Below are 55,723 nucleotides of genomic sequence, written 5' to 3'. Positions count from 1 at the left end.
CGCCTATTATCCGTTACATTTTTTTATTATTTTTGTGGTATTTTTTTGACTTAAAAATTAATCGATACTATTGTGACTAAATCGATATTCAGCGGTCGAATTTTCTCAAGACATTTTGAATTCACCTTGAAACTTTGTGTTCCCTTAGAATGGTAAAAAAATCTTTATTATTTCAATGTTTTTATGTACATTCAAAAATGAATCACTTAGAATTGTTTACTATTCAGATAAAAGCTGTTCGGGTTGATTTTTGAAAGATCGATATCGAAAAGTCTTACTTACGCTCACTTCCATCATAAAACTAATTAAAAAAATATATTGCTCTATAATTTACAAGATTTGGAAAAGGATAATTTTAATGCAAAACTATAGGTCGGTAGACAAAGAATGGAATATTAGAACTAGAAAATGTTATTATAGAAGAATTTTTTTATCCTGACCCAACAATTGAAATTGCACTATGGTGTAGTAACTGATTCAAACAATACTATTCGGAATAATAAATTAAATATATTGATTATCAATACAGCTGGCATTTTAGAGATGTATTGGTTGGCAACCCAAAATCCTAAGTATTTTTGGTATGAAATATTAAATTCTACCTCGGGTTAAATTTAATCCCTCGATTTGCAAATTTAACCATTTATTTGTGAAAAAAAATAGCAGCTAACAAAGTTTTTTTACCAACTAGCTAAAAACCTATCCCCAAATCCAAATATTACGAAGTAGTTCTACTAATTTAGTAAATGACATGGCTTCTTAATAAAATTTAAGAATTCCCAACTTTTTTCCAATCTGCCCCTTACTTGGGCACGATTGGAGTATATTTCAAAATAGAAATTAGCCCAGGTAGGATGTCGCTGTGGGTAGCAGATTCTCAGGAATCTCTGGTTTCTAATTTAAATTGATCAAGGAGTTTAATAGTCCCCCCATGCCTACACAGTTTTCCACACTTTCTTTACCTATCATCCATAAGGTCTCCAAAGCCTTCCCTACCAACATTCCTAGCCAACCTATAGTATTACCTCAAAATACCGCTAGATTAGGCTTAAATGCTCTTATAAATGAGTTTGATAAAGTTAGAATACAATATCAGGACATATACTTTCCTCTGCAAATAACTATATCCTCAAAGAGAATTTCAGCAAAATATACTCTCAAATTCACAGAACTTTTTCCAATAGTAGATAAAGCCATTAAACAATTTGAGAAATATCTATTCAAGAAACATTACAGGCGTGGTTTATCTATACCAAAACTTGTGTGGAGAGGAACAGGTTCTGAGGATCAAAGACGAGATCACTACCATATATTGATTTTACTTCCCCTTCAGTTTGACCTTAAAGCTTTGCTTCTTTCCTTTATATCTGAAAACTATGATATTTACACCAGATCGATTGATCATGATTCCAGGGCAGATTTATTCATTAAGGATTACACGGGATCATCTCGGGAATTCTTATACTATGTAGCCAGATCGGAAAATGAGGAAGCAGGTATAGATAAATTAGAATTAGGACTAAGTAACATCTATGGACAGTTCTCACAAAATATCATAACCAATCATTGTGGATTTATCCATAATACAATATCACGATGTCAATTGGCACAGCAAGTAACTTTGCATAGGGAGGCATTGAGTGAATTTGGGAATTTTGTGAATGCCTCAGGTATCGACAGAATTGGCTCCAACAAACAGTATATCCACCTGCCCTCAACCTACAATCATCCGATCAAACGACTTTCTAATGAACATTACACATATGTTACATTAAATGAAGCAAGGAGAGAATTCGTAAAAACTTTGACTAATACCTTAAACTCAAATGACAAAAATATTCATCTAATTATTGCAGTTACTGGAATTGGTAAGAGCTATCAGATCAATAGATTAGACGAGTTATTAATAAATGAGTGCAGAGTGTTAATCGTTTCACCTCGGCACGATACAATCAACGAATATTCAATTGGAGAGAAGCTCCCCGAAATTCCCAACAGCCTAAAGGAGGTATTCGATATTTCCTACCGATTCGGAATCTCACCGAAGAAAGCCCTCAAGCAATCCAATTGTAGTAATGAACAACGCTTACTTCTGAAGATAGAACTAGCAGATTACGAAGCAAGAACCAACACAATATTGAATGATTCTCCTATTGTCCATATTACCCATGCACGATATCTCTTAATGAGTCAAAGCCAACTAGCTAAATGGGATATCATCGTAATCGATGAAGATATCATGAACACCCTGCTCTCACCCAGGAAATTACCGATAGGGAATTTAGAAATAGTCTTAAGTAAATTAACTTCTAAAGTTTCAGAAGAAGAAGAGAACTTAAAAAAAGAAAGAAAGAAATTGAACGATATTAAGTCAGTTTTCTCCAGGAATTCTGATGATTACATTTTATCATCAATTGATAGAGAAGAATTAATAGAGAATCTTGCTCCAATAATCAACAAAATACCAAACCTTGACACTTACATAAGAGTTAACGAACCTAAGATAAAGGAAAAAGAAGAAGAATTAAAAAGAAATAAGAAATTAATATCAAAACTCAACAGGATACTTCTATCTGCTGAAAATGAACCTCTAAAAACTCCCTACTTTTCCAGCGAAATGATAAAAGACATTAATCTGGAAATTGATGAGTCTGTTAGGAAGGCATTCGAGCAAATTCTTGAAGAAGAAGATGTAACCGAGGATTATCTACAATCTACCTTAAGTTTATTCTTAAAATCCAAAAATTACCAGAAGTCTGAAGGCTTTATTGAGTTTATCCCCATGTTTAAATTCACAAACCAGAAAATTATAATCTTAACTGCCACTCCATTAATCATTGCATATGAGAGGTTAGCAGGAGATAGACTAGTTACCCACCGAATTAGCACACCTGAACTCAAGGCGACGATAATTCAGGATGCTAGTAGAAGCCTTTCTAGACATTCACTCAAAAATAAATTTGGTGAATACTTCTTCAATGATTTAATCGATTCGTACATTGAACTCGGATATTCAGCCATATCCTATAAGGATTCCCATCGTCTACTATCCGCTCACTTTGGAGCTACAACTAGTTTAAGAAGTCTTGAAGGCAAAAATCTATTAATAGCTGGAACTCCTAATGTTAGACCCGAGACCTTTCGACTTCAGAGTGCCTATCTCGGATTGAATTATAAATCAGTGGTAAATTATAACGAAGCCATAGAGCGGAAACCTAATGAAGGCAATCTTGTAACTTTCAATGGCTATTCATTTCCATTCATAACATTAAGTGATGACGAAGAGATAACCAGATTCCAATTAACTCTCATCGACGCAGAACTCCTCCAGGCTATGGGCAGAATTAGACCATATCAATATTTGGGCACGATCTTCATACTATCTAAGTTACCCATTGTGGGAGCAAAATTCCTGTAAAAGACATAACATTAATTCTAATAAGTATATTATAATTAAATATGAAATAACATTGTTTAGCTGCCATCATGAATATTTGTAATTTTATTAATTCGACTTCAATATTTTCCTCGAAGATTTTTGGGGAGCATTTATAGTGCCAAATGGCGAGCTTAAGGATTTTGATTTTTTTTGTCAAAACGAGGAAATAAAACCTTTAAGTAGAGTATAACTTATGAATCGGAGGGATAGAATGCAACAAATTAATAACCAATATGAACCAGAGACATTCGAACTATCCCTCAGAGAACTATTGCATAACATAAGGCAAGAAGTGAATTCGAATGGATATCTCGTCACGAACCCATTTGAACTACTCAACCTAGATATAATATATCAGTTGTTAAGAATGCTAAAACGGAAATCGGACAGCCAAAAACGTGAAATATCTGATTGGCTTTCGAATCCAAATCAAGCTAATGAACTTCTAGAGAAATGCAAGGAGAGTAAATATGAATTTGGAACTGCGAAGCAGACTACAATAAAAACCAACGGAAAGGAACGCTTAATATACTCTTATAGAACAAATGACAAAATAGTCTTAAAATTTTTATCACTTGTTTTGAATGAAATTTATAATCCAGATTTTTACCCAACGTCTTTTGCATATCGTCCTAACTTGAGTATTCAGGCTGGGATGAAGTTAATCGAACAACAATCTAAAGAAGACAATTATTGCATTAAATTAGATATCCATAAGTGCTTCAATAACATTGATACCGAGAAATTGATTAAAATTATAGAAGATAAAGTGAAGCATCCACAGTTTTTGAAAATCATTAAGAAATCTTTGTGCACCTACACGAAGGTTTACGGGAAAAAAGTGAAACATTCTGGTATTCCGCAGGGAAGCGTTCATGCTCCAATATTATCTAATATCTATTTGCACTTCTGCCTGGATAAACCTTTGAGGGAAACCTATCCCAACAAGGCTAAACTCTACCGCTACGCCGATGACATCTATATAACAATGAAGGAGAATACAAGCAACCAAATCAACGAATGGTTGGAACACAATCTAAGAGACCACAACTTGAGCATCTCAGAAAAGACCCCTAACGTCACATCGGAGCTTAAGAATGGTCAACAATTCCTTGGATATAAGATAGAGAAGGAGCGGGATCAGTTAACCATAGACATAGATGAGACAAATATTAATCAAAAGATTATTGAGATATGCCTAACCAAACCTGAACATCTCCCCAACTATCTTAGAAGCCAAATAAAATCCATGAATATCTCTAAGGAGACCCAAGATTCTTGGCACAACCTACTTGTTGCACTCCCCCACTCTCTGAGGAAGAAATTGAACATCAAGGTAAACCAAGACTCTCTAGAAAACCTCCTCGCCGAGATAGACCTGTGCGTAACCCCTTTGCTTAGAGAGTTGGGAACTAACTACTCGAACAAAAGCTTCCGAAATCAATGCATGACTGAATCATAGGGATAAGGAGGAAAATAAATATCACCCCTGACTAATTAACAGTTATGAACGCTACCAGATAGCTCCAAGAATTGAAGGATTAATTCCCACTTCTCGGAGCCGTTGATTTAAAATTTAACTATTTTATTACGTAATCTTACTAATCTTCTATCATCTTTAAGTCATAATTATATTCTATAAGCCTTTCAATATCTCTTTGGAAGATAAGCAATCTGTCAGATAATGACTGCAAATCAGATAATAAGAAAAATCGAATGTTTGGATTTCCTTTTGCAATCGCCTTCGCAATGAAATCTGATATATTAACGATACCGAGAGTGATCTCGCTAAAACTTATCATATCATCCGATAGTTGGTGAGACAGATTTAGCTTCAGGAATCTATTATTGGGCGAAGTAACGGAAATTAGGAATTCCAAGTATTGTTTGTAATCGCTTTCAAAGTTATATATTGCGATCGATATTTCCGCAATTGTTATCAAAATTTGAAAGTGCAAAATCTTAAATGCATCCTGTTCGATTGCGTCAGGTCTTGCGTCGCATAGGACTGAAAAGTCCGAAGTAAACTTCGAAAACAAATACTGCAATTTTAAAATAGGCTGTTTCGGTAAAATTTCACTATTCATATTTGACTCCTGCCAGGAAACAATGTACCTGCTATCTAATTAGTAGCCTACTATACGTAAATTTTTGATTTATGGGGATTTTATCCAAGTTCACGCAAATCCACTTACTAATTTGGCGAGAAGCCCAAGCAAAAGGGCAGAACGGGGTAGAATATATGAATTATATCGAAGTCCAAGACCAATCGAAAAACTATGTAAAATTCTCTATGAGGAGTATAGATCGAACGCATATACCTGTATTGATAAATCAGTTGGCACAATATTATTTGATTCACTGCTTTATTAATTTCGTAAATCAAATGAATAAAGCTAATTCTGACTATTTTCTTCATGAAATTGAGGAAAAAAGAATTGGAGAATTTGTCGATCAGCTAACAAGCAATTTTGAAGACATAAAGCTTTTATCTGAGATAAGTTTTGAAGAGTTAATTATACAATTTCCAGAATTAGGGAAAGAACTTATTCGACAATATTCAGATTTAGAACGAGCAAATATATCTATGTGTTTTGGAAAAGTGGTAAAAGCATTAGCAGTTCAAGACAATTCCCGCTAATACTTCATTAGTTGCTTCTCCAGTTTAGCTTGGATTTTCAGCGAAACATTATGATCTCGCTGCCTGTCATCATCATTATATAGCTCGTGAAGGTTTGAATAAAAGCACACTTCGCCAAACTTCATTTTGATTTGCTTCAATTTAAATCCAGGATGACAGTGAATTAAAATGCGTAACAATCGATCAAGATACTTACTTATAGGATCAAAGTTTGATTCAACACCATCAAAGCCTTCCTCAATAAATTGACGATGTCTCTGGTTCAGTTCAATAGCTAACATCAATATAATTACATCCTTCTCCGCATATGACTATCTGGCTTGGAGTTCTATCATACAATTTATACAGGCAAATCGCAAGCCCGCCTTACCCCAGACATTGACCTTACAGGTCGGGCAAGAATATTTGACCTTTTTTCCTGAAAGTCCTTGTGGATGAATTATCACTATTTCGCCCCACGGAAGAGTAAATCCATTCTTTAATAGTATTTGGGTCTTCATCTGAAACAATCCATTTTCAATGATGTAGTCGCCCATCTTTTGCCCTGTTTTTTTTCCTCCAGGCTTTCCTGTGTCCGAGGGCATCAGTCCAATGGTCTCCATCTTAGTCCCCCACTCTGCGTTATGGTATGATCGTCTAGATGTTTGCTTACCGAAATGCTCTTGCCATAGATGAGTCATTTCATGGACTAAAGTGGAAAGCACGTCTTCGATATTCTCCTTTTTTATATGTGCTGGATTAATTGCGATTTCGTCTGTCGTATTGTCTCCTGTTGTCTTTTTGAATCTTTCTGGTGAATAAAACCCTGCTGTATTCAAATTTTTCCTCTGAAATGTTATCAAGCATTTAGGCAACATATTTTCAAATAGATTCTCATTATAATAATCATATGCTGTGGTCAAGGCAGCGTAGGCAGATTCCGTTGGATCATTTTCTTTTTTCATTTATATCTCCTATCATTGTATCGTTCATTACAAATTATCATACCAAAGGTAAAAAATCTTAACTCCACAAGCGAAGAAGGATTGCATGTGGAGTTTTCTCTAACTTTAGGTCACGAAACTGCAACATGCTCTTGATTTGAGTTAATCGCATTTCCAATTGCAAGACTTCCTGTCGGGTTCTCCATTCGTAACGAAGAACCTAACTTTAGCTTAGTAATAGCATCACCAAAGAAAAGCTTTTCGAGCTGTACTTTTATTTGCTTAAGTTCTGATTTTGGAGGAATAGGCTTAAATTCGAACTTGGGAAAATTATCATAAGTTTTTCCATCGAGAATCCTTCCCGCCCTCTTCTTTCTAACACCCCCCCATTGTTTGAAGTGCATTGGAACATTTTGTTCTTCACACTGCTTTAAAATGGATTGAACCCATGATTTCTCCATTGGACGGCACTTCGCACCACTTTCACCACCGACGATAACCCAATCTAACCTGGATAGATCAATAGCTCCTAAGTCTTCCAACAATGGCTCAATTGAAAGAAATCGAGTCTTAACATTTGTATTCCGAAGGATACTTACTCTTTCTCTATATGCCTTACAATTCTCAACAGTAACCCCCATCCAGATGTTATCTTGGCTAGAAAATTCCTTCAATTTAGAATCGAATAGTTGTTTCATTCGAATAGGTCTTTTGGTGAGTATTTGGTAGATATGCCAATTTACCTCTCGCATTACGGTGAAAACTTTATAAATGTATTCATCCGAAAAGCTCTCGTGAAACAAGTCTGACATTGAATTCACGAATACTAAAGATGGTTTCTTAAATTTTAAAGGTTTGAGAAGCATTTCGGGCACTTCCCTCGGGATAAAACCCATTTCGTAAGCATTGCCTTTAACTCCACGGAAACGATTTGCAAACGTTTCGGCGTAGCAATTTTTACACCCAGCTGATACCTTTTGGCACCCTCGCATAGGGTTCCACGTCTCATTTGTCCACTCGATACTTGTCATATTTTAGCTCCTTTTTCCCCTCTACTCTAAATATACTCCTTTTGAAGGAACGAAGGCTATGATTGGAAATTTTTCGAAGAAAACTTAAATTTTTTTGCCAAAGGAGTTATCTATTAAATTCCGAAGGGAGGATACAAAACGGAGAAAAATAGTCTAAATTAAGAAAAGAAAAGCCTTCGTTAAACCTATAGCTAAAAATGGTTAACTAAAAAATCAATAGTGAAAGCTCCAGATAATAAATGAATAGAGAGGATATATATTTAAAGAAGCTTGAATGATGTTGGGAAGTTAAAGTAAAAAAAAATGAGGATAATAAGGATTTAAATTCTAATAATTTAAAATATAATATCAGATAGCATTTTCAAGCGAATTTATAAGAATCAATAATGTGCATACTGCGAAATTTATAAAAAACATTTGCAATAAAGGAGCAAGGGCTAGTCCAAATAATTTTTAAATCCTTTGCTAATTCCTTTGAATTATTTATCAATAATCCTAACACCATTGACATATTACTTTACAATTACATGAAATATTTAATTACTAGTGCTTCCAATATGAGATACCCGTCTCTTCCTCCCGATTAAAAATTCTATAATTCAAAACTTTCAATTTAATTTGTTTGAACTTAATAACTTGTTCTTTTATGTAAGGAAGTCCTTCACTGTAATTAATTTTATATTTTTCAAAATTATCTTTATTTAATATTCCATTGTATTTTGCGGATAAATATGCAGTCTCCGACTTTGTAAATACCTCATATTCCGCTATACAAACTACCTTATTATACTTCAATTCTTCATATTTTTCAATATCCATGCTTACAAAAATGGGAGGAGAATAAAAACGTTTAAACCCATCTGAATATTCATCTTCAATATTCAATAAAAATCCTCTATTTTTCATATCATAAGGATTCTTTTTGAAATCAGTCTCAAATATTAAGTATTTTTTTGATTTAAGATTTGCATTCTCTTTTATTTCTTTCTCATACTCTGATAGTTTTAACTCTAAATATTTAGATGTTAAAGTAAAAAAGAATTCGGGATTTTCTATTTCATTTTGGTGAACCAATAGAAAATTTAATTTGTTTTGATAATTCCGTAAATCGATGATTTTTTCCGACGGATAACCTTTTACTAACCTCTGCTCATTCTCTAAAAAAAGTGAATCATAAACTTCGATAGCTTTTTTATAATTATTCAAATTCTCATCACCCATAACAAAAAATATATTATCATTATTGGTGGTTAGTTTCTCTTTCTCAAGTAAACGAATTATTTCAGGATTTCTAGACACTCCATACGAGAAGTATTCAGAACCTCTAAGATTCAGATGATACAATTCAAAATCACCTGTATAAACAAATCGTTCTATTATATGCGGAAGATGAGTATTCTTTAATTTTTTATCATATTTAACAGATAGATCAAAATCCCATCCATATTCTCCATCAGAGCAAACTATTTCTAATCTGTAATCCCACCTTCCTTCTCTAACATCCCATTGCGAACAATGCGATAAAGAGGGAATATCTGTTTTTAAATTTCCGTCAGGATTTAGTAAAATTTGATAATATTTCTTACTAACTGAAGTTGAGATTATATATATTGGTTTTCCAATAAATGTTGAAATCTTATGATTTGATGTTTTTATTTTCTCAATATTAGTTGCGCAGTTTGAAAAGATAAAAGCAAAAGAGAAAAGGAAAGCAAAAACCTTTCTATTATTCATATAAAAATTCTCCTATTTTAAATAATTTAATACGAAAGAAATCAAGTGAAAACAAGACACTACATATCCAAAGCCTAACAATGATCCAGTTACAATTCTACGAAGATTATTCGATTTGATTTTAATAAATTCCTGAAATAACCAATCGACTGAAGCAGGAAGCATAAACGATATGTAAGTAATTAACCCGAACCTTATTGGCAGACTAACTATACTTATAATAGCAAGTAGCTGCCCTATAATTACTCCAGTGCATCTTGCACATATAGGGAATTGCGAACCTTTATAGTAGAAACTTCTCTCAGGCAACTGATGGCACATAAATGGCATCTCTGCCAAGGATATCCTAGTAATATCGATTAAATTCCTTAGCATTATTTCCTAATAACCGTTGTTTTGGTTTTTCCACTTCCGCAAAATCCACATAACAATCCGAAAGGTCCAGCAAGGAAGAAGCCGATACAAGCCTTTACAAAACCAAATCCTTTCGTTTCACTTTTTACTATTATTGTTTCAGGAGTTCTTGATTCTGGCTTTGAGAAACTAATTGAGTCCGAACTATTCTGAACTTTAGCTGGTATTGACTTTAGCTGTTCAAGTGTAGTCAATTTTTCCAAAGTTGCTCTTTGAAAACAATTAACGCACACTTTAAAACCATCAAATTTAATTAATGATGTATTTAAGAATTTTAATTCTGTCCCACAACTTGGGCATGAAGGATTACTCATTAGTTACCTTTTTACTGTTCAAAATTGACAGATTTCCAAAAAATTTGCCTAACCCACATTATACTGCGTTCACTTAATGTCAATCAAGACGCAATATAATGTGGTGAAGTTTGAAGATTTTTTGATAAAAATTGGAAGTAATATTCGAAAACTTAGGCTACAAAAAGGTTTTAATCAGGAAGATTTAGATTCTGGAGATTATCCAGTTCCTGTTAGGACTTTACAGGAAATTGAGGCTGGAAGGGCTAATTTAACCATGAAATCAGTATATAAAATTGCAAAACATCTTAAAGTCCAACCAAAAGATATTATAGATGTTTGATGTCCATTTTAGAAAATAATCACTTTATTGTCCTAGTAGTAGATCAGAAGAAACTACCAACCCTTTGCTTAAAAAGGATTGATGGACAGAGTTTCTGGAGCATACTACCTTAATCCAAACAGATTGTCCAAAAAACTCGATAAAGTTATTCTGGATTTTTGCCTCATCAATCCAACTCATGGTTCCTTAATTTTAGCCCAACAATTGAATTTGAAAGGTCGCAGAGTAAATCCAGTTGGATTACTTGAATTCTTTACAAGAACTAAGCTTCTTACAAAACACCAATGACTTTTAAGAATTAATCAACATCTCCAAGAGCATCGAATAGAATTGAATGAAAATAAAATAAAGCTATTTGGCAAATTTATTCCCGAATACCGAGATAGGCACATTCTAGCTGATTTTACAAGGGATTTTTTCGCTATGGATACATTTATGGTGGGAACCTTGGAAAGAATAGGGACAGTCTATTTTCAACCAGTTATTGTTTGTCATTCAAAATATGCGTGGAGAGGTCTTAATACATCGAAAATTCCAATCAATGCTATCCAAACTTTAAACAATGAAGTTATTCCTTTCATCGAAGAACATAACATTCCAATCAAAACAATTCTAACATAAAACGAACGAGAATACTGTGGGAGAGCCGACCAACATCCGTTTGAAATATTCCTTCAACTAGAAGACATCGAACATAGAATAACAAAAGTGAGATGACCACAAAGCAATGGATATGTGGAAACACTTCATCGAACATTGCTCGACGAACACTTAAGGTTCGCTGGGAGAACAAACTTTTATGAAACAGTAGAAAAAATGGGAAAAAGTTTCCATTTTTATCTTAAGTTTAAAAACAATGAAAGATCACACCTAGGAAGAAATATGAATAGAGAATCTCCTTATCAAGTTTTCCTTAAAGGAATCCAAGAATTGAAAATGGAAGAAATCAATAATTTAATTAAATTAGAGGATTGTGTACGGCGAACACTGTATCTGTACAGAACAAACAACCCTTTAGAGAGAAATATCAAATATATTCCTTGCCGAACCCGTGTAATCGGAATACTTCCCTGATGGAGAATCTTCTCATTTTCTCGTCATCAAAATATTAAGACATATTGCGAATTCTCAATTGGTTATCAAAAAATATCTTGAATTAAGTAAAATGAAATCTGAATGCCAATAGCTTTTCGTATTCAAGAGCATTATACATTGCGAAAGATTCTGCAGACAAACTCTTCTTTAAGTCCTATATTACTTAATCTTAAGTAGAAATTAAACTTTTTTAGAAAATAATCTAATCTCTTCTATAGTATTGAAGTGATTAAAGTCTATTGCACCGAAACAAATGAATTTAAACTAATTTTATGGAAATCGGATAAATCTAATTATTTGTTTACTCTTATGAAAAATGGAGTTCCTAAACAAAAATATACTCACGCATAGGCATAAAATTCATTTTCAAATGTAACGGGTGATTTGTATCCGATTTTGGAATGCAAACGCTTTCTGTTGAAAAAAACTTCGATATACTCAAATAGAGAAGACCGAACATGTTACAAAGAATGAAATCTTTTATGATCTGTAAACTTTCTTTTTAATGTAGCAAAGAATGATTCAGCTGGAGCATTGTCCTAAAAATTTCCTTTTCTACTCATGCTCTGTATAAAGCCTTTAGAACTTAATTCTTCACGAAATTCTTTACTTGCATACTGGCTTCCTCTGTCAGCGTGGATGATGAGTCCTTTATTTGGTTTTTGATTATTAACTGCATTCTCAAATGCTCTCATAACTAATGTTGTTTTTATATGTGTGTCAACCGCCCTGCCTACAATTTTCTTGGTGTATAAGTCTTTGAAATCGCATAAATATAAAAATAGAAACACATAAGGGATATAAGTTATGCCAGTCACAAAAACTGTGTTTTGTGTTTTGATGTTAAAATTCTGATCAAGTAGGTTTGGGCTGATTGTTTCGTTATGATTAGAACCTGTCGTCGCTGGAGGCTTAAATTTTTGCACCGTAATGGCTTTTATACCATTTTCTCGCATAATTTTTGCCACAGTAGGCAAACTTACCTTGATTCCCCTTGATTTTAATTCTTTCCGAACTCTTGGGCTTCCATAGGAAAGCATTTCTCATTTGTGGAATCCTTTAATTTAGGTTAATATCTCGAATCTTTTTTGTTTTCGAATACTCTTCCTTTTTTTCAACTAAGGATAAAAACCCTTATGTGTAATTTCTAAAACCTCGGACATCACTTTGATAGAAAATCCTGATGATTTCCTATGCTCTTCCATAAAAAGATATTTTTCTTCTAATGACTTAAAGTGATGCCCATTGCCTTTTTTAGATTATCCCTCTGCTGTTTGAGATTTTGAACTTCTCGTTCAAGTTCTTGAATTCTTTTGTCTCGAACGTCTTGTAGAGATTCGTTCTCGTTTCCCTCTTGATCCAGCTCCTTCTTCCATCGCCCTAATATTCCATTTGGAAGTCCTAATTCTTGGCATACCAAATTCTGTGATTTTCCACTCGATATTAGGTATTGAACAGTTTCTCTTTTAAACTCAAGCGTTTATTGTTTTCTCCGCTTCATGGCAACTCCTTATTCTCTTTTGTTGCCTATTGTCGAGTATATAATCTGTTAGGAACTCCAAAATTACATCTATTACTTAAATCCTAGTAAACAAGGATCGTTCCTTTTGCTTCGCTATTGCATATATTTTCCGCATTGGTAAACCCCAAAGAAGCAGGTAGTATATACTCATTTATATATATATTTTTTGAAGAAAAGCATTTAAAATCAACTGACTGATTTATATTGCATTTACTTGGATATTTAGTTAATGATTGCCATTCAGTAACAATTTTACTGGGGTCTAATCCAACTATTGTATAAACATTTATGCAGTACTCACTTAAACTGAGCACTACATTTTGTTTATCAATTGTAGAAAACCTAAACTGCATATTATTAATAGGCATACCCGCATTATAGTCTAGTAATATCTGATTAGCTAGCAAAAGTAATGTGGTTGAGTTATTGAGCTTATTATTTTCTTCTTTTAATTCCTTTGCCGATTTTAAATCAGCACAATTAGAATACAAAAGAATTAAGAATGAGAAAAAATATATGTTTTTCATTTATTTACCGCACGTATTAGTATTCTGATTATACAAACTTTGAGTACAATTATTACCATTTCCATCAGTACAAATTCCAACTGAGTTACAAGTACCACTTTCAGGTGTCTGTGGTTGCCATCCTGAAAAATTACAGTTCGCTACACGACAAGTATTCAAAATAGCTCGTATTACTAGCCAATTAAAAACACTTTCTTGTGCATTTTTCTTCTCTCTGTCATTCATATCTGAGCGAGTAAGTCTTTTTCTTTTAGGAATCGTTCTTAATTTTGTGTAATTATCTGTAAGCCAATTACCAATGTCTCCGTGAACTGTGTCTTTATACATTTGATTTAATGATTTCCCTAAATCACTCCGTTTTAACTGTTCAAATCTAAATCCTGAATTTCCAAGAAGACCTCTAAGGTTCCTATCTAAGTCATTATTATGTCTTGCTAGATCTTTCTTTTTTCCAAAGTAAAATCCAATCAATAAGCCTTCCAATTTTTTATCTGCAGAAGCCAACATATAACCAAGTAATCCAAAAATTGTTGATTGACTAATCCTATTTCCACTATTATCAGCCCATATTATCGGATTTCCTTCCACATACATCATTCGGTTCATACCTTGTTCTTTATCAGGAAATACTAAACCATCGTTACTCGCAAACCTACCCAAAGCTGGATCATAATACCTTGCCTTGTAATAGTACAAACCACTTTCCTGATCTTCTTCTTGTCCCGTATATTTGAATTTAGTAATGTCTGGACCATATGAATCGGTTCTAAGAATTTCACCATATGGTTTGTAAGTAATATGGCTCTTACCGCCCCTTTCCCCACCTACTAAAACGTTTCCGTTCCCGTCGGTTATCATCGTAATACTTCCCAAATGGTCTGGGTGGAAAAAATACATCCCAGAAACTCTTGCATTACCCGTTGAAGAACCCCCACCTCCGCCACCTTGCCCAGGAGGCTCATCACCCACTGACTGCGTATCACTAGGTATATTTCCAAGTCCTAACAACCAAATCGGTGTTCCTGATTCACCTTCTGCACTACCCAGTAACAATGGAAAACATCCCGCCGTTGTAGTAAAAGAGAATAAAACAACAAATAACGCTGTTCCGTAACGAGGAATCTGTTTTTGAATTCCATTGGTTAACTCAGGTAAGATTGAGATTCCAAATAAGTCAATGGTTTGGTTCTCAGTATTTATTTCTTCTGTCTGGTCTTTTGTTTTGTATACAACCCAGAACAAAAGTATAAGAATTACTACCCAAGGAAGTGCTCTATGCCCCTCTTTGATCTTTCCATCAATATAGATATTCGTGTCCTCTAAGAAACTCACTAATGCAAAACCAACTCGGTTCTTCCAATACGTATTACAATCTATGTTTACATCTTTACAAAATGGATTCACTAACCACTCGTTTGAAGCCATCTGGTTAAGTAGAATCACATCCCCTCGGCTATACTGGGCGACCATATCTCCTTCCGCACCAATCACATACAACGTATGTTTCTCTTGTGCTCCTGGGGAGCGGTGGATTTCATAATAATTTCCGAAGCTATAAGTCATCGTATTCGAATTCTGTAAGGATTTTTTAATCCTCATTCCCGAATGGTCATATGTGTATTCGAACTTGTCTCCACCAATCGTCTCGATTCGTTGCAATTTGTTTTGTGCATTATATACAAGTGTGTCTCCGTTACGACCTATCATATTCCCCATAGCATCATATGTATAACCAACAATCCCTGTATTTGGACTATTTACTCTAGTCACCGCATGGATATGATTTCCATTATCATATGAATAAGTAAATGCTCCCTTGTTTAGTAAGTTACCATTTCTATGATAATTGTAGTTCTCCTCTCCATACTTACCAATTGCTTTCTTCACTCGATTCAAATGATCGTATTCAAAACTTTGGTTACGAGATTCATTCATTAAATCAGTAATCGCAGATATGTTTCCTCGTTTGTCATAATCATACTTGATACTTTGTTCGACAGAACTGTCTTTCAGGTAAGTCACAAGGCTTTGCGGTCTCATGCGTAAAGGGTCATAGCCAATTTTAGTAACTATACCATTACCTGTTTTCCGTTCTATGTAATATTTATCATCTGCAATTTTTGGACCTTCATAGCTCACAACTGTATGATTCAAGCTATTACCATCATGGGAGTCCATAGTCAAAAAAGCTAGTTGACCAGTCCCTGTATAGTGATTGCGGACGAGTGTTCCATCAGGATACGTGACAGTTTTTACACGACCAAAATCATCATAGCTTCTCTGAAAAAGCACTTGTAGATCATCAATGGTGCGTTTTTCGCCAATTGCATTTCCCTTTCTATCATAAGCTAATTCAGTGACCCCAGAACTATCTGTCACTTTCGTTAATTTTCCGATTAAATGGGCACTTGCTATGGAATTTCCAGAATCATATTCATAGATGGTAGGTGTCTCGTTTCCAGGGATCACTTTTGTGATCCTTCCCATTCCATCCACTTCATTGCGTACAACTATCCCTCGAGCATCAGTCTGAGTGAGCAAATCACCAGCTACATTGTATGTGTAAGAAATTGTTCCTGAATTTGAATCGGTATACCTAGTTTTCCTTCCACCAATGTCATAATTAATTTCCGTAATTCCATTTCCAGGATCAGAGATTTGAACCTTACGATCTGCATTATCATATTGATATTCTAACGTTTCCCCTTGAACAGTTTTTGTTATAAGTCTTCCCCAATTATCTAGGACTTGCGTTTCTGTTCGGATCACTTCCGATTGGTTAGTGGTTGTCACTGTGGTTGTTCGAAGTCCATATACTATCCTGGAAACTTCACTAGTAGCAGTGATTGTTTCCTTAGGTCGTTCGAGTGAATCTTCCGCTTGCGTATAATAATAGGTATAAGACCAACGAGGAGACTCGCCAGTAAAATAGGAGTTGGATTTCTGTATCTCTCTCCCCATATCATCGTACTTCGTATCTACAGTAGAAACAATTCCATCCACAACAAGAGATTCTTTTTTAACAATCTTACCCAGTAAATCCGATGTTTCCCTTGTCCAAACTTCGCCCTCTTCAGTATGAGTAGTTTGTTTAGTTATGAATTGAGAACCATCAAATGAATACTCATTAGATTCCTGTTTTTCACCGTTGAAGAAACTCGCAATTTTTCTACCATATTCATCGTATTCAAAAGTAACTACATTGCCATTTGCATCTTCATTAATAGTCTCAACGTTTAACTTCGAATCATAAGTTTTCTTGCTTGTTTGACCTAACGCATTCCTTGTGACTGTTGGTTTACTACGTGTGATATCGCCATATTCATATGTCAATGTCCTGCCGAGAGAATCAGTTGAACTTGAAACATTACCAATCGCATCATAGGAATAATATATTGAATACCATTGACTTGAACTAACTAATTTACCCTCAGAAGATAAATCAGCTCCATTAAATGTCCATTTTTTATGTTCAACCAAACTTCCATTTACAGTCTTTTTTGATTCAATTGGTAAAGCCAAGATATTCATGGCTGAATTATTTGAATAACTCATCTCCAATCGTGTAATTCGACCGTTGAAATCTTCCACGGCAACCGATTGTGAATAAGCAAAGGCTTGATCATAAGAAATACTGTTTGTTATTTGATCTTTTAATTGTCCGTTCTCGTATACTTCTTTGGTTGTTAAATTTGGAATCCTTAACCTGGTGCCTGTATGTGGGTTATATATAGAATATGCGTAAGCATTTCTTTCCATTAAAGAATTATTTGCAGTATAACTTTCTGAATTGGATAGAAGACCCGCACTTGTCCCGCTTTGTATGTAAGTAGAGATATTTCTACTTTTTAAATCACCGTTAATTAAATTTCGCTCGGTAATAGTTTCAAATCCCAAGTTTTGACTCGTTTCCAGATCGCCTGGCTTAAAACGTGAATTGGAGTAAGAGTATTCTGATTTATATTCCGCATAACCTAAACCTGCCTTTGTTGATATTGAAGATACCAATAACTGCGGAGAACCATTTGGTAAAGATGTCAAATAACTCCCTGTTCCTTTTTGAACAGCTCCTGGAATATTCTTTTTCCATGCATATTCTACCTTAGTTTCAGCTCCATTGACATTATTTATGATCTTACTGAGCATACCTCCAGTAGCACTTGGTGAAGATGAGGAAATTTGGCGTGTAATTAAATTTTTTCCATATTGGTAATAAAAATCAGGAATACCATCTTCATTTCTATCTTCAAACCTTGCTGAAGCAATTTCACTAGATTCAACAGAAAAATCGCTTGTGCGACTGAATCCTCCGTTTCCATTACCTGAATAAACGTGGTAAGCTAACGTATTGAATTCTTTAACAATAAAATCCAAATTCCCGTCTTCATCTAAATCAGTAAAATCAAAGCTTGAGACGACAGAAATGTTTGGATCGTTTTTTTCTGCAAATCTATCTGGTTTAATGACAGTCGGCAAACTAGAAGTGATAATGTTTCCAAAATCAAAACCATCTCCAGTGTTAAATATCACATGAACTTGAGATGAAAAATTATATGGATTTTCAGTCCATCTGTCATATGGATTAAAATGACTATTTGCATTGGTTACTGATACATAATCTGGTAATCCATCTTTGTTAATATCAACTAGCCAATTTTTACCATTATATCCTACAGAATAACGTGGCATATTCTGTGCAGTCTGAATCATAGTATTTTGATTTAAATTTATTTTAGTTATAATAATTTGATACTGCGAATAATCTAAATTTACATTTCTTATTCTATTTACTTCAATATCTAGTTCATTGGCTTGCCTTTCTAAAAGTTCTCGATACCTAACTTCAAAAAATTGTTGGTCTATAGCTTTAGTTAAGTTTTCGATTTCCGAGGCTGTAGCAGTACCTGGTCTCCCTAACAATTCCCAATACAACCATCGCCAATCAGCGTAAATCGAGCCTTCAATGTATCTAACATGAAAAAAATCACCATAGGCACCGTTGACTAAACTTAACATTTCATTTTTAAAATACGATACTTCTGCTTGAGCATTTGCTTGCTCTTGTTTGTGCCTTTCTTTTACTGCAAGCAACATCGCCTGCTCTGGAGGTGGATTCACATTTAATACTTGAATATGTTCAGGAATTCCATCTCCATCAATATCAGAAAATTGATTCATTCGATGTGCAATAAATGGATTCGTATCTAGTGTTTCTTGGACTAAACTTCTATTTCCTCCATACCATATTACTTTCTCTGCTTGAAATCCTCTACCTGTTGAAATATAAATTGCCATTTTATCAGGGTATAAATGGATAAAATCTGTCCTCCCATCTCTGTTGATATCAACTGCATAATCTAGAGGATTATAGTTTTGAGTTAATCGATAATTTTGTGATGTTGGCTGAAGTTTTACATGGGGAAAAGCAACGGCTGATTCTAGCCCGTTTCCATTCGAATATGAAACATAAAGCATTGCATTATGTTCATAAATTACATCTGTTTTTCCATCACCATCCATATCAGCAACATCAATGTAAGTATTATATTTGATTGGATATGTAGGTGATGTTACTGTTCTCCCGTTTTTCTGATCATCCGTTTTTACATATATTTGATTTCCATCCATCCTGCCCAAAAATCGAGAGAATTCAGATATGCCATCCCCATCAATATCAGTTGGCAAAACCATACGGTTCGGAGAAATTACACCATTATTGCATCCATCGGCTGAGAAGTATAAATATTCTCCACACATACTGAAAGCAAAATCGGGACATCCAGGAAAGGCAGTACATAAACAAGCAAGAACACCTATATCACAGGTTTGTCGATTTTGGTTACCGATAGGATATCTACCTACCATTTCTACATCTGGATTATATAAATTCTGATCTACTTTTAAAGCATTAAAATCAAATCCATCACCTGTACCTCCCCCAGTCTTTGCTATTCCAGGTGGCGTAATTTTATTTTGAAGTTTATTAAGAGCAGTCTTAGATTTTGGAGGTTGACTTGCTTTCATTGTGAAAACAGCGTAAATAATATTTTTTAATAATAATAATCCCCTATCTTCTAAATCTATCTCCGAACCGTAACCATTGGAAACCTGGGATGGAGATGTATTTAATTTTGATCCAATTCCTTCATGACTTGGCGTATAAATAAATTCTAAAGGTAAATGGGTAGAGAGAGAAAAGAAGTTATCTTTTTCAAATTGTATTTTTGTAAGCAAACTATCTTTCGATTTTGCATCATTTGAATAACTAAATTCATAAGAATGCACATGAGAATTATCAGAATAAAACCTTATTCGACTTATCAGCCAATCTCTAGTTGTTAAAGTTTTTTCAGAATAATCAGTTTCAATATCTTCTCTCGTTGTGTATTCAAAGCGAACTTCTCTTACTCCACCTGCATATGAAATCCTAGATAAGTATAACTCTCCCTTACGAACTTCCCATTCATAATTTATAGTTTCGCCGTGAGGTTCACGTTTTTCACGTAATGCCCAAGTCCTAACTGCTCCATTTGGATGGATTAACTGTGCACCACTGCCACCATAACTATACCTGTTACCATCCTTATCATAAGCTATAAACTCAGTAGGTCCTCTTCCTGAATCTCCTTGCGGAAAAAAACTAACGAAACTCTCTTCTTTTGTATAATATACTGATTTATTAGCATTTGAGTCTACTAATTGACCATATTCTGAACTGTAATAGCTATCGTTGGAATTGTAATTAATTCCATAGGAAATATCTCTTTTTATATAAGGAATTCCAGATAATTCATATCCTTTCCCCAATAATCCATTCCCACCACTAGAAGAATATGAAATGCTTAACTCTGGGGTTAAATCACCAGTCCCATCTGGCACTTCTAAGGGAAAATTGAAAGAGGCATTCCCAAATTGATCTGCATTTACTTCAGGCATTTGCAGGGGAAGTCTTTGCCCACCCAAAAAAGACAAGAACGAAAATATAGAAACTAGAACTAAAACAATTTTAATAATATTTTGTCGCATAACCTGAATACATTTTATAGGAATAATTCTTGTCATCTAACATAGTTATAAAATTAATGTCAACTATTCCGCATAACATTAATGAATTCTTTAAAATATTTTCAACTAACAACAATTGTTTGTTTTTTCTTTTCAACAATCAGTATCTCATTAAACGCAGCTGAGCTTAGATTTCCAAATGGAGATGGCTTCTATGCTGAATTCGTATATGAAGATGAACGAATGCTCGTTGTCCGTTTCAAAGATAAAGAATACAAAATTCCCAAGAAAGAACTCGAGTATTATGATTTATCTAACAAGGGACAACTGAATAATTCTTACAAAATTACAATTTTATCACTAAAAAATGGAAGTGTGATAAAAGGAACGATCGCAGAACGAAAAAAAGATGAAATCATAATCAAATCAGAGTTAGGGTTTTTGACAATCAGTAAGGATGAAATCAAGAACAACAATTCAGAAACTGACGAACATCCAGAATTTCCAATCGTTTATTTAGCAAATGATAAGCTAGATAACCTAACACGAATAGGAGGAAGTGTTTCCTTTTTACCTTTGTTTGCTCCTCTTGGCACTCAAACGCCTCCGTTATACGGCATTTCATTGTTTACTGAACCAGCTTTTTTGCGATTCAAAAATACGTATCAATTAGGATTTAAATACGAATATTTACAATCAACTGGTCCGATTAGGGAAATCAGCATTCATTCTGGTTTCACTTACCTTTATCAATCAAAGGTATTTAATTCAAACCCTCTTCTAGATTTCTATGGAATCGTTGGATTAGGGATATCGTCGGTAAATTATAAATACGATCAAAGTAATTCAAAGGTTGGAGCAAATCCTTCTGCCTATTTTGAACTTGGTTGGCAAGGTCTCAAATACGGACCTTCTTTTTATCGATTTGGATGGAAGAATCAATGTTTCTTCGAAATTGAGAAAACCCATTGCGGATCAGGTCTTGAAATCACAGGTGGAATGAATTTCTAATGAAGCAAATAACGTTTTTATTTTTAGCATCTCTCTTTCATTTAGTCAACTGTGCAAATCCACTTACTGACGGTGGTAACGCAAATACAGCTAAAATTGAATGGCAAGTCGTTACAAGTATTACTACAAATTCAGCAGTCGTAAGTTGGAAATGCTCAGGAAAACTTCCAGGATTTTTAATCACCACTGGTCCAAACTATAGCAATGTTGATACCTCCTTTTTGGAAAATGAAATACATGCTGTTTCATTATCAAATTTGATTACAGATTCAGAATACCGTTACGTTCCTTCTTGTGGATCAAAGGAAGGAGGACTTGGAATTCCAGCAACGTTTAGAACTTTATCTGACAATGCGACAAGATATCGAAGGGGTATTTGGATTGTAGGGGGAATTGGATCTGACAAAAACCCAGTTAGCGAAATAGATTTTTTCGATCCAGTTGATAACACTTGGTTTCCAGCTATTACAAATGTACCTACTCCGAGACTAAACGCTCAAATAGTCTCATTCAAAAACAAAATTTATGTAATCGGTGGAATTGTTAAAAATGGTGCCTCATATACTATGAGCCGTCTAGTTGAGGCATATGATCCAATAACAAACACCTGGAATCGAAACCTTTCAGATATGCCATCCACTCTGCAAGGCGGTGTAGTTGGTTCATTTGATGAAGAAATCATCATCTTAGGTGGAACAACAACAACCGACATGACAACAGGAACAATCTTTAATACAATTTATAAATTCTTCCCAAATTTAGGGAATAATGGGACTTGGATCAGCCTACTTTCTAGCACAAATATCTTCCCTCGGATTGATATGGCTGGTTGCACGTATAATGGAAGCTTAATCTTTACAGGCGGAAGATTCTATTCAGATGGTTTGGCATATGCAACTACAGATGCATATTCACCATCTTTAAACTCTACATCAGGTAAAATTGAAGCATCAATTTCTTTAGCCAGACATGGTTCAGGATATGCATGCTACAGACCAATATCGACCGATCCATTCCCATCTGATACACCAGCAATTTTTGTTGCAGGTGGCTCAACAGGAACCAATATATCTCAACCTGTTACGGCAGTGACAAATTCTAATCGATTTGAATATTCGTTTCTAGGAACAGCATCAAATTCATTTGTCACTGGCTCAAACATACCAATTGCCTTATATTACCCTGCTATGGAAATCTCTTACGAAAAGAGGAAATTATATCTCTTCGGTGGAGCATCTGAATTTAATTTGCCTATTGATCAGGTGTATACTTTAGATTTAACAAATCCTGGTGGTAATCCATGGGTTCAAGAATCTTTGAATATGCCTAGAAGTAGATTTGGTCATAAAGCTGTGATTTTAAGTAGATAAGAGCTAAAATATGAAGAATATACTTATCACAACTTTACTATTATTAGCGATTTCTTTGTTTGCAGAATCTATTTCTGAAGAAGAGATATTTTCTTTTCGTTATTCATTAAAAAATAAGAATTTTGAAGAAGCCAGCGATCTTCTAAATAAATTCCAAAATGCAAAAATTGACCAAGCAAAATATGAACTACTTGAAACTGAATTTTGGATCGCCAAAGGTGAAGATTTATACCAACAAAAGAAGTATAAATCTTCTTTTGAATATTTTAATAATGCCTATTCCAGGTGGAGAACAAATCCGTTAATTAAGGAAAGATACACAGAATTGGCTGGAAAAGTATTACATGATGAAGAACAAGTGCAACCTTTACCACCGATTAAGCCAATCAAGAAACAGACAGAAAAAGAAAAGGAAATCGTCTTTATCGACACTAATTCTGATTCATATTTTATCATTAATAGTTTTCGAATTGAATCATTAGAAAATGAATTAAAATTTTTGTATGGAATTGCTGGATCAGTATTTACCCTGCTATTAATACAAGTAATTATAAACTTAATCCTACTTATACGTAAATAATAATATCATGATACTTTTAAATCTATGATTTAAATACTAATATTTTTTGAACATAAAACGTGATAAATAGAAATAAGTTAATTCAAATACCCAGACATTCTTGAAAAGATTAATGCTAAAATATAGGTATAAATTATCTGCCTAATGTAACAGAAGACTCACTCAATTCCAGAAAGCAAACGACCAAAAAAGATTGTAATACTATTTGAAATTAAATCCATTACAAGACCCGATTCAGAAAAAGCAGAAAGTTTAGATACTATTTATGGCTAGATATTAAGAAAAGATGATGAAAAAAACAGAGGGTAGCGAGATTCCCATAGCCTACAGAGAATTAATTGCTGATACTTCAACTGAAGGAAATATAGAATCGGTCTCCCAAGTCTTAATTCACATTATGCATTAGATGAGAAGGAGAGGGTTGAAGAATCAAACTTTAGAAGTCTGGAAATTCTAGATAAAAACATACCTACTGAGAATCCATTCGGTTTGATGGAAAGATGAAAACCTTCCCTAGAGTCTTATACCAAGGGAAGGAAAAAACTTAATTAAATAAATTGATTATAAGCCTTATAAGCTCAATCCATTTATCCAATCGAATTATAATCTGGAAGAATTTATGTAAATCCTCCAGATTATAATACTTTCTTTTCACTTTGGTTGTAGGTTTTAAATCTACAACTTTGATTCGTTGCGTTTTTCTTTTCGCAATCTTCATTCTTAGTTCCCATCTCAAACAACATATAAAATTTCTATTTTTTACCCATCCTCCAGGAAAGGAAGGGTTTATGTCACAATAGAGCGTCAATAAATTTCGATCAAATTTTATTTATTTTTATTTAAATATAGATTGTTGCCTTTTTGACGTACACAAAGAAGGGTTTCTAGTAATTAACTATTATTCGAGTTTCTAAAATTTTTTTTATTATTCTTAATTGTTAGATTATACCTACAAATATCACAATAATCGTTTTTTATGATGCTAATGTAGTGAATGACATCATCGATATCATAGAATATGTTGCTTAGGTTCTTTCTTGAGTAATCAGGTATGGCATCTAGTCCGCAGTAAGACTGGAGCCGTCCCTCCCCAACTAAATTGAAGAGGTGGGACTCATTACCTACTTTAAGTAAGTGTAATTCAACCATTTAACATTAAATTTTCGTGAATTGATTCAAGATACTTCTTAAATGCAATATAATTAACCTTAGTTGCAGTCAATATAGTTTTATTTCCATCGATCAAAGCTATTACTAATTTATTATTTAAATCAAACGGAAAAACAAAATCTGTTCCTTTTGAATATCTGTTCTCTAATTTATTTCTTATGGAAACTGGTAGGTAAACCATATTAATAACCTTTAAGCTAATCTTACCTAGAGAAATATCATCATAGTAATCAATGATATCTCCATGATGATAAAGTTCTGTTGGATCAATTTCTTCGAACTCTAATTTTATAAGATTTTCATCTAACATTACAAACCTCTTAAAACCTATGATTATACTTCACCTAACAATATTGTCAAGCCTTTCAAAAGAGACTTAACGAGACATTATGTGGATTATAGGAAGTTATAAGGCTCCAAGTGATATTTTTTCTGCTATTAATTCCTGGAGTCTTTTTCGCATTATTTCTTTTAATTCATCACTGCTAAAACTACTAATGACATGTTTACTGTTAGCAGATTCAAGAGCCGTCCATTCAACCGAACCTCTTTGAATCTCTATTCCATTTTCTTTTGCAACTATAATATAATCTAAACCCTCAAAGAATTCCTCAATTTCAAAATTTCGATTTCCTATACTAAACTTCATTTTGTACCTCTAATTCTATAAAAGATAAATATCTAAATTTCTAATAAAGTAATTTTTTTTTCAAAATATGGGCTATGTCATAAGCGTTCCTCCATTTTAAATTCATATCCTGGACTAGATCGGCTAACCGATAGTCCATGGCTAAAGGGATAGTCTCCTCTACTCCCATATTATTAAACCTGATTCGGAAATTCCTGAATGACTTCTCCCATGTCCTTTCATTCTTGGAAGTTACCTTATAGTGATTCACTCGCTCCTGAATTTTCTTAAAGCGAGAAAACGAGATATCTTCATTAACCCGTCTAGGATCGATATAGAACTGGTTAAGATTCAATTTATCCACGATAAGTAGCTCGGTCTTTACCCAAGGATCAGAACAGTAATAAGTATTGAACTTCTTAATCTGACTATTGAGGAAATCATTCGAAATATCTCTATGACTCCGAATAACCATATTATTCAAGCGTTCAGTTACCATCTGTGATTTCAGCTTCATCGAAGTAACTGACTTGTTATTACCCCTAAGCAATCTGACATTAATCCTCTTGGAAAAATTATCACAGATTCTCTTAACCGTTACAGAATTAAATTCCTTATCCATGAAGTTTAATTATATCCCTTGCAATCTCTACTATCTCTTCAAGAGTATGATATCTCTTAAGCTCTCGAATCGAATCCAGAATCAAACAGACGTTCTCTTTCTCTACTTTTCCATTCTGAGTTAAAGGGATTTTCAATTCTGCATCACAGTTAGATCCTGTTAGTTCCCTTCCCGTTACATAACATCTACCTTCTTGTTCCCTAAGAATTTCTCTGAAGTCAGAGATGTTAAATCTAAAATCCTGTTTAGTTCCCATATTTTCGGTTGCTCCTATATTTTTTGGTTTTGAATAATTTTTTATTAAATTGTTTCCAATTGGTTTTGATTTGCTCTTTAGCCTCTGTATAAAGAAGGTAATAAAGCTCGTTTGATTTTTTGTAGATACGATAAGTATCCATATATCTATCACTAGTTTTGGACATATTTATTAAGCCTACGTTAACCCACTTCTTAAGGATGAAGAGAACCTCTAACCTTCCATAGCCTGAAGTCTTAACGAGATCATCTAAAGTTGTCCATTTTCTCGTTTCCAAGAGAACCCAAACCTTTCTAGCGATCAGATTATATTTGGACTCATTCCTTCTCTTATGGTTCTCAATGTAGCTTTGACTCCAGAATTGATTATTATCCTGAATAGCTTCTTTAAGAGCCTTAGATAAATTATCTAGCTTCTCAGAATCCAAGTAATTGATTAATGAGGATCGACTTTCAAGCTTCCTTTCTTCTAGCGTTAGTGGTCGATAGAGGTATTTTTTGATGTTATGCGTTAGGTTTTCTTGCGAATAGCTCTTATTACCTAAACCCACAAAATTCACTTCACCCAAACTCAGTAAACTTCTCAATTCAGGAACAAACCTTATATTCCCTAAGAAGCTTATTTCGTCGAGGTAGAGCTGAGAATATTTGGGACTTACATATCCATAGCTTCTGAAGGATTGCTTTAAGATATTATTCCTTGCTTCAGCTCCGTTAGAACTCACACCTTCCCTAGTCACCCACCTTTCACGGCTTAAGTTATATCTTGGATCATTACTCTTGCGAGAATGATTGACCATTTTGTGGTTAGGTCTATCCCAGATAAATGTATATCCTTCATCAGTGTAGAGAGTTACATTCTTAGGAATCTTATCATCTAAGTCCTTCCCTAGGTATTCTTGATTATTAAGTGGAATCGATTTGTAGAAACTCATTCCGTGATTAATCCCTACAGTGTGAACTAATACTCCCTTCTGTTCTCCTCCAAGTGAGTTACTCAAATAGATAGAAGCTGTTCCTGTTTTGTATCTTCTACTTCTGAATTTATTTGCCCTCAATGAAGCGGAAAATAAACAAACGCTATCTGCTACAGCTATAGGTTTTTTATCTGATTCTACAGGGTTTTTAAGCTCCTCGTATAGATTCTTCTTAAGGTTATCATTGAGCTGTGAGAAGATAATTTGGAGCCTTTTTTTTAAGTAGAAGCTGGTCTTATAGGATAGGTTTAACTTACGACTGATCTCCATTGATGTCATGATCTTAGGGTACTGATTCACCATGTCCCAAATGATGAAGCTTATGTAGGCTAGATTCGATTTGTATCCCTGGAATGGAGTATTGGCTGTGAGAGAGACCATTTTATGGCATGAGGAACACCTAGCGATGGATTCCCTACCCTTCACTTTGAGATAAACTAGATTAGGTTTAGAGCATCCACAGGACTTAGGATAGAGAGCGTTAAGGATTGTGAGCGTTTTTAATTTGAAGAACTGATTTAGCTTAGGATCAGATAATATATTGTGCGTTCTTTTTTTTATTTTGTCAGTATCTTCGCATGAAGAAGCGAGCCTTTCATTTATCTTTACACAGTTAGAACGCTCTCCTTGTCGATTATCGCTTTGTTCCTTAGTTGGACTTGATTTTGGGTTTTTGAGGTTGGGTGAAGCGGATTTTGTGGGGGATGGTGAGAAGTCCCCACCAGTTAAAAATTCCAAAATCAACTAACATCTAACATAACTAATTCGAGAAATGAATTTTTTCTGATTCCAATCAATGATTATAAACTTTTTGATGATTGCGACTAACAATTGATCACGATTGTTTTTGCAAAACGATCATGCAAACACTGCCTTGTTTTTGAAAAAATTAAAACACTATCTAGTAAAAAAAATATAAATCCCAAGATAGGAATGTTGAATAAAATAGCAGGTAAAATATGTCTCAACATAATCAATCGATCGGTTGAAATCATTGCACCTGATTCATCAATAATTTTGATTTTTATTATTTTTTTTCCCATTGATTGTCCATATTTTTCCAACAAATACATATTGAACACGAAAGGAAATAGTATAAAAGCTAAACATATGCAAAAAAGATAAAGGAGACTGATCTGATTCTCTGACTGAATCCAAAGATCCACTAAAAACATGATTAACAAAACAAAAATTCCACTCCCATAAATAATACCTATGTCAATGATTGCCGCCAAAAACCTCTTTACTGGTGTTGCCAGAGTTACGCCATAAGGTATATTATAATTTTGATACTGACTCATATGATTGATCCGTCCATCTAATGGATAGGAAACAATCAAAGAATCCAAATATCAATACAATAAAAAAAATGCCTTTTTGAATGAAAGGCAAGAGTGGAAAAAGAAATATTGATTGATATCTGAATTCAATTGAATCAAAAACGATTGATCATTATGATTTTGTAAGCATTACTTATACACATTACTACATTCAATTAATTGTTGGTATTTTGTACTTTCTGGTGGCCATGCAGTCGAATACCTTTTGAAATGAACATTCGTATATTTTTGTCCGTCGTAATCTTGTTCGTAATAAGTCGATGCAACAAAACATTCTCCATTTGGCCTTTTCATAGCGACAACTCCACCAAATCCCCTCGCAATTATGATTCCACTAATTTCATGACGAATTGGAACAAAAGATTTTGAAACAATAACAGCACGTAGACTTGTCAATTTTTCTTCAGAAAAAGCGGTAGCGTAAGCTTCCAACATTAATTTCGATAAATTTGGATCCACCATTCCTGCCGGTGGAAGTTTAATTGTTTTTGCCATTTCAATGGACTTTAAATCCTTTTCTTCTTGGATCTTTTGATCAGCTTTATTTTCCTCTTCTTTTTCTCGTTTATATTCTGCCTGTTTTCTTCTACCAAATTCATTTGCCACTTCACGGCATGGGATTTCAGGCATTCCTAACGTTTTACAATTTTCTAACCGTTTCTCAACTTCCATATCACTGAGCTCAGATAACGATGCACAACTCGAAACCAATGATGCAAAAACACAGAAGTATAACAAATTGGTTATTTTAAATAAACGATACATTTTAAACCTCTAATAGACTGGCAACAGTCTAATCGAAACTTGTGATTCACACAATCGCCAGTTTTGGTGATCTTGAACAAAAAAAATCTCACAAGAATTGGTGAGACCTCAATATTATGATAAACTATTTATAGACAAAGAATGAATGACATGCTGGAATTTACATACTGTGAAGTATCTGATCGCCATCTTATTCATTTTATTTGATACAAATTGTTACGATACTAATCCAGTAGCAATCAAAGGAATAATAGATTTCAATGGAAACTTCACACAATCGATAATTTCCTTAAATGGTGAATGGGAGTTCTACCATAATCAAAGGATCGATCAAATAGAGCCAAATTCAAAATTTTACGTTCAAATGCCATCGTTATGGAACAACGACCCGGGATTTGTTGGAGATGGGTATGGTGTCTATCAATTAAAAATGATCAATGTACCAAAAGTCCCTTTAGCATTACATATTCCTGAGATGTATTCTTCCTATAATGTTTATGCGAATGAGAGATTAATCGCTAAAAGTGGTCTAGTTGGCAATTCCAAAGAGGCAACCATTCCATCATTTGACCGCAATGTTGTAGGATTACAAACCGAAAATCAAGAAATAAGATTATCGATTGAAGTTGCTAATTTTCATTTTCCAAGAGGAGGAATTCCGTCTTCCTTAAGGATTGGAGAATATAGTGCCATCAAAGCGTACCGTGAGAAAGGAATTGCAGAGTCAGTTTTTTTATCTGGTGCAGCATTTATGTTAGGACTTTATCATTTAATTGCCTATTTGATTTTTAGAAAAGATAAACCATTTCTTTTTTTCGGCATTTTTTGTTTGAATCTTAGCTTACGTCCCTTACTTATCAATGAACAATACTTAGTTGAAATATTTCCTTCCATTTCTTGGATTTATTGGCAAAAAATAGAATTCCTAAATTTTTTAGCCTTACTACCCTTCTTTTATCATTTTATTCGAGTTTCTTACACAAAAGAACCTCAAAGTATATTCTCAAAATCATTAAATGTAATCTTCATTTCTTTGGCTATATTGGTCGTTTTTTCTGATCCAATCATATTTGCAAATATTCCTGTTCCAGTTTATTTATTAATTGGTGCAGCTGTTTTTGATTTAACTCGATTACTAATCAAACAAATTAAATTAGGAGACAAAGGTGCAAAAGTTGTATTCCTTTTCTTTATATTTTTAGCGATTATTGTATTAATTGAAATTTTAATCGAAAGAAATATTTTAAGAGGATTCCATTTTATCGAAGTTCCTGGATTTATCATCTTTTTAATTTCCCAAGCATATGTTTTATCTCTCCACACTGAGAAACTGAGAGTTGAAAAAAATCAAGCAGATCTAGAAATTTTAAATGAAAGACGCCGAAATTTACGACTTGAACTTTCGTTCTCGACTGAAAGAGAAAGGATACTGTCAGATTTGCATGATCATTTAGGAGCAAAATTAACTGACCTTAGCATTCGAATCGAATATTTAAAACCAAACCAAACATTAACGGAAGCAGACATTGATTTTTTAAAAATGGATGTAAAGAATTGTTTTCAGAGTTTTCGAGATACAATTTACGATAATGATGATTTTCGAATTATGACGGAAGATTTTATGTATGGATTACAATTGAATTTGACTCGAAGGTATGCAAGAACCAAAAGAGAATTGAGATTTGAAACAAATGAACATACAAGAATTCAATTACAAAAAATTGATAATGAAGAATTAAAACGTAATCTATATGCGATTACAGTCGAAATTGCGACAAATGATCTGAAATATGGTTCGAATGCAACGTATTGGAATTTTGATTTAGATGAAAATGGATTAAATGTAAAAATGGATGTTGATTCCAATTTCAAAAATAGTGGGGAATTCTCAATCGGTACTCGATCGATACAACGAAGACTAGAATCATTAAACGCAAGATGGACTGAAAACAATGAAAATAATCATTATACAATCCATTTTTTTATCCCAATCCCAAATTTACGAAACTAACATGAAACATAAAAAAATTTTTTTGGGACTTGTAGAGAACCAATCCGAGTTCCAAACTTCATTTGAAATCAAAACGAAAGAAATGGATCAGGAGATTCAATTCTTTACCTGGTCAACTGCAGAAGATTATTTAGAAAATTCAAATCAAGTGAAACTTGATATACTCTTTGTGGATATTCGTTTGCCTAAAATGGATGGTATCGAATTAATACGAATTCTATCAGAAGAAAATCCAAATTTAAAAACAGCAGCCTTGACAGTCGCTGATTCAGAAGAAACAATATTTGCTGCCCTAAGAGCCGGAGCTTTAGGTTATTTGCTAAAATCCGAATTATCCGATTTAAATCATATTGTCACAACGATTTTGACAGGAGGTGCAATGATCACACCAACAATCGCATTACGTATGATCCATGCATTCCGTACACCTTTCGAAAAACCGGAATTTGAACTTACGAATAGAGAAAAACAGGTTTTAATTGAAATTGCTTCAGGTTTATCAATTCACCAGGCTGGACTTCGATTAGAAATAAGTGATAATACCTTAAATACGCACCTTAAAAATGTTTATCGAAAATTAAGGGTACGCAATCGAGTACAGTTAATCGAAAGGGCTAGAAAACTTGGTTATATTGAATAATGAATTTTCCTTATAAAAATCAGTATCAAACATACATTATTTAAATAGTTCATCGATAAGCCTAGGAGAAGAAATGACTTTGATTTGATTGATCGCTGATTTAGAAATCACTTCGTAAGAACCATCATCATATTCAATTTCTATTTTATCCATAAACAAATACAATGAGTTTGGCCTAGGATTCCGATTTGCGTAAAATATATTTTTACTAAATCCACCTGGAAATATTGTTTCTTCATTGACAATAACTTCAGAAACCTCATTCGGTGATTTAAAAAAACTATTCGTAGCGGCCAAATGGTATTTCATTTTCGTTATCGTCTTAAAAGAATTATTAAAGATTTGAATGATAATGTCTTTTCCAGTTCCAATATTAAAAGAATAACTTTGATTACTAAAATCAGTTGTAGCAAAATCATTCAATATAATAGCATATTTCTTAGGATTTTTAATTAAAGGTTTTAATTTCTTTTTTGTTTCTTCAATTTCCGATTCCATCTTAGAATATTCATTTAATAATTTTACTTCAGCTTCTTTTAAAGCCAATAGATTGCCATCATCTGGTGATTTGTCTCCCATAAAAGGAATCACTAAAAATAGAGGGAGCCAGGCATATTCTCTTTTTCGAATCTCTTGTTCAATTGGTTTTCGTTTTTCAAAAAAATAGGGACTTGTTACTGAAAATTGAATCGTTTCCACTGCATCGTAATAACAGGGAACCAAAGTAATCGTAAGGATGCTGATTAAACATAAAAAAGGTGAGTTGTTAGTTTTATATTTTCTTTTTTCTTCTATGTTAATTTTAAAAAAATCTGCATTTGGATCATATTTTAAACCTCCTATGGTTTCACCTGGCAAAAGAGGTATGTCCTTTTCATAGGAGAATGGTTTCGGTTCCTGGGATTGGAATTTGATTGTGGATGTTACTTTTTGTTTATCAGATGATCCAGAGGGAATTCGTTCATAAAAAGTAATACAATTTAGAAAAAGGCAAATTAGGAAGTATGGAATGTATTTGTAATGTGACATCGTATATAAACTCAACTTAAGAGTTATTACCATAATCAAAATCATTGTAAATTATTTTTTGCCAAAAAAACCAGAGTTTCTATCACCAGAATTGGTGAGTCATTTTACATCGAAAGAATAAATCTGTTCCCTGTATTTTAGGATACGAGATTGCGTAAATTATGATTACCTTTCCAATCTATGCTGATAATATTCCATTCAATGAAGGAATTACGATCTCAACCAAAACCAATCAAAAACCATACATCGGTTCGATTCCAGAGAAAAGGATCAAACGGTTTTTATTAGTTACCCACGTTCAATCATATAAACTCTCCAAAGTAGATACCAAACCTCACAGATTCAAGCATGGATCTTTTTTACCATTTCACTAGTTTATCCTATTTGAATCTCTACTTACCGTCTGTTTTAGGTAAGGCGAAGTGATAATTTTAGGGTTTTCGAATATGATCCAATTCGTGTCATACAAAATATTCCATCTAATACTCTGAAGACTTATAACCATAAGAGAAGGATTTTAATTTGTTGTTTCATCATTTCGATTGATTGTTCATCTAATATTCATGTTGTGATGAGTCTCAATCCTCAATCGAAACTGATTTAGACTCTCCTATGTGAAACTCACCTCTCCTAGTTTAACAAAGTTCAAACCAAAAAGAGACAAGTCCCAATCTGTTCCAACACGGGAAAAACGAATGGAAAATTCGTGAATTTATTTTCTGGTTTATGACGGCACCATCGATGGTATCGTTTAAAAAAATTGAGTGAGCGCTCACTTTTTTGGTTGACAGAGTCTACAAATCTTCCAATTTCCTCCTCTTATGGGAATTCATCTCGTGCATAGGGTTTCAAGACAGCTAACGGTTTGTTTTGTCATCTTTGTGCTTGGCTCACTGGGAAACCTCATCGCACAAGAAGCCATCCCTGAGCCAGGTTGTATCAAAGACCCTCCGCCTAAGAACCTTCCTTTTCCCATGGATCCATCCAAACAACTTTGCAAAAAGGACATAGAAGATAAAAAAGATGGTTGGTATCCGACAGGCCTTCCACTGATCAATTCGGATCCAAACGAAGGGATTGGTTATGGTGCAAGGGCTTATCTCTATAATAACGGACCAAAAACAGATCCATTATTCTATTATACGCCTTACCGGATGAGGCTCTTTGCACAGTATTTTAATACAAATAAAAATGCCCAATACCACCAAATCAGTTTGGATATGCCTTTTCTAAAAGATACAGAGTGGAGGTTAAGAGCAGATGCTTTTTTAACGATCACTCCCACTACTTTATATTTTGGAATTGGTGAATCGAGCATGAAACCACTTTCCTATCTGGATCGAAACCAACCTTACAATCGTCAAGTAAACAATGCAAGTTTCATCGACCAAGAAACAAATCTCACTTACTACAGACCTGGTACTAGTTCTGACCCATTCCAAGTAGGTGGAAAAACTTTATCAGGAATTCCACAAACACCTGGTTATGTGGTAACTGACAAGATGTACAATCGTTATACCATTGAGACTCCAATGGCAACTGTGAGTGTAGAAAGGTCTTATGTGGGTGGAACAGTAAGATTAGTGTCTGGATTAAAATTTTCAAATAATATCATTCGTACCTACGATGGAAAAATGGTCAGAGGAATTGATCCAACTTTCGACCAACTGAGTGCTGATGTTCCCAATGGCAAAACTCGATTAACAGAAGACTATGAAGGAAAAAAAATTATAGGTTACCAAGGTGGTTATGTCAATGCAGTACGTCTTGGAATTGTATACGATACAAGAGATTTTGAACCAGACCCAAATTCAGGTATTTTTGCCGAAGTCACGTATGAAAAACATGATAAGGCGATGGGTTCAAATTATCAGTTTCAAAAGTATTTTGCACAAACAAAAATGTTTTGGAGCCCCTTTCCAAAGTTAGTTGATAAGTTAGTCGTTGCCAATCGTTTTGGTCTAGGTGTAACAGAAGGTGAAGCACCATTTTTTGAATATCGAAATATGTGGGGTACAGAAGGACTTGTGGGTGGACTTGGAGGACTTCGTACGTTACGTGGATACAAACAAGATCGTTTCGTTGGACGTGCGATGGGATGGGGGAATTCTGAAATCCGATGGAAATTTGCAGAATTAAAATTAGGATCAGAATTTTTTGCCTTTAATATCGTTCCCTTTTTTGATTATGGTAGGGTTTGGGACGACGAACATAAAATTAATCTAAAAAACTATTTTTATTCTCGAGGGATTGGGCTTCGCATTGCTTGGAACCAAGCAACAATCATTATGATTGATTATGCAAAATCAAGGGAAGATGAACAACTTTTTGTTAATTTTAGTCATGTTTTTTAAATCTTAAAAAAATCGACTGTCTTTCTCAAGTTTGCAGCTTTCCCTGATAAAGCAACACAGAGTTTATCAATATCGTTCACAAACTGATTTAAGTATTCCGTACCTTCCGTAATGGTAGCGATACTTTTTGCGAGTTCTTCTGAAGTACTTGCTTGTTCGTTTGTATTTTGTTCAATTTCCATAGCGGAAATGGTTAATTTTTCAAAACTATCTTTCACATTTTTGACGAGCTCCAATTGTTTTTTTGTCATTTCACTGGATTGTTTGATAAGTTCAATCGTTGTGTTTACTGACTTCCCAATTTGAGTGAAAGTTTTTTCCGTATTGGATACAGCAAGCCTTCCTGATTTTGTGGAAGCAGAAGCTTTCGATACTGCTTCCAAGATTCGTTTTGTATTGGAAAGAGTTTGTTCCCCTAGTTTGGAAATTTCACTCGCGACTACAGCAAACCCACGACCTGCATCCCCTGCCCTCGCAGCTTCGATTGATGCATTGAGCGAAAGCAGTCCAATTTTATCGGAAATCTCTCCAATCACTTGAATCACATTGGAAGTATGATCAACACTTGTTTCGATCTCTGACATGGCGGAAAGTGTCGAATGTAAAGCTGTTTGGCCTAATTTTGTTTCTTCTTCCATTTGTTTCGTTTCTGATTCAGTCAAACTCATCATATCATGAATGGAAATAATTGATGACTCCATTCCAATCACCAAGTCCTTTGCTTCTTTCGTGATATCGTTTTGTTTTTTGGCTCCGAAAGCAGTAGAACGAATGCTAGCTGACATTTCTTCGACACCAGCAGACATTTCTTCAGATGAAGATGCCTGCTCCATCATAGCTTGAGTAAGGCCCTGTGTCTGAGTTGCGATCACTTTGGCATCAGCATTCAATTTATCTGACTCTTCAATGACTACGGAGGTGATTTTACGGATACTATGAATAAATGAATTTAAAGAAATGGATCCATGTCCTAATTCATCTGTAGAAATAATAGGAACTGACTCTCTTAAATCACCTGTTGCCAATTCTTTATATCGATTGGCCATTTGGATAGTGTTAAATTTCATTGCTTTCACAAAAAGAGATGTTAAAACAAAAATATTAACCGTGATAAAAACTGCCATTAGCACCAAGGTGACTTCTGCATTCTGTAATTGCGCAAATTTTGTCACCTCTACAAGTAATAAATACCCTAAAGCTGTAAGTGTCATAGTAAAGACAGCGGACATTGTAAAAAAGATACGGGCATAAATTCCCACTTTTGGAATAGTCTCGGATTCTAAAGGAAGATCTTTCAGCTCCTTTGTAATCAAAACTTCCGAAACTAAAAGTTCACTGAGAAAAAAATGAGAAACACCAAGTACAGGATAAATAAGGATCGGTAATATAAAATAAGGAAGGTATTCTACGATTGTCGGTGTAAAAAATTGAAACGTAACAAAAGCTGCTAAGGGAATTCCAAAAGACCATTGCACAAGAAAGTATCCTAAATTTTTTTTTGGAAATTCTAATAGCTGGCGTTTTATTTTTTGTTTTTCCAAAAGCGATTTATTACTAAATGTATTGGGGATTGTTGTTCTTAAAAGATTTTGAAACTTTAGAAATCGTATTGTAGGAAAGATATAAGACGTAAAAAGAGCAATGGTTGCTCCAAACACAACGAGGATAGATTTTTCAAAAGAATAAACACCAGCAATGATAATAAACAATACTGCAGTAGGAACTGCAAGTACTGCGGTTAATAATTCAAGACCAATTGTCAACCGCCAACATAATGATTTAATTTTTGCTTCGTTCATTTCGCTTTTTCCTTGATCTGGACAATCTGGTAAAAGCAATTTTCGGTATAGTATTATTTTGATGTACGTGTATAAACACCGTCCCAGTCGATAGGTGGTGGGTTTTGGAATAAAGTTTGGCAACGTTTGATGAGTAAGTGACTACTTTTATCTTCTTTACCTAAAATTTTAGAAACATTCTTAAAGTGTTCAATAGCATCTTCCCAATTTCGTTTCGAATATTGTGAAAATCCTAATTCATATTCTTTTTCTGCATCCAACATGATAGATGTAACATCTTTTTGAAATGATTCTAAACTAAAAATCTTTACAGGCGCTTCTTTTCCTTTCACACGGATCCAATCCAAAAACCGAAAATGAAACGTATCCTTACAAACAGATTCAATGCTTTCGGAAACAAGGATGGAAACACCATAGTCCTTTGCTGCCGCTTCTAATCTAGCGGCCAAATTGACACTATCTCCCATCATTGTATATGATGCCAAACTATCTGTGCCCATAAATCCCACCTTAGCCAAACCACAGTTGAGTCCGATCCGAAAGACCATCGCACGTGCCAGTGGAGTGTAATCTCCGCGTTTGTTCCATTCAACACGTAAATTTTCAAGCTCAGTTACCATCTCTAGAGCTGTTTTGCAAGCAAGTTTTGGATGTTCTTTATTTTGAATCGGTGCCCCAAAAATCCCAACGATTGCATCTCCAATGTATTTATCTAACGTACCTGCATTGGCTTTTAAAACCTTTGTCATCGCTGAAAGGTATTCATTTAGAAGTTTAGCAAGATCAGTCGCACTTAACTCTTCACTGATGGAAGAAAATCCTGCAACGTCAGAAAAAAAAGCGGTAATTTCCCACTCTCCTCCTTGTTTTAAAGATTCCATATTTTCAAGGGCAACACTGACAACTTCCGGATCAACTAAGTTGCGTAAGATGTGATTGAATTTTCTTTTCTCTCTACCTTCTGTATACGTAAGATAAGCAAAACCTAATAAATAAGAAATGGGAAATCCCAAAACAAATGAATATGTTGATAAAACCATATCCATTCGATATAAAAAATAAAAAGTCCCAATAAAAAGTGATACTGCAAATATCGGATATATATTCTTTAAAAGATGCCACTGATTGATAAAAAGGATCAGTACACCAACAAACAGTACGATTATTGTGAATCCAATCCCATACGATTCCGGTAATTCTTTTAGTAAATGGCCTTCAGTTAAATTAGAAGCAAAAACTGCTTGGGCAATGACTCCAGGAAATAATCCATGTGGTGTCACCACATCATCGTGAGTTGATGCAGCAGATGTACCTATAAGAACAATTTTTCCATCAAATAATTTTGGTGGTACAAGCAAAGAATTTGGGTCTTCCACTTCTCCTGAATTTAATTTTTCAAGTGATTCGATGATGCCCGCAGCAGAATACCTTGGAATATTTCTTAATTCTTCTTCTGTATAAAAATAAGACCGAACAAGTCCATCTTTACCGACTGGCACAATTCGTCGGACATCGCCTTTTAATAAATAAAAATTTGAATCTTTAGATTCTGTTTTGTAAGATTCACCTAACGCAAATGCTTGTAACGCAAGAGTAGGAAAATACAATCCATTCCATCTAACAAAAGGTGAAAACCTCCTTAAAATACCATCACTATCGGCAATCACATTCACTACATGAATCATAGGAGCTGTTTCCCCGATTAATCCAATAGGAAAGGAAGCATTTTCATATTTGGGAAATGGAATCTTTGTATCCAAAGGAACACTGAATTTCTGACTGATGGTTTCGATTCCTTTTCTTGGAATTACAATACCACCATCACGAAAATTTGCTGCATGAGAAATCTCCCCCAAACTCTCGTTAGCGGAGACAAGAGCATCATCATAATCCGACCTTTCTGTAAACATGATATCTATAATCGTGATTTTTGGTGGAGTGAGAAGTTTTGTATATCCTATGAGTGTTGGATAAATGTGTCGTTTCCAAGGCCATTGTCCAAGCTCAGGGTGATCTGCATATTTGGCAATACTCTGTTCATCTATATCAATGATCACGATATCATTAGAAAATCGATGGTGTGAAGGTAACAGATGGAAAAAGGCATCTGATAATTTGCGATCAAGCGTAGCAGAAAATTTAAATAATGTTAAGAAAGTAGTGAGGAGAGCTGGGATCACTACCATCAAAAAGATGGGGATTAAAATTTTACTTTGTTTCATTTTCCAATTCTATTTTTATATTCACTCCATCGATCGACAATGATCGGAGTGCCTTCCATTGAAATCGAAGATTCGATAAACACAAGTTTTGCAATCCTAACATTGGTTTCTGGATGTGTTTTTTTCAAAAGCTCAGCACCATCTGATTTTGACATTGTGTTCAAATAACTAGAAAGTCCTAAGGGAGAATAACCAACTTGAGAAACTAGACCTACTGCAGCTTCATCCGCTTCCAATTCTACTTTAACATCGCGACCAGTTTCAAAAAATTGTTTTTCCATCTCTGTAATTGCAGTTGCCATCGCAGAGTTCACCACCTCACTTCCAGGAGGTGATAAAAGGCCAGAAAGTATATCCACAAACACATTGGATTCTTTGAATTCACCATTATGGAATAATATCACATGACCCATTTCATGAGCGATGATCCCTGCAAGTTCCGCTTCAGTTTGGATTTTTTTTAAGGCACCAGTTGTTAAAAACAAATACCCTCCTGGGCAGGAATAAGCATTTATTTCATTGGATTCAATGATACCAACACGAAACTCTAAATCTTTTCTGGAAGAAACAGAACCTAATCGAAACGCTATGGAATTCAAATAACGGGTGAATTCTAAGTCTTTGACAATAGGATATTTTTTTAACAATCTAGCGGCCAGAGAACGACCCATTTTCACTTCTGCTTTTGTTTCACCTAAGACAGGTAACGATTGATTTGAAGTGAATGAAAACAAGTTTTGTTGTAAACTTACGTTAGGTGAATTTTTATCATCTTTATCATTTGTGACTTCTGTAGAGAGTGGGACGGATTCTAACCAACGTAAAGATTCAAAATCATACAGTTCTCCTTCTCCTCTGACACGCATTTTTTGTGTTTCAGAGAGTCCTCTCGCAGCAGCTGTTTTTGTAAAATCAGATGCCCTTTGTCTTGCGACAACTGCTTCCGAAGAATTCGAAGTGATCCCTAACTTCATTTGGTTCCCAGGTGGGAGTGGAGAAACAAATAACTTAGAAACCCAACCAGTTTTTTCTTCCACTCGCACTTGTACGAAAAGACCTTGTTCGCCCATCGGAGTTAGTACTTCTCCTATTTTTAAACCAGTCCCATCTGCATTTAACTTTGGTTGAGAGAGTAACTTTGCTTTGTTGCTTTGCACATAAACATTCCCTTTGGCAAAGAGTGAGATTCCGAGGAATAAAATGAAATAAATTAACTTGTTCGGTCTCATTTCCCATGAGTGTTTGTTCAATTCAATCTTTGAAAACTCTTTTTTTAATTTTGACTTTCGAATTGACAATTCTTCTCTTTCCATTGTCATGAATGACTGATGAAACATTTTTTTCTAATACTCTTACTTTCGAATTTCATATTGGTAGGTTGTAAAAAAGAAAAAGATGAAAGTAACTCGCTCAGTGCCTTAGCAGTTCGATTTTTGGTTCGAACACTCCTCTCTTCAAATATCAACGCGGAATTACCTTCCAATTTGAGTGTTGCAGTTCCCAGATCCATTCGTAAACCATCAAATGGTCTTGGGGCCAGTGTCTTTATAAAAAACAAATCAAATAAAATGGTCTTCAGTAATAAAGGCATTGCACAAGATACATTGGACTATGGATTCACTGGGCAAAATTTTTTAACAGATGGAACAGGGATAGTAGCTGAAATCCTAAGAGATTCCAAGAAGGATTTAGTCCTCATCAGTGGTTCTTATACTCTCGCAAAAGCAAGTCCTGGAGTCTGCATCCCAGGTGGTGCATCCACAGTACGCATCACACAAAGTATGGAAGAAGAATTTTTAGAAGGCATTGAAAGGCTTGGCTTAAGCCCAGAAGAAGCAAGGGGAGAACTTGTCAGTTTACAAAACGAAGGAATTTTGCCTTTCATTGGTCAAGCTGTGCCAACTCCTGCCATGGTATACAGAACCTTAAGTAATAGTGAGTATGATATCGAAGTTTCCTATTCTTTTGCCGATGCGATTGGAACACCACAACCCTGCCCTTCCAATAACCAGTTCCAAAAAAGCATCAAATTCAAAAACGACAAATCGAAAGTATTCAGCTCCATCACTCGTTCTTTACGGGTATTTGGAATTTCTTTGAGTGTGGATGCTTCAATCACCTACATTACCCAAGAAGGAAAAAAAGACAAAGCCATCCTTAATATCAAACAAGTGACATCAGGTTCAGGCAATACAGACAAATCCACAACACGGTTTACCTTCGAAGAATGTGCAAACGATACAAATGCAAACTCAAATAACTGTGTGACTTTAAACTATAGCAATGTATATGATGATGCCGCTGGCAATAAAATCACAACTTCCGTGAAAGGTCGAACCAATGATCTTGGTGGGTATGTGCTCACGGAATACATTGACAATGCAGATAATTTCGAATACTACATTACAGAAACCTATGATCCCAATGGAGACATTACCTACTTTGCTGTCGATTATTATGATATCGATAACAGCATAAATGATGAATACGAAGAATTGGGTGTCCTCGATACAGCTTTATACGGTGAGTTTATTGAGACAACTTATACCTTTGAATGGGATGTATATGTAGATTTCACAACTCCTTTACCTAGTGGTGGTATTGGTGCAGGTGGATATGCTGCCTATGATGCTTTTGTCATTATGCCTAATGGAGTAAATCCCAATAACTTCCCTGATGATTATATTGGCTGGGGTGAATTTTACATCAATGAGTCTGATTCCACTGAGAGTTATTATGTGGATTTTTATGGTTCGGCCGACCAAGTCAGCAATGCAGATGTTTGGCGGTATGAAATAGATTCCAATGGAAATGAAGTGTATACCCAACTTTTAATCGCACCTAACGTTTTATATCAATTATAAATGAAAAAGAATGTTCCACTAAACGATCCAATACAAAAACCTTTGCGAAATTTTATGTTCAAACACCATGACTTCTCATCACAAACATCTTTGAAACAAAACGACAGGTTTCATTCTATATGTACTCTTTTTTTGGTTTCATTTTTTTATTTTATCTCTAGTTCGGTTTTCCCATCTGAACCTTTCCACAACTTACAAGGATTTTATGGTGAACGAGCGGCGGGACTTGCTGGGGCATTTACAGCCATTGCAGATGATCCTTCTGGTGCCTATTATAACCCTGCAGGGCTTGGTTTTACTCATAACGATGGGATTTCGATTTCGGCGAGTAACTTCAAAGATATAAAACGTAGTTATATCAATATTGACACACCTGGCCAAAGGTACAACCAAACCCACCAAGGATTTGATCCCAATTTTATTGGCTTACTTAAAAATTTTGATCGTTGGAAGTTTGCTTTTTCAATTGTAAACACTTACAATTATTCCTACAACCGAGTGGACCAAGTAAACTACCCGCTTGTCTCCCCTTCCATTAATTCAACAAGAAACTATACGAAAGAACGATACAACCAACTCCTTGTAGGTCCAAGTTTGGCGTACCTTTTGAACGACAAATTGTCATTAGGTGCAACTCTTTATTACATGAGTGATACAAAAGAAGTATCAAGAACCCAATTCCAACAATTCTCTGATTTGAGTTATGTCATGCGCTCTTATGTTGATAATCGTCGCACAACAGGAATTATGCCAGTACTTGGGATCCAATACCAACCAAACCCAAAAGTATCACTCGGTATGAGTTATAGAAGAATCTTTGTGACAGGTGGAGACAGATTATACAACGAAGTATATGCAGATTCAACAAGAAGGCCTGGATCTTCTGCCATAGATTTTATTGAAGGTACGGGTGATGGTGCATCTTCAATTGAACAAGGAGTGCTCACACAAAAACCAAAACTTGTGACTTCCATCCCACAAACATCAGAAATGCGATTTGGTGTCGCATTTTTTCCTACCTCAAGGTTTCTTGCCTCCTTCGATATGATCTATACATCTGGCTATAAAGTGAGACGTAACCAAGATGAGATCAGTAGTTTCGGAAGAAGAGTCACCTACACAATCAATGATACGGAAGTAAGAGAACTCACTCGTTTTTCGACAACCAATTTTGCTGCTGGTATGGAATACTACATTGCAGACACCTTTTCTATATTAGGTGGAATTTATACAAACGAACCAAATACAAAACCTGTCTCGTGGACAGAGTCTGCTATTGATTTATACTTACAAAATACTTTTGGAAACCAAGTGACAGCGAGTGCTGGCGATGCGAGTGTTATTTACAAAGTGGCAAGGTCTGGAACGAACCCAAGGAATGAGTATTCTAGAAACCGGGGTTTGAGTTTGGGATTTTCTTGGGTTACATCTAAATCATCTGTATCTGTGACGTATATACGAGAACTCGGTTATGGTAATTCCAGAATAGATCCAAATTCTCTTGCTCAATCCTTTGAATACAGTGCCAATTCCATCTATATTATGGTAAGTTCTAGAAACTAATCTTAAGATTTCTTTTGGGATTTTGATTGAAAAAAATCCCGTGCATCATCATACCCTTGGGTCAAAAGTTTTTCTGCTTGTTCCTTTTTAAAATTTAAAATACTACCAAGACCTAACATTTGTTTTGGCGCAATGACTGAAATTTTTGCCTTCGTGAATTGAGTGCGAAGGCTTAAGAAAAAATTTTCTACGGAGGTGAGTCCATCCATTACTGATTTTCTATATTCTAAACCTTGTTCGACACTTTTATAAGATCCAAGTAAATACAATTCAAATAAACGTTCTAAAGCTTCATCCTTTGTTTCGGGTGTTTCCATGATCTTATTACTACCAACAGGGGATAATAATACCACGACTATATCGGAAGCTTCATGCGTTAACGCAGGCAAAATGGGGGTATTTGCCATCACTCCACCATCCCAATACGGTTCCCCATCGATCATTTGCCAAGGGAATATCATCGGTATGGCAGAAGAAGCAAGTAAGTGTTCAATGCGTAAGGATGGGTTTTCAAAAAAACGAAGTTCGGATGTGAGAATGTTTACAGCCGAGATGATCACTTTGGTTTGGGACAAATTTAATGCTGAAAAATCCAAATGTTCATGGATAAATTTTTTCAAAGGGTAGGTTTCAACAAGTGGGTAATATTTTCTTCTAAATAATCCTTTGATCATATTCCATATCGAATAACGCATGATATGTTTTTGATTCAGTTTCAACCAAAGTTCGGACAATTTCTCTGAATTCATACCTGAGCCAATCGCACAAGCATTGATTGCCCCAACTGAAGTTCCGCAAATGATATCAGGTTTCCAATTGATTTCTTCTAAATACCGTAAAACCCCCGCTTGGTAGGCACCTCTTGCCCCACCACCTGAGAGAACCAATGCTTTTTTCTTTGCCATATCAATTGCCACCAGTAAAAATATCTCTACCTGTTACATACCTTTCTTTCCACCATTTTTCGCTTAAAGACTGTATGACAACTCCACGACTTGTCGATGCATGGATAAAATTTCCATTCTCCAAAACAAGTCCCACATGTGTGATTTTTTTTGCATTAGGAGAGGCTGAAAAAAACACTAGATTCCCAATCTCTTGTTTTTCTCTTGTGACAAATTTTCCTATGAGGGACTGGTCTTTTGCGGACCTTGGGATGGCTTTTTCTTTCATCCCAATTTTTGGGTCGGTTAATATCGATTTGGTGAGACCAGAACAATCAATTCCACGTTTAGAATAACCACCATAGAGATAAGGTGTACCAATCCATTGTCTACCCACGGGATCCACAAGTTTCCGTTTGGATTCTTTATGTCCTTGGTTTGGAGTTGTGACAACGTCGTATTGTGCTTCGTTAAAAATAAGACCTGGGTCAAGTTTTGGACGTTCTTTTGTGATCCATTCCCCTTCCTCATTCCAGATGATTTCTGTTCTCCTACTAGAAACTTCAAAATCTTTGATAGAATTTTTGCCCGAAAGTACAGAAAGTGTATCGTCAACCACCAAATTCCACTTAGAATCAGTAGTATCAACTTTGAATTCTCCTTTGATCTCTGCTAAAAGTTTCTTTTGCTTTTCTGGAATTAAAGAAGAAATTTTTTTAGGTAATTTATTTTCCAATTGTTTAAAGACCAAACCAGAGTTAGGTTCCTTTTTTCGAAGCAAAACATATAACCTTCCTGCCACAAAAACTGTGTCACCACTCCAACGATTTTTTTTTGCCAATTGGAAAAAATACAAAATCTCTTCCTCTGGAACCTGGCTTAAATTCATTTCTTTGTAAAATTTTCCAAGAAAAGGAATTTCAGATTTTGTTGGTTTGACCGTGATGAAATAAGGAATGAGTTCCTCTACCTCTTCCCAAAGATACCCATGGTCCGCTAAAACGACAAATCGTTCAACTTCCATGGCAAATTCAGAAGCAGGCATTGATTCAAACACAGCCCAAACACGAAGGGACTGGATGATAGTTTGGATGTCTTTTTGGTTGGCTCGTTCTCCCAGTTTTTTTCGGATCTCATTTCGGATGAGTAAGGTTTCTTGTTTGTTATATCCGGTTTCAAGTAAACTATCTAGGTTTTGTGAATATATAAGGTAAGGAAAAAAGAGTACCAAAAGAAAAAATATTCGGTTGAAGGATTGCAAAAAACATTTTGAAAACATGTCCCAATGAGTAGACTGTAAACATTTTATTGTAAAGAAGGATTTATAAATTTCTCACGGTTCATTTTAATTTTCTCAACAGATGAAATGTATCCTAGTTCAATCAAACGTTCGTAAGCAAACCAATCGAGTAATCCAAAATTATTTGTTGGAATTTGTAAGAACAAATCCGAAATCTTTTCTGTTTGTCGGATCCGTTCTCGACTGGATGCCAAAATGGATCGAATGATGATATCACCAATGGGTGGGAATTTTGGTTTCATCAAGTCTTGAAAATTGATGAGGTTTGTCATCTGAAAGAACGGATTTGTCATCACACCTGGATTTTTATTGTCAAAATATTCACAGAGTTCTCGGTCTTGGTCTGGGTAAATATCACCAAACACATCTACAGAAATCACCTTCCCAACTCCACGTTCTTTCAAACTGATCCCAGGGACATTGTCGAGTACACCTCCATCAACATACACAATTCCATCATCAATGAAAGGAGGCACAACTCCTGGAATGGAAGTACTCGCTCGAATTGCTTTCCATAAACTTCCAACTTCTTGGACTTGGATTTCCGAATGAGAAAGGTTTGTGGCTATGGAAAAATAAGGGATCCATAAATCTTCGATTTGGATATCACCAAAAAAATTTCGGATTGCTTCTGTATACTTTTTCCCAGTGGTAAGTGATAAAAGTGGGATCGTATATTCATTCAAAAGATCCTTTGATACCCAAAACTCTTTTGCCTTTATTTTGCTACCTTCACTTGTTTCTCCCATAGCAATAAGAGCAGCAAAAATTGACCCTGCACTTGTACCAGAAACCATATCAATGGGAATTTGATTTTCTTCGAGTGCCTTTAAAACTCCTAAATGAGCAAATCCTTTCGCACCACCGCCACCTAATGCAAGACCAACGGACTTTCCGAGTAAACCCCTACCTAATCTTTCCCAAGTATCCATTCTTTCCATATGGACATGAAAATGCCTATGAAATTTACGTTTTTGTAAATGTTGTATCGTACCAGGGATCACATAATTTTTATTAGGTTGAATGAGAACCAGTATGTGATTTCGATCGTTGTATTTTCGTTTATCAATGAGTGATTCTAATTGGATACAACTAGGTGTATTATTAGCTTCTTTGATATAGACAAAACTATCGGATTGGCGTAGAGCCCGTTCAACAAATGAGCTAAGTTTGTCTTCATCTTTTAATACATAAAAAATATAATCATATTCCGATTCAATTTGAGTGAAAAATCGAATGATCCAAGGTTCACGGTCAACTTCCTCCAATTTTTCTAACTCTTTCATACGTTCATTGAACAATGATTCGTCGACGACATAAAATGATCCGTATCGTAAAAAAACAATCCCAAGATAATGGATGGCATCGAAGATCGTTTTTTCAGGGAGCGATGAAAGAAGAGAAAAAGTTTTGGCTTGTGGGACAAATCCTTTTGTTTCTGTTTTGGCATGTGCCAAACGTTCGGCGATGATCTTTGTGATTTGTAAAAGACTTTCTGGGTATTTGATAAGGATAGAAAGTGCCACTTCTCTTGGCACTCGGATGAGTTCCGAGTCGCGTACTGCTTTTACCGTTGCTGACCTTTTTTCACCCGTAAACAAACTGAGTTCTCCAATGATATCAAGTCGTTTGAATTCTCCAATATCACGAAGATTTCCATCGGGGCCACGTTTTTCATACCGGAGTTTGCCTGCAGCGAGAATGTACAAATCGTTCCCTATGGAATTTTCTAAAAATAGAACCTCCCCTCCTTTTAAAAATTCACGAACGGTGTGGTCCATCATCTCACGTAAAACCGAGTGAGGCAAATTGCGAAACAAATCTGCCAAGGTTAGATACTGCGCAAGGCTAGGGTTTTTTGATTTTCGGATTCGTTTCACAGCTAAGGTTATAGAGAAAGGATTAAAAAATTTCAAGCAACCTTTTGGATTTCGAAAAAAACAAACTTCAATCCAATCAAAAAAGAAGAGTAGTCATATTTCTCTTGTCCTTACAATGGGAAAGAAGAAGTGGCATATGATAGCAAGTTTACGTGGAAAATTACTCCAATTAGAAATTGATCGTTTGGTGGTGGAAGTGTCGGGTGTGGGGTATGAAGTGTTGATTCCATTCCCCTTACACTTAGAGTGTCAGGACAAACTCAATTCAGAAATTTTTATCCATACCTACCACTCCATTACCGATCGCGCACAAAGGTTATTCGGTTTTAATTCAAAAAAAGACCGTGAATTATTTGAACTCATCAAATCCCTCCATGGCATTGGAGAACTCACTGCCTTAAAAATCCTTTCCTTTTTCCAAGCCGATGATTTGTACCAGATCGCCAAGGCAGATGACAAAAAAACCTTAGAAAAAATCCCAAAAGTGAAAGGGAAAACATCTGAAAAAATTCTATTTGAGATCAAACAAAATCTTAAAAAATTCGAAATGTTCTTAAATGAGGGGACAACCGAAATCAGTTTTGTGGATCGAGAAACAGACCTTGCGACACTTGCTCTCATTCAACTTGGTTTTGATGAGAAAACTGCCACCAAACAAGTAACTGATGCTAAAAAATTAAATCCAGGACTCAGTGCCTCTGACATCGTCAAACAGGTGATTACTGGTACAAGATAATTCAAAACATACGGTGTAAATACCAATTGTTTTGTTTTTTGATGAAACTTGGATTGATGAGGTAACGTTCTAATTTTGGTTTTTCCGGAAACCGAAATTTCACTTCCACTTCTTCCTTTGAACCTACATAAAAATCAGCATACACTGGGCCCGCTTGTTTAAAAACATCTAAAATAGTAAGATTACCATCAGAACCTTTTTTTTGGTTAAGTTTGGTTTGGTCAAAATAATATAACGAAAAGTATCCATTTGGGTCAATTAGATCTAATCTCACTTCTTCTGTTGTCCAATAACCCTTTGCATCGACAAATAAACCTGTTTCTCTGTGAACAAAGGAGAGTAAATGTTGAAAATGGCCTTCACAAAGATCAATTAACAGTTGTTTTATCTCAAAAAGAATAAAAGTTTTATCAAAATTTGATATCCCATCCCCATACATTGTTCCCAAAAAAACGGGAAATGGGCATTGCTCTTTTGTCTTTTGGACTTCCTTCGTTTGGCTATCTATAACTTTAGATGTATTTTGTTTTGGGCTCAAACAAAAACAAAACCAAAAAAGAAGGATTAAAAAAACGATATAGGTAATCCGAGAAAATGGAATCCGAAAATGGGAAAAAAAGGAAATAAAAGAGTTAATAAGTCTTCGCATTACATTGTTTTGTTGAGAAGGTCTTCGAACATATCACCAGAATACATCTCAAGTGCTCCATTACTTGCGGCGATGATTTTTTTCCCTGCTTCTGTTACATCAAAATTTCCAATCACATACCCTTTGGTTGCTCCCATATCTTCCATTTGGTTTGTCATTTCACGAAGGAAAACATCGGATACCTTTGCATCTTTCCATTTTCTCACTCGAAAGAGTGCTCGTTTGTTTACATCTTCTTTGGAAGAAGCGAGTAAATTGACACCATCTGCTTCTGGGTTTGATATCTCTTTTGTCACTCGATATCCTAGACTCATCACCATCCTTGTGGCTTGGTTTTTAAAATTGGTTCCTTGTAAACTGATGAATTTTTCAAATTTATCAAGACCAAGCATATCCAATTTGGATGTGAGTTTTTTCCCACTCTCATCCACCATTCCTTTGATATTAAATGGTTTGGAAGAACGCATCCCACTTAATTCAAAATAACGGGAGTTTGGAAATAAATTCACAGACAGTAAATTCAATTCGCGAGTAAGATCATATTCATGTGTTAATGACTCAATAGTACCCGTTCCGCGTTCCAATCGATACTTTAAATTGGCAAGGGCAACCACATCTGGATCATCCAATCTTTCCGCTTCTGCTTCAATTAAATATTCGGCCCCTTCATCGTAACGGCCCATGTACGTTGTGATCATCGCAAAATGGATACTACACTCTGTGATTTCACTCTGCCATGCATTGAGTTTTGCCATCTCAAGACACAATCTACCATACTTCAAAGCTTCAGGAAAATTTTGCATTAGAATGGCTTCTGTCATTAGGAACTGGAATAAAGTAAAACGGACAAATTCATCATCGATTTGTTCACTAATGGCGATTGCAGTTTTTACCGCATCTTTGTGTTTGTTTTCGCGGGAAAGTGATAAGGCATATAAAAATCCAGAGACAGGAGTTTTTTCAATTTTGTAAGCCTTTTCAAAATACTCTCGTTCTTTACCCCCGCCAGTGACACCCGAGATCACACCTTTGGCGATATAATATGAGGCCAGGTTGATTTTTTCCTCAGGGATTCTTGCAAAAAAATGATCCGCAATTTTGAATTCTTTCTGACCAAGTGCCATAAAACCCAAACGAATACAGGCAATCGGATTCGACCTGTCAACATGGAGTGTGTCCAGGTAATGGAAAAATGCTTCTTCAAAAAAATCTTTGTTATAATAAATCTCAGCGATTCGGTTGGATACCGTTACTTGGTCTATTTCTTTGGTATAACGGTTATTTTTTTTGATGATTTCGAGGTGTTTTGCCTCGTTGAGTGGATCATTTTCCATGGCATAAATTTTTGCCATCACGTAGTGACCGTATGGATTTTGGTGGTCTTCCTCTAACTTTTCTCGAACGAGTGCTCTCGCATCTAGAAAATTCCCTAAAGTCGCAAGGCTTAGGGCTTTGGCATAACTATCCCGCCTTTGCCCAATGACAAAGGTCAAAAGAAACCCAAGCAAAATCACAGCGGCTCCTACAAAGATAAAAAATGCCAAATTCGAATACTTCCTATTTTCCTATTTTGGTTGGTAAAAAAGAGTCTTACGTCAATTCTGTCCTGGAAGTGATACAACTCACCTACATTTCGTTTGCTCTTCGACTTCTCTCAAGAGATCGTCTTTATTCCTTGGCCTATGGCCTTGTAGGAACCCTTGTTTTTACTTTCCTCGTACTTGCGGTACGGATCCACTTCCACCTATACGGGGGAGTGTCTCTTACTAGTATCGTTTCCTTTGACAAGTCTCCTCAGATTCTTTTTTACGCCACAAGCTTTGCACTCATGACTTTATTTTTCTTCCACTGCCTGCATGGACTTGGTGAGATTGGAGTGATGATGGCAGTCGGGGGAAACCGAATGGGATGTATCTTTTTACATTCGTTGTCCTTATTTTTCCTATTTTTACCGAGTTTCCTCCTCGCAATCCTTATCAACATGGGATTGTTACCTCCCCCTCCCGACTTTGGGATTTGGGGGGAAGTTAAGTCCGTTTTCACATGTTTGGTGTTATTTCTATTTTTAGGTATCGCTGTCGCATTTCCAACCGTTGGCATTAGCACGTATATGGACCCCTATCAGTCCATACGGAGACAAAAATAATGTTACTGCGTGTCCACAACCTGACGAAACGATTTGGAAAAGAAGAAGCGGTGAGTTCGGTGAGCTTCGATGTGAACCAAGGGGACTATGTTGCCATCATTGGTCCATCAGGTTCTGGAAAAACCACTCTCTTATCCATGTTAACAGGCATGTTATCTCCTACAGAAGGGGACATTTTGTTCGACCAAATCAAACTCTCTCAAATTTCCAAACAAGAGTTAGCAGAGATCCGCGCCAGAGACCTGGGCCTTGTTTTCCAATTTTCGGAACTTGTAGGAAACCTAACGATTAAGGAAAATATCCTACTACCGGCTTTATTCACCAAAAAATTCTCAAACGATGACTACCTCCGAAAATGTGATTATCTAATCGAACATTTAAAATTAGGTGATATCCAAAATTCTCTACCAAGGACTTTATCTGGTGGCCAGATCCAAAAAGCAGCCATTGCAAGATCACTTATCAATGACCCAGCTATCCTTTTTGCCGATGAACCTTCAGGGGATTTGGATCCAGAAAATAGTTACCTTGTTCAACTATTACTGAACGAATACAATAAACGTAATCATTCCATCATTCTTGTGACGCACGATATGAAACTCGCCTTTGATGCCCAAACCGTTTATGAAATGAAAAACGGAAGGTTCGAACAAGTGATCAAGGGAGAGTGAGGTTTTGAAACAAGCCATAGGTGTTGATATTGGTGGTGGGAGTATCCGAGTTTCCCTCTTTGATGAAACAGGAAACGAACTAAAGTCCAATCACACAAAAACGCCAGAACACTTAGACAATGATTCATTTTTAAAACTGCTCGTTGAAACCATTCGCCCGCTTAAAGATGGAAGTATAGGAATTGGAGTTGGTTCTCCTGGACCTCTCAATAATGACACAGGTGTAATGCTTAACAGTGCCAATATGGTAGGTCTTTCAAACTTACCGATCAAATCTGTTTTAGAAAAAGAATTTTCACTTCCAGTATTTTATGAAAACGATGCCAATTGCGCAGCGTTAGGTGAAGCAATTTTCGGAAATTACAAACAATATGAATCCCAACTAATTCTAACACTAGGAACTGGAATCGGTGGAGGATTTGTCAAACAAGGCCAATTGTATACAGGTTACCTTGGGAATGGAATCGAAATTGGACATACCACAGCAGTCTTGGATGGAGCCCTCTGTGGTTGTGGGGTTCGAGGTTGTGTCGAAAGTTATTTTTCCACAAAAGGATTTTTAAATCGATACAAGGAAAAAACAAACACTTTACTCCCTCATGCAGAAGCTTTTTTTGAATTGGTTAAGGCTGGTAACAAAGATGCAAAAAATATTTTGGATTTTGGGACAAAAACCTTAGCACATGCTGTCAGAAATGCGGTCCAATTACTCAATCCGGAAGCAGTTGTTTTTGTTGGTGGCATCACGAAGTCTTATGATTTGTTTGGTGGTCCATTGGAGAAAGAAATCCGCGAGACAATTTTTTCTGTTTTGAATGAGCGATTAAAAATGGGACCAGGTGGAAATATATCTGGTACACTCGGTGCAGCATCACTCGTATTTGTTAAGGAGAAGTTTTGATATGGAAAACTGTATTTTTTGTAAGATCATAAAAGGAGAAATTCCTTCCAAGAAAGAATACGAATCCGATTCAATTTTTGTATTCCATGACATCACCCCACAAGCTCCGATCCACCTACTTATCATACCAAAAATTCATATCACAAGTATGAATGAGATCAATTCACTCGACCCAAAAGTGATCCATGAAATTTTCCAGGTGATTCCCAAACTTGCTGAAAAAAATGGAATCTCTGAGAAAGGATACCGTGTTGTGAACAATTGTGGGAGCCATGGTGGTCAAACAGTCTCTCACATACATTTTCATTTATTAGGTGGTAGGCATTTACAATGGCCACCAGGATAGGAAAAGCATTAATATGAGAAAACTTATTTTTGGAATTATCGTTTCAGGCATTGCAATTTATTTTTTACAAAAGAACTTTGATATCAGCGAATTCAAAAGATTAGAAGGAAAAGTGAATTGGTGGATATTCCCTCTTCTGATTCTATCTAACCTTTGGGCTTTCATTCCTTTTTCCATCAGATGGTATCATCTCCTAGAAAAAAAGATAACGATTAACCAATCTTTCTCAACGGCTATCATTGGAGTTGGATTGAATATGGTTTTACCGGCTCGTGGTGGTGACTTGGTAAGACTACTCATGAACAAAAGAGATTCAGATTTGCCTCTCACCCACTTACTAAGTAGAATTTTCTTAGAAAAGGTAATGGATTTAGGTGCCGTGGTTGTGATTGGAGCAGCTGCTCTTTTTTATATGGGATTAGGGCAAACAAAAAACCTAAGCCTACTTTTGATTTCTAGTTTAGTGATCATAGGTATGTTAGTTGGTCTTATTTTAGTAAAATACTTTTTATCTTTATTAAGGTCCATTGCACTAAAAATCTTTTCAATCGTCGGCAAACAATCACTATATGAAAACAAACTAGATCACCACTTAGTTGAATTTTCAGAGTTTTTGCAAGGGGATAAACTAATCAAACCACTAGCCTATTCTCTACCAATATGGGTTTTTGGTTATGCTATTTCTTACTATCTAGCAGGTTTACTGATCGGAATGCCCGTTCGATTTCCGGAAGCTTTACTCTTTATGTTTTTAGGAGGAATGGGTGTTGCGATTCCATCTGCTCCTTCAGGAATTGGTGTATTCCATGCGGCGATCATTTCAGGATTTATCATTTTAGGAAGAGACCCAGGAGAGGGTTTAGTTTACGCTACAGTGGTACATTTAAGCCAGTTCCTGATTACGACGATCCTTGCATGTTTCGCATATTTCTTTTGGCGCTTAGCACACCGTAAAACAGAGAAGGTTGATTAAAGTTTTTATAATCTTTGAATTAGTCAAAACGATTGGCTTTTATGCCAATCGTTAACTTAAGCATAAAATTTGGAATATTAGCTAAGTGCTTTGATCACATCATCCGGAGCTTGTACTAACTCCACAAGGACACCTTCACTACAGAGTGGAAATTCTTCATTACCTTTAGGGTGGATAAAACATACGTTATACCCAGCTGCACCTTTTCGTATCCCACCTGGTGTAAAACGAACCCCTTGTTTCGTTAAATACTCAACACATTCTTCTAACTTATCGATCCAAAGACCAATATGATTCAATTTAGGATCATGTACCTTGGGACTTTTGATTGGGTCAATTGGTTGCATCAAATCGATTTCAACTTTGTACGGTCCATTCCCCATAGAAAGAATATCTTCGTCTACGTTTTCCTTTTCACTTTTGTAATCGGAAACCTTAGTAAGTCCCATGACCTCAACCCAAAACTTTGATAATTTTTCTTTTGATTCGCCACCAATGGCAACCTGTTGGATACCTAAAACTTTAAATGGACGTGACATTGAATTTGCTCCCCTATCTCTTTTCTGTATCAATCGAGTATGACTGTTCCTTCAATGTCCTGTCCAAGTTCCTCTTCGAATACTATTTTTTTTATCACAGTAAAGTATTTTATATTTTCGGTAGAAGTAATCTCATTCAGCGAGTATAAGTAATGTACTAAATTGGGAATTTAGAATTTGAAACTTTTGCAAAAATTCTTTGATGGCTTCCTCACTGACTCCTCCAGAATAATCAAAATCACTTTCTAAAACTAGTCTACCTTCCCCGTCCATGTAACTTCTAGAGTAACGCATTTTTTGGTTCCATTTATTTGCGAGTTCAATTTTGTTTTTTTTGTCAGTATTGAACGAGGAATAAAATTGAATGGAGGAATCATTTCCAGAAACAAGACCTACTCTGAAATCTTGATAGGATACAATGAGTAGTTTGTCTTCATCACTAATGATTTGGTAACCTAACTCTAACAACAATTTTTTGATTAGATTTTTTTCGACTTTATAATGTAAGGTGGCAGATTTGTGCGCAGATTC

46 protein-coding genes and 3 pseudogenes (1 of these 49 running past the window's edge) are annotated in these 55,723 nt (G+C 35.3%); 20 read left to right on the top strand and 29 right to left on the bottom strand.

All coding sequences use genetic code 11. The features are described from left to right. The first annotated feature begins 931 nt into the window (after positions 1-931). Positions 932-3,418, top strand: a complete 2,487-nt coding sequence (locus EHQ43_RS17545; protein ID WP_135771861.1) for a DEAD/DEAH box helicase family protein — start codon at positions 932-934, stop codon at positions 3,416-3,418. A gap of 232 nt (positions 3,419-3,650) precedes the next feature. Further along, the gene (locus EHQ43_RS17540) at positions 3,651-4,901 is read left to right on the top strand and encodes a reverse transcriptase/maturase family protein (RefSeq protein WP_167481818.1); all 1,251 of its coding nucleotides are present in this window, start codon (positions 3,651-3,653) and stop codon (positions 4,899-4,901) included. 139 nt (positions 4,902-5,040) lie between these two features. Here the strand turns inward: EHQ43_RS17540 and EHQ43_RS17535 are convergent, their stop codons facing one another. After that, a complete protein-coding gene (locus EHQ43_RS17535) occupies positions 5,041-5,241 on the bottom strand; it encodes a hypothetical protein (RefSeq protein WP_135771859.1) in 201 nt (66 codons plus the stop codon). 440 nt (positions 5,242-5,681) lie between these two features. On the opposite strand from EHQ43_RS17535, the gene EHQ43_RS17530 reads away from it, so the two are divergent. After that, the gene (locus EHQ43_RS17530; RefSeq protein WP_135771858.1) at positions 5,682-6,080 is read left to right on the top strand and encodes a hypothetical protein; all 399 of its coding nucleotides are present in this window, start codon (positions 5,682-5,684) and stop codon (positions 6,078-6,080) included. Here the strand turns inward: EHQ43_RS17530 and EHQ43_RS17525 are convergent. The 6 genes and pseudogenes from EHQ43_RS17525 to EHQ43_RS17500 all read right to left on the bottom strand — a co-directional run bounded on the left by EHQ43_RS17525 (position 6,077) and on the right by EHQ43_RS17500 (position 10,496). Continuing rightward, complete coding sequence (locus EHQ43_RS17525) at positions 6,077-6,361, bottom strand: hypothetical protein (RefSeq protein ID WP_135771857.1); 285 nt, start codon at positions 6,359-6,361, stop codon at positions 6,077-6,079. The two genes, EHQ43_RS17530 and EHQ43_RS17525, sit on opposite strands and share 4 nt — an antisense overlap. Before the next feature lie 30 nt (positions 6,362-6,391). Continuing rightward, entirely contained in the window at positions 6,392-7,024 is a 633-nt protein-coding gene (locus EHQ43_RS17520; RefSeq protein WP_135771856.1) for a SprT-like domain-containing protein, read from the bottom strand. A gap of 302 nt (positions 7,025-7,326) precedes the next feature. Further along, a pseudogene (locus EHQ43_RS17515) lies at positions 7,327-8,034 on the bottom strand (DUF5131 family protein); the annotation flags it as partial. A gap of 543 nt (positions 8,035-8,577) precedes the next feature. Next, positions 8,578-9,768 carry a hypothetical protein gene (locus EHQ43_RS17510; protein WP_135771854.1) on the bottom strand — a complete coding sequence of 397 codons (1,191 nt, stop codon included), beginning with the start codon at positions 9,766-9,768 and terminating at the stop codon, positions 8,578-8,580. Between the two features lie 12 nt (positions 9,769-9,780). After that, the gene (locus tag EHQ43_RS19895) at positions 9,781-10,089 is read right to left on the bottom strand and encodes a DUF2085 domain-containing protein (protein ID WP_425269664.1); all 309 of its coding nucleotides are present in this window, start codon (positions 10,087-10,089) and stop codon (positions 9,781-9,783) included. Positions 10,090-10,142: 53 nt separating this feature from the next. Next, positions 10,143-10,496: a hypothetical protein gene (locus EHQ43_RS17500; RefSeq protein ID WP_135771853.1), complete on the bottom strand. Its 354-nt coding sequence runs from the start codon at positions 10,494-10,496 to the stop codon at positions 10,143-10,145. A 103-nt stretch (positions 10,497-10,599) separates the two neighbouring features. On the opposite strand from EHQ43_RS17500, the gene EHQ43_RS17495 reads away from it, so the two are divergent. Both EHQ43_RS17495 and EHQ43_RS17490 read left to right on the top strand, forming a co-directional pair. After that, on the top strand, positions 10,600-10,818 hold the full coding sequence (locus EHQ43_RS17495; protein WP_135771852.1) for a helix-turn-helix domain-containing protein: 219 nt from the start codon (positions 10,600-10,602) through the stop codon (positions 10,816-10,818). Positions 10,819-11,148: 330 nt separating this feature from the next. After that, positions 11,149-11,439, top strand: a complete 291-nt coding sequence (locus EHQ43_RS17490; RefSeq protein WP_135771851.1) for a hypothetical protein — start codon at positions 11,149-11,151, stop codon at positions 11,437-11,439. 815 nt (positions 11,440-12,254) lie between these two features. Here EHQ43_RS17490 and EHQ43_RS17485 read toward each other — a convergent pair. The 5 genes and pseudogenes from EHQ43_RS17485 to EHQ43_RS17465 all read right to left on the bottom strand — a co-directional run. Continuing rightward, positions 12,255-12,356, bottom strand: a pseudogene (locus EHQ43_RS17485) (IS3 family transposase); the annotation flags it as partial. A gap of 96 nt (positions 12,357-12,452) precedes the next feature. Continuing rightward, positions 12,453-12,953 (bottom strand): DDE-type integrase/transposase/recombinase, encoded by a 501-nt coding sequence (locus tag EHQ43_RS17480; RefSeq protein WP_135771850.1) that lies wholly within the window; start codon positions 12,951-12,953, stop codon positions 12,453-12,455. 182 nt (positions 12,954-13,135) lie between these two features. Next, positions 13,136-13,375 (bottom strand): annotated as a pseudogene (locus tag EHQ43_RS17475) (transposase); the annotation flags it as partial. Positions 13,376-13,497: 122 nt separating this feature from the next. Beyond that, positions 13,498-13,962 carry a hypothetical protein gene (locus tag EHQ43_RS17470; protein WP_135771849.1) on the bottom strand — a complete coding sequence of 155 codons (465 nt, stop codon included), beginning with the start codon at positions 13,960-13,962 and terminating at the stop codon, positions 13,498-13,500. After that, positions 13,963-20,898, bottom strand: coding sequence for an RHS repeat-associated core domain-containing protein (locus EHQ43_RS17465; protein ID WP_167481817.1), 6,936 nt, complete (start codon positions 20,896-20,898; stop codon positions 13,963-13,965). 171 nt (positions 20,899-21,069) lie between these two features. On the opposite strand from EHQ43_RS17465, the gene EHQ43_RS17460 reads away from it, so the two are divergent. From EHQ43_RS17460 to EHQ43_RS17450, 3 genes are read left to right on the top strand one after another with little or no spacing between them, the layout of a single operon-like run. Beyond that, positions 21,070-21,978: an LA_3334 family protein gene (locus EHQ43_RS17460; protein WP_244242881.1), complete on the top strand. Its 909-nt coding sequence runs from the start codon at positions 21,070-21,072 to the stop codon at positions 21,976-21,978. Next, positions 21,978-23,348, top strand: coding sequence for a Kelch repeat-containing protein (locus EHQ43_RS17455; RefSeq protein ID WP_135771847.1), 1,371 nt, complete (start codon positions 21,978-21,980; stop codon positions 23,346-23,348). Before EHQ43_RS17460 ends, EHQ43_RS17455 begins: the two co-directional genes overlap by 1 nt. A 10-nt stretch (positions 23,349-23,358) precedes the next feature. Then, on the top strand, positions 23,359-23,928 hold the full coding sequence (locus EHQ43_RS17450) for a hypothetical protein (protein WP_135771846.1): 570 nt from the start codon (positions 23,359-23,361) through the stop codon (positions 23,926-23,928). Positions 23,929-25,069: 1,141 nt separating this feature from the next. Here the strand turns inward: EHQ43_RS17450 and EHQ43_RS17445 are convergent. The 6 genes from EHQ43_RS17445 to EHQ43_RS17420 all read right to left on the bottom strand — a co-directional run bounded on the left by EHQ43_RS17445 (position 25,070) and on the right by EHQ43_RS17420 (position 29,685). Then, entirely contained in the window at positions 25,070-25,408 is a 339-nt protein-coding gene (locus tag EHQ43_RS17445; RefSeq protein ID WP_135771845.1) for a hypothetical protein, read from the bottom strand. 96 nt (positions 25,409-25,504) lie between these two features. Further along, complete coding sequence (locus EHQ43_RS17440; RefSeq protein ID WP_135771844.1) at positions 25,505-25,747, bottom strand: hypothetical protein; 243 nt, start codon at positions 25,745-25,747, stop codon at positions 25,505-25,507. A gap of 593 nt (positions 25,748-26,340) precedes the next feature. Further along, entirely contained in the window at positions 26,341-26,604 is a 264-nt protein-coding gene (locus EHQ43_RS17435; protein WP_135771843.1) for a hypothetical protein, read from the bottom strand. Further along, the gene (locus EHQ43_RS17430) at positions 26,594-28,318 is read right to left on the bottom strand and encodes a transposase (protein WP_244242880.1); all 1,725 of its coding nucleotides are present in this window, start codon (positions 28,316-28,318) and stop codon (positions 26,594-26,596) included. Before EHQ43_RS17430 ends, EHQ43_RS17435 begins: the two co-directional genes overlap by 11 nt. A gap of 86 nt (positions 28,319-28,404) precedes the next feature. Then, on the bottom strand, positions 28,405-28,881 hold the full coding sequence (locus tag EHQ43_RS17425; protein WP_135771842.1) for an RDD family protein: 477 nt from the start codon (positions 28,879-28,881) through the stop codon (positions 28,405-28,407). A 168-nt stretch (positions 28,882-29,049) separates the two neighbouring features. Continuing rightward, on the bottom strand, positions 29,050-29,685 hold the full coding sequence (locus tag EHQ43_RS17420; protein WP_135741805.1) for a hypothetical protein: 636 nt from the start codon (positions 29,683-29,685) through the stop codon (positions 29,050-29,052). Between the two features lie 169 nt (positions 29,686-29,854). Between EHQ43_RS17420 and EHQ43_RS17415 the strand changes: the two genes are divergently transcribed. Next, positions 29,855-31,696, top strand: coding sequence for a 7TM diverse intracellular signaling domain-containing protein (locus tag EHQ43_RS17415; protein WP_167481816.1), 1,842 nt, complete (start codon positions 29,855-29,857; stop codon positions 31,694-31,696). 1 nt (position 31,697) lies between these two features. After that, positions 31,698-32,336, top strand: a complete 639-nt coding sequence (locus EHQ43_RS17410) for a response regulator (RefSeq protein WP_167481815.1) — start codon at positions 31,698-31,700, stop codon at positions 32,334-32,336. Between the two features lie 36 nt (positions 32,337-32,372). Here EHQ43_RS17410 and EHQ43_RS17405 read toward each other — a convergent pair whose 3' ends face one another. Then, complete coding sequence (locus EHQ43_RS17405) at positions 32,373-33,398, bottom strand: hypothetical protein (RefSeq protein WP_135771840.1); 1,026 nt, start codon at positions 33,396-33,398, stop codon at positions 32,373-32,375. A 128-nt stretch (positions 33,399-33,526) separates the two neighbouring features. Here EHQ43_RS17405 and EHQ43_RS17400 point away from each other — a divergent pair, with 128 nt between their 5' ends. Then, entirely contained in the window at positions 33,527-33,739 is a 213-nt protein-coding gene (locus EHQ43_RS17400; RefSeq protein ID WP_135771839.1) for a hypothetical protein, read from the top strand. Between the two features lie 507 nt (positions 33,740-34,246). Next, complete coding sequence (gene omp85 / locus EHQ43_RS17395; protein WP_425269663.1) at positions 34,247-35,719, top strand: Omp85 family outer membrane protein; 1,473 nt, start codon at positions 34,247-34,249, stop codon at positions 35,717-35,719. Here omp85 and EHQ43_RS17390 read toward each other — a convergent pair. From EHQ43_RS17390 to EHQ43_RS17380, 3 genes are read right to left on the bottom strand one after another with little or no spacing between them, the layout of a single operon-like run. Beyond that, positions 35,716-37,518, bottom strand: coding sequence for a methyl-accepting chemotaxis protein (locus tag EHQ43_RS17390; RefSeq protein ID WP_135771838.1), 1,803 nt, complete (start codon positions 37,516-37,518; stop codon positions 35,716-35,718). The genes omp85 and EHQ43_RS17390 overlap by 4 nt on opposite strands. A 53-nt stretch (positions 37,519-37,571) precedes the next feature. After that, on the bottom strand, positions 37,572-39,740 hold the full coding sequence (locus EHQ43_RS17385) for an adenylate/guanylate cyclase domain-containing protein (RefSeq protein ID WP_135771837.1): 2,169 nt from the start codon (positions 39,738-39,740) through the stop codon (positions 37,572-37,574). Beyond that, positions 39,737-40,969, bottom strand: a complete 1,233-nt coding sequence (locus tag EHQ43_RS17380) for a M48 family metalloprotease (RefSeq protein ID WP_135771836.1) — start codon at positions 40,967-40,969, stop codon at positions 39,737-39,739. The genes EHQ43_RS17385 and EHQ43_RS17380 overlap by 4 nt, the downstream gene beginning before the upstream one ends. 99 nt (positions 40,970-41,068) lie before the next feature. On the opposite strand from EHQ43_RS17380, the gene EHQ43_RS17375 reads away from it, so the two are divergent. Next, positions 41,069-42,604 carry a hypothetical protein gene (locus EHQ43_RS17375; RefSeq protein ID WP_135771835.1) on the top strand — a complete coding sequence of 512 codons (1,536 nt, stop codon included), beginning with the start codon at positions 41,069-41,071 and terminating at the stop codon, positions 42,602-42,604. Beyond that, positions 42,605-44,167, top strand: a complete 1,563-nt coding sequence (locus EHQ43_RS17370; RefSeq protein ID WP_135771834.1) for an OmpP1/FadL family transporter — start codon at positions 42,605-42,607, stop codon at positions 44,165-44,167. A 2-nt stretch (positions 44,168-44,169) separates the two neighbouring features. Here EHQ43_RS17370 and EHQ43_RS17365 read toward each other — a convergent pair whose 3' ends face one another. Genes EHQ43_RS17365 through EHQ43_RS17355 form a run of 3 tightly spaced genes read right to left on the bottom strand, consistent with a single transcriptional unit; the run spans position 44,170 to position 48,231 of the window. After that, positions 44,170-45,072, bottom strand: a complete 903-nt coding sequence (locus tag EHQ43_RS17365) for a patatin-like phospholipase family protein (protein ID WP_135741796.1) — start codon at positions 45,070-45,072, stop codon at positions 44,170-44,172. Position 45,073: 1 nt separating this feature from the next. Then, positions 45,074-46,330: a C40 family peptidase gene (locus tag EHQ43_RS17360; protein ID WP_135771833.1), complete on the bottom strand. Its 1,257-nt coding sequence runs from the start codon at positions 46,328-46,330 to the stop codon at positions 45,074-45,076. 26 nt (positions 46,331-46,356) lie between these two features. Then, complete coding sequence (locus EHQ43_RS17355) at positions 46,357-48,231, bottom strand: patatin-like phospholipase family protein (protein ID WP_135771883.1); 1,875 nt, start codon at positions 48,229-48,231, stop codon at positions 46,357-46,359. Positions 48,232-48,367: 136 nt separating this feature from the next. Here EHQ43_RS17355 and ruvA point away from each other — a divergent pair, with 136 nt between their 5' ends. After that, the gene (gene ruvA / locus EHQ43_RS17350) at positions 48,368-48,967 is read left to right on the top strand and encodes a Holliday junction branch migration protein RuvA (protein ID WP_135771832.1); all 600 of its coding nucleotides are present in this window, start codon (positions 48,368-48,370) and stop codon (positions 48,965-48,967) included. A gap of 1 nt (position 48,968) precedes the next feature. Here ruvA and EHQ43_RS17345 read toward each other — a convergent pair whose 3' ends face one another. Both EHQ43_RS17345 and EHQ43_RS17340 read right to left on the bottom strand, forming a co-directional pair. Continuing rightward, positions 48,969-49,505: a hypothetical protein gene (locus EHQ43_RS17345; RefSeq protein ID WP_244242878.1), complete on the bottom strand. Its 537-nt coding sequence runs from the start codon at positions 49,503-49,505 to the stop codon at positions 48,969-48,971. Positions 49,506-49,615: 110 nt separating this feature from the next. Continuing rightward, positions 49,616-51,160, bottom strand: a complete 1,545-nt coding sequence (locus EHQ43_RS17340; RefSeq protein WP_135741793.1) for a restriction endonuclease — start codon at positions 51,158-51,160, stop codon at positions 49,616-49,618. On the opposite strand from EHQ43_RS17340, the gene EHQ43_RS17335 reads away from it, so the two are divergent. Genes EHQ43_RS17335 through EHQ43_RS17315 form a run of 5 tightly spaced genes read left to right on the top strand, consistent with a single transcriptional unit; the run spans position 51,154 to position 54,653 of the window. After that, positions 51,154-51,762, top strand: coding sequence for an ABC transporter permease (locus EHQ43_RS17335; RefSeq protein ID WP_135771831.1), 609 nt, complete (start codon positions 51,154-51,156; stop codon positions 51,760-51,762). The two genes, EHQ43_RS17340 and EHQ43_RS17335, sit on opposite strands and share 7 nt — an antisense overlap. Then, positions 51,762-52,433, top strand: coding sequence for an ABC transporter ATP-binding protein (locus tag EHQ43_RS17330; RefSeq protein ID WP_135741791.1), 672 nt, complete (start codon positions 51,762-51,764; stop codon positions 52,431-52,433). Before EHQ43_RS17335 ends, EHQ43_RS17330 begins: the two co-directional genes overlap by 1 nt. Before the next feature lie 4 nt (positions 52,434-52,437). Then, on the top strand, positions 52,438-53,334 hold the full coding sequence (locus EHQ43_RS17325) for an ROK family protein (protein ID WP_135771830.1): 897 nt from the start codon (positions 52,438-52,440) through the stop codon (positions 53,332-53,334). Position 53,335: 1 nt separating this feature from the next. Continuing rightward, a complete protein-coding gene (locus EHQ43_RS17320; protein WP_135741789.1) occupies positions 53,336-53,680 on the top strand; it encodes a histidine triad nucleotide-binding protein in 345 nt (114 codons plus the stop codon). Between the two features lie 13 nt (positions 53,681-53,693). After that, entirely contained in the window at positions 53,694-54,653 is a 960-nt protein-coding gene (locus tag EHQ43_RS17315; RefSeq protein ID WP_135741788.1) for a lysylphosphatidylglycerol synthase transmembrane domain-containing protein, read from the top strand. A 77-nt stretch (positions 54,654-54,730) separates the two neighbouring features. Here the strand turns inward: EHQ43_RS17315 and EHQ43_RS17310 are convergent, their stop codons facing one another. Then, a complete protein-coding gene (locus tag EHQ43_RS17310; protein ID WP_135754019.1) occupies positions 54,731-55,192 on the bottom strand; it encodes a VOC family protein in 462 nt (153 codons plus the stop codon). Positions 55,193-55,324: 132 nt separating this feature from the next. Further along, on the bottom strand, positions 55,325-55,723 hold the 3' portion of the coding sequence (locus EHQ43_RS17305) for a YbjN domain-containing protein (RefSeq protein ID WP_244242877.1). The gene runs 90 nt beyond the window's last position; the window shows 399 of its 489 coding nt (coding positions 91-489); its start codon lies beyond the right edge, outside the window; it ends in the stop codon at positions 55,325-55,327.

Origin of the sequence: Leptospira bouyouniensis (assembly GCF_004769525.1) — a bacterium.
GTDB classification, from domain to species: Bacteria; Spirochaetota; Leptospiria; order Leptospirales; family Leptospiraceae; genus Leptospira_A; species Leptospira_A bouyouniensis.
The sequence above is the reverse complement of the archived record's forward strand: the minus strand, read 5'-3'. Positions and strand labels throughout refer to the sequence as shown.

What these genes read in the sequence shown, in the direction of transcription:
- EHQ43_RS17545 (WP_135771861.1), top strand. Translation starts at nt 932, where the DNA reads ATGCCTACACAGTTTTCCACACTTTCTTTACCTATCATCCATAAGGTC.
- EHQ43_RS17540 (WP_167481818.1), top strand. Translation starts at nt 3,651, where the DNA reads ATGCAACAAATTAATAACCAATATGAACCAGAGACATTCGAACTATCC.
- EHQ43_RS17535 (WP_135771859.1), bottom strand. Translation starts at nt 5,241, where the DNA reads ATGATAAGTTTTAGCGAGATCACTCTCGGTATCGTTAATATATCAGAT.
- EHQ43_RS17530 (WP_135771858.1), top strand. Translation starts at nt 5,682, where the DNA reads ATGAATTATATCGAAGTCCAAGACCAATCGAAAAACTATGTAAAATTC.
- EHQ43_RS17525 (WP_135771857.1), bottom strand. Translation starts at nt 6,361, where the DNA reads ATGTTAGCTATTGAACTGAACCAGAGACATCGTCAATTTATTGAGGAA.
- EHQ43_RS17520 (WP_135771856.1), bottom strand. Translation starts at nt 7,024, where the DNA reads ATGAAAAAAGAAAATGATCCAACGGAATCTGCCTACGCTGCCTTGACC.
- EHQ43_RS17510 (WP_135771854.1), bottom strand. Translation starts at nt 9,768, where the DNA reads ATGAATAATAGAAAGGTTTTTGCTTTCCTTTTCTCTTTTGCTTTTATC.
- EHQ43_RS19895 (WP_425269664.1), bottom strand. Translation starts at nt 10,089, where the DNA reads ATGTGCCATCAGTTGCCTGAGAGAAGTTTCTACTATAAAGGTTCGCAA.
- EHQ43_RS17500 (WP_135771853.1), bottom strand. Translation starts at nt 10,496, where the DNA reads ATGAGTAATCCTTCATGCCCAAGTTGTGGGACAGAATTAAAATTCTTA.
- EHQ43_RS17480 (WP_135771850.1), bottom strand. Translation starts at nt 12,953, where the DNA reads ATGCTTTCCTATGGAAGCCCAAGAGTTCGGAAAGAATTAAAATCAAGG.
- EHQ43_RS17470 (WP_135771849.1), bottom strand. Translation starts at nt 13,962, where the DNA reads ATGAAAAACATATATTTTTTCTCATTCTTAATTCTTTTGTATTCTAAT.
- EHQ43_RS17465 (WP_167481817.1), bottom strand. Translation starts at nt 20,898, where the DNA reads ATGCCTGAAGTAAATGCAGATCAATTTGGGAATGCCTCTTTCAATTTT.
- EHQ43_RS17460 (WP_244242881.1), top strand. Translation starts at nt 21,070, where the DNA reads ATGAATTCTTTAAAATATTTTCAACTAACAACAATTGTTTGTTTTTTC.
- EHQ43_RS17455 (WP_135771847.1), top strand. Translation starts at nt 21,978, where the DNA reads ATGAAGCAAATAACGTTTTTATTTTTAGCATCTCTCTTTCATTTAGTC.
- EHQ43_RS17450 (WP_135771846.1), top strand. Translation starts at nt 23,359, where the DNA reads ATGAAGAATATACTTATCACAACTTTACTATTATTAGCGATTTCTTTG.
- EHQ43_RS17445 (WP_135771845.1), bottom strand. Translation starts at nt 25,408, where the DNA reads ATGTTAGATGAAAATCTTATAAAATTAGAGTTCGAAGAAATTGATCCA.
- EHQ43_RS17440 (WP_135771844.1), bottom strand. Translation starts at nt 25,747, where the DNA reads ATGAAGTTTAGTATAGGAAATCGAAATTTTGAAATTGAGGAATTCTTT.
- EHQ43_RS17435 (WP_135771843.1), bottom strand. Translation starts at nt 26,604, where the DNA reads ATGGGAACTAAACAGGATTTTAGATTTAACATCTCTGACTTCAGAGAA.
- EHQ43_RS17425 (WP_135771842.1), bottom strand. Translation starts at nt 28,881, where the DNA reads ATGAGTCAGTATCAAAATTATAATATACCTTATGGCGTAACTCTGGCA.
- EHQ43_RS17420 (WP_135741805.1), bottom strand. Translation starts at nt 29,685, where the DNA reads ATGTATCGTTTATTTAAAATAACCAATTTGTTATACTTCTGTGTTTTT.
- EHQ43_RS17410 (WP_167481815.1), top strand. Translation starts at nt 31,698, where the DNA reads ATGAAACATAAAAAAATTTTTTTGGGACTTGTAGAGAACCAATCCGAG.
- EHQ43_RS17405 (WP_135771840.1), bottom strand. Translation starts at nt 33,398, where the DNA reads ATGGTAATAACTCTTAAGTTGAGTTTATATACGATGTCACATTACAAA.
- EHQ43_RS17400 (WP_135771839.1), top strand. Translation starts at nt 33,527, where the DNA reads ATGATTACCTTTCCAATCTATGCTGATAATATTCCATTCAATGAAGGA.
- EHQ43_RS17390 (WP_135771838.1), bottom strand. Translation starts at nt 37,518, where the DNA reads ATGAACGAAGCAAAAATTAAATCATTATGTTGGCGGTTGACAATTGGT.
- EHQ43_RS17385 (WP_135771837.1), bottom strand. Translation starts at nt 39,740, where the DNA reads ATGAAACAAAGTAAAATTTTAATCCCCATCTTTTTGATGGTAGTGATC.
- EHQ43_RS17380 (WP_135771836.1), bottom strand. Translation starts at nt 40,969, where the DNA reads ATGAGACCGAACAAGTTAATTTATTTCATTTTATTCCTCGGAATCTCA.
- EHQ43_RS17375 (WP_135771835.1), top strand. Translation starts at nt 41,069, where the DNA reads ATGAAACATTTTTTTCTAATACTCTTACTTTCGAATTTCATATTGGTA.
- EHQ43_RS17370 (WP_135771834.1), top strand. Translation starts at nt 42,605, where the DNA reads ATGAAAAAGAATGTTCCACTAAACGATCCAATACAAAAACCTTTGCGA.
- EHQ43_RS17365 (WP_135741796.1), bottom strand. Translation starts at nt 45,072, where the DNA reads ATGGCAAAGAAAAAAGCATTGGTTCTCTCAGGTGGTGGGGCAAGAGGT.
- EHQ43_RS17360 (WP_135771833.1), bottom strand. Translation starts at nt 46,330, where the DNA reads ATGTTTTCAAAATGTTTTTTGCAATCCTTCAACCGAATATTTTTTCTT.
- ruvA (WP_135771832.1), top strand. Translation starts at nt 48,368, where the DNA reads ATGATAGCAAGTTTACGTGGAAAATTACTCCAATTAGAAATTGATCGT.
- EHQ43_RS17335 (WP_135771831.1), top strand. Translation starts at nt 51,154, where the DNA reads ATGCCAAATTCGAATACTTCCTATTTTCCTATTTTGGTTGGTAAAAAA.
- EHQ43_RS17330 (WP_135741791.1), top strand. Translation starts at nt 51,762, where the DNA reads ATGTTACTGCGTGTCCACAACCTGACGAAACGATTTGGAAAAGAAGAA.
- EHQ43_RS17320 (WP_135741789.1), top strand. Translation starts at nt 53,336, where the DNA reads ATGGAAAACTGTATTTTTTGTAAGATCATAAAAGGAGAAATTCCTTCC.
- EHQ43_RS17315 (WP_135741788.1), top strand. Translation starts at nt 53,694, where the DNA reads ATGAGAAAACTTATTTTTGGAATTATCGTTTCAGGCATTGCAATTTAT.
- EHQ43_RS17310 (WP_135754019.1), bottom strand. Translation starts at nt 55,192, where the DNA reads ATGTCACGTCCATTTAAAGTTTTAGGTATCCAACAGGTTGCCATTGGT.